This is a genomic window from Streptomyces sp. NPDC005820 (assembly GCF_040630255.1).
In the GTDB taxonomy this organism is placed as follows: Bacteria; Actinomycetota; Actinomycetes; order Streptomycetales; family Streptomycetaceae; genus Streptomyces.
In genome coordinates this window covers 305,561-350,160 of the sequence record NZ_JBEXXE010000004.1, presented here as the reverse complement: position 1 = coordinate 350,160, position 44,600 = coordinate 305,561, and the positions used below count along the sequence as shown (strand labels likewise).

46 protein-coding genes and 1 rRNA gene are annotated in these 44,600 nt (G+C 70.5%); 30 read left to right on the top strand and 17 right to left on the bottom strand.

From position 1 onward, the window contains the following. The 10 genes from rrf to ABZ464_RS07400 form a co-directional block, all read left to right on the top strand. Positions 1–95, top strand: a 5S ribosomal RNA gene (rrf, locus tag ABZ464_RS07445); the annotation flags it as partial. A gap of 63 nt (positions 96–158) precedes the next feature. After that, entirely contained in the window at positions 159–803 is a 645-nt protein-coding gene (locus ABZ464_RS07440) for an HAD family hydrolase (RefSeq protein WP_359272227.1), read from the top strand. 69 nt (positions 804–872) lie between these two features. After that, positions 873–1,595 carry a VC0807 family protein gene (locus ABZ464_RS07435; protein WP_359272224.1) on the top strand — a complete coding sequence of 241 codons (723 nt, stop codon included), beginning with the start codon at positions 873–875 and terminating at the stop codon, positions 1,593–1,595. Positions 1,596–1,661: 66 nt separating this feature from the next. Then, positions 1,662–2,906, top strand: coding sequence for an MFS transporter (locus tag ABZ464_RS07430; protein WP_359272221.1), 1,245 nt, complete (start codon positions 1,662–1,664; stop codon positions 2,904–2,906). After that, the gene (locus ABZ464_RS07425; protein ID WP_359272217.1) at positions 2,857–4,029 is read left to right on the top strand and encodes an acetoin utilization protein AcuC; all 1,173 of its coding nucleotides are present in this window, start codon (positions 2,857–2,859) and stop codon (positions 4,027–4,029) included. The genes ABZ464_RS07430 and ABZ464_RS07425 overlap by 50 nt, the downstream gene beginning before the upstream one ends. 393 nt (positions 4,030–4,422) lie before the next feature. Then, the gene (locus ABZ464_RS07420) at positions 4,423–5,238 is read left to right on the top strand and encodes a phosphatase (RefSeq protein WP_359272265.1); all 816 of its coding nucleotides are present in this window, start codon (positions 4,423–4,425) and stop codon (positions 5,236–5,238) included. A gap of 129 nt (positions 5,239–5,367) precedes the next feature. After that, the gene (locus ABZ464_RS07415; RefSeq protein ID WP_004984898.1) at positions 5,368–5,580 is read left to right on the top strand and encodes a helix-turn-helix domain-containing protein; all 213 of its coding nucleotides are present in this window, start codon (positions 5,368–5,370) and stop codon (positions 5,578–5,580) included. A 166-nt stretch (positions 5,581–5,746) separates the two neighbouring features. Continuing rightward, entirely contained in the window at positions 5,747–5,845 is a 99-nt protein-coding gene (locus tag ABZ464_RS07410; RefSeq protein WP_003948845.1) for an AURKAIP1/COX24 domain-containing protein, read from the top strand. Between the two features lie 270 nt (positions 5,846–6,115). Further along, positions 6,116–7,228: an NAD-dependent epimerase/dehydratase family protein gene (locus tag ABZ464_RS07405; RefSeq protein WP_359272214.1), complete on the top strand. Its 1,113-nt coding sequence runs from the start codon at positions 6,116–6,118 to the stop codon at positions 7,226–7,228. A gap of 14 nt (positions 7,229–7,242) precedes the next feature. After that, positions 7,243–8,304: a lysophospholipid acyltransferase family protein gene (locus ABZ464_RS07400; RefSeq protein ID WP_359272211.1), complete on the top strand. Its 1,062-nt coding sequence runs from the start codon at positions 7,243–7,245 to the stop codon at positions 8,302–8,304. A gap of 354 nt (positions 8,305–8,658) precedes the next feature. On the opposite strand, the gene ABZ464_RS07395 is transcribed toward ABZ464_RS07400, so the two are convergent. From ABZ464_RS07395 to ABZ464_RS07385, 3 genes are all read right to left on the bottom strand, one after another. Further along, on the bottom strand, positions 8,659–9,894 hold the full coding sequence (locus ABZ464_RS07395) for a DUF5667 domain-containing protein (RefSeq protein WP_359272208.1): 1,236 nt from the start codon (positions 9,892–9,894) through the stop codon (positions 8,659–8,661). 261 nt (positions 9,895–10,155) lie between these two features. After that, the gene (locus tag ABZ464_RS07390) at positions 10,156–10,944 is read right to left on the bottom strand and encodes an ECF subfamily RNA polymerase sigma factor, BldN family (protein ID WP_359272205.1); all 789 of its coding nucleotides are present in this window, start codon (positions 10,942–10,944) and stop codon (positions 10,156–10,158) included. A 318-nt stretch (positions 10,945–11,262) separates the two neighbouring features. Then, positions 11,263–12,195, bottom strand: coding sequence for an HAD-IB family hydrolase (locus ABZ464_RS07385; RefSeq protein WP_359272202.1), 933 nt, complete (start codon positions 12,193–12,195; stop codon positions 11,263–11,265). Between the two features lie 116 nt (positions 12,196–12,311). On the opposite strand from ABZ464_RS07385, the gene ABZ464_RS07380 reads away from it, so the two are divergent. The 7 genes from ABZ464_RS07380 to ABZ464_RS07350 all read left to right on the top strand — a co-directional run bounded on the left by ABZ464_RS07380 (position 12,312) and on the right by ABZ464_RS07350 (position 19,245). Beyond that, a complete protein-coding gene (locus ABZ464_RS07380) occupies positions 12,312–12,587 on the top strand; it encodes a glutaredoxin family protein (RefSeq protein ID WP_359272199.1) in 276 nt (91 codons plus the stop codon). A gap of 302 nt (positions 12,588–12,889) precedes the next feature. Next, the gene (locus tag ABZ464_RS07375) at positions 12,890–13,654 is read left to right on the top strand and encodes a redox-sensing transcriptional repressor Rex (RefSeq protein ID WP_359272196.1); all 765 of its coding nucleotides are present in this window, start codon (positions 12,890–12,892) and stop codon (positions 13,652–13,654) included. Then, on the top strand, positions 13,651–15,351 hold the full coding sequence (locus ABZ464_RS07370; protein ID WP_359272193.1) for a glutamyl-tRNA reductase: 1,701 nt from the start codon (positions 13,651–13,653) through the stop codon (positions 15,349–15,351). Before ABZ464_RS07375 ends, ABZ464_RS07370 begins: the two co-directional genes overlap by 4 nt. Positions 15,352–15,356: 5 nt before the next feature. Beyond that, complete coding sequence (gene hemC, locus ABZ464_RS07365) at positions 15,357–16,316, top strand: hydroxymethylbilane synthase (protein ID WP_359272190.1); 960 nt, start codon at positions 15,357–15,359, stop codon at positions 16,314–16,316. Next, positions 16,313–18,022: a bifunctional uroporphyrinogen-III C-methyltransferase/uroporphyrinogen-III synthase gene (locus ABZ464_RS07360; protein WP_359272188.1), complete on the top strand. Its 1,710-nt coding sequence runs from the start codon at positions 16,313–16,315 to the stop codon at positions 18,020–18,022. Before hemC ends, ABZ464_RS07360 begins: the two co-directional genes overlap by 4 nt. 269 nt (positions 18,023–18,291) lie before the next feature. Beyond that, complete coding sequence (locus ABZ464_RS07355; RefSeq protein WP_359272185.1) at positions 18,292–18,657, top strand: hypothetical protein; 366 nt, start codon at positions 18,292–18,294, stop codon at positions 18,655–18,657. A 360-nt stretch (positions 18,658–19,017) separates the two neighbouring features. Next, on the top strand, positions 19,018–19,245 hold the full coding sequence (locus tag ABZ464_RS07350) for a hypothetical protein (RefSeq protein ID WP_359272182.1): 228 nt from the start codon (positions 19,018–19,020) through the stop codon (positions 19,243–19,245). 66 nt (positions 19,246–19,311) lie between these two features. On the opposite strand, the gene ABZ464_RS07345 is transcribed toward ABZ464_RS07350, so the two are convergent. After that, positions 19,312–21,561 carry an N-acetylmuramoyl-L-alanine amidase gene (locus ABZ464_RS07345; RefSeq protein WP_359272179.1) on the bottom strand — a complete coding sequence of 750 codons (2,250 nt, stop codon included), beginning with the start codon at positions 21,559–21,561 and terminating at the stop codon, positions 19,312–19,314. A 218-nt stretch (positions 21,562–21,779) separates the two neighbouring features. On the opposite strand from ABZ464_RS07345, the gene hemB reads away from it, so the two are divergent. Both hemB and ABZ464_RS07335 read left to right on the top strand, forming a co-directional pair. Next, the gene (hemB, locus tag ABZ464_RS07340) at positions 21,780–22,772 is read left to right on the top strand and encodes a porphobilinogen synthase (protein WP_359272176.1); all 993 of its coding nucleotides are present in this window, start codon (positions 21,780–21,782) and stop codon (positions 22,770–22,772) included. A gap of 382 nt (positions 22,773–23,154) precedes the next feature. After that, positions 23,155–24,348, top strand: a complete 1,194-nt coding sequence (locus ABZ464_RS07335; protein WP_359272174.1) for a PLP-dependent aminotransferase family protein — start codon at positions 23,155–23,157, stop codon at positions 24,346–24,348. Positions 24,349–24,360: 12 nt separating this feature from the next. On the opposite strand, the gene ABZ464_RS07330 is transcribed toward ABZ464_RS07335, so the two are convergent. Genes ABZ464_RS07330 through ABZ464_RS07320 form a run of 3 tightly spaced genes read right to left on the bottom strand, consistent with a single transcriptional unit; the run spans position 24,361 to position 26,233 of the window. Then, positions 24,361–25,137 carry a DUF4253 domain-containing protein gene (locus ABZ464_RS07330; protein WP_359272171.1) on the bottom strand — a complete coding sequence of 259 codons (777 nt, stop codon included), beginning with the start codon at positions 25,135–25,137 and terminating at the stop codon, positions 24,361–24,363. 35 nt (positions 25,138–25,172) lie between these two features. Then, positions 25,173–25,418 carry a DUF397 domain-containing protein gene (locus tag ABZ464_RS07325; RefSeq protein WP_359272168.1) on the bottom strand — a complete coding sequence of 82 codons (246 nt, stop codon included), beginning with the start codon at positions 25,416–25,418 and terminating at the stop codon, positions 25,173–25,175. After that, positions 25,415–26,233 carry a helix-turn-helix transcriptional regulator gene (locus ABZ464_RS07320; RefSeq protein WP_359272165.1) on the bottom strand — a complete coding sequence of 273 codons (819 nt, stop codon included), beginning with the start codon at positions 26,231–26,233 and terminating at the stop codon, positions 25,415–25,417. Before ABZ464_RS07320 ends, ABZ464_RS07325 begins: the two co-directional genes overlap by 4 nt. A 101-nt stretch (positions 26,234–26,334) precedes the next feature. Between ABZ464_RS07320 and ABZ464_RS07315 the strand changes: the two genes are divergently transcribed. Beyond that, the gene (locus ABZ464_RS07315; protein WP_359272162.1) at positions 26,335–26,745 is read left to right on the top strand and encodes an ATP-binding protein; all 411 of its coding nucleotides are present in this window, start codon (positions 26,335–26,337) and stop codon (positions 26,743–26,745) included. A gap of 7 nt (positions 26,746–26,752) precedes the next feature. On the opposite strand, the gene argS is transcribed toward ABZ464_RS07315, so the two are convergent. Next, positions 26,753–28,513 (bottom strand): arginine--tRNA ligase, encoded by a 1,761-nt coding sequence (gene argS / locus ABZ464_RS07310; protein WP_359272159.1) that lies wholly within the window; start codon positions 28,511–28,513, stop codon positions 26,753–26,755. A gap of 126 nt (positions 28,514–28,639) precedes the next feature. Between argS and lysS the strand changes: the two genes are divergently transcribed. Continuing rightward, positions 28,640–30,385: a lysine--tRNA ligase gene (gene lysS, locus ABZ464_RS07305; RefSeq protein WP_359272156.1), complete on the top strand. Its 1,746-nt coding sequence runs from the start codon at positions 28,640–28,642 to the stop codon at positions 30,383–30,385. Between the two features lie 74 nt (positions 30,386–30,459). Here the strand turns inward: lysS and ABZ464_RS07300 are convergent, their stop codons facing one another. The 3 genes from ABZ464_RS07300 to ABZ464_RS07290 form a co-directional block, all read right to left on the bottom strand. Further along, positions 30,460–31,821, bottom strand: a complete 1,362-nt coding sequence (locus tag ABZ464_RS07300; protein WP_359272153.1) for a DUF2637 domain-containing protein — start codon at positions 31,819–31,821, stop codon at positions 30,460–30,462. An 85-nt stretch (positions 31,822–31,906) separates the two neighbouring features. Beyond that, positions 31,907–32,854: a DUF3558 domain-containing protein gene (locus tag ABZ464_RS07295; protein WP_359272151.1), complete on the bottom strand. Its 948-nt coding sequence runs from the start codon at positions 32,852–32,854 to the stop codon at positions 31,907–31,909. A gap of 118 nt (positions 32,855–32,972) precedes the next feature. Further along, positions 32,973–33,824 (bottom strand): DUF3558 domain-containing protein, encoded by an 852-nt coding sequence (locus ABZ464_RS07290; RefSeq protein ID WP_359272148.1) that lies wholly within the window; start codon positions 33,822–33,824, stop codon positions 32,973–32,975. Between the two features lie 219 nt (positions 33,825–34,043). Between ABZ464_RS07290 and ABZ464_RS07285 the strand changes: the two genes are divergently transcribed. Further along, positions 34,044–35,237 carry an RtcB family protein gene (locus ABZ464_RS07285; protein WP_359272145.1) on the top strand — a complete coding sequence of 398 codons (1,194 nt, stop codon included), beginning with the start codon at positions 34,044–34,046 and terminating at the stop codon, positions 35,235–35,237. 40 nt (positions 35,238–35,277) lie between these two features. Here ABZ464_RS07285 and ABZ464_RS07280 read toward each other — a convergent pair whose 3' ends face one another. Next, positions 35,278–36,108 carry an LAGLIDADG family homing endonuclease gene (locus ABZ464_RS07280; RefSeq protein WP_359272142.1) on the bottom strand — a complete coding sequence of 277 codons (831 nt, stop codon included), beginning with the start codon at positions 36,106–36,108 and terminating at the stop codon, positions 35,278–35,280. A 144-nt stretch (positions 36,109–36,252) separates the two neighbouring features. Continuing rightward, on the bottom strand, positions 36,253–37,509 hold the full coding sequence (locus tag ABZ464_RS07275) for a tyrosine-protein phosphatase (protein WP_359272139.1): 1,257 nt from the start codon (positions 37,507–37,509) through the stop codon (positions 36,253–36,255). Between the two features lie 91 nt (positions 37,510–37,600). On the opposite strand from ABZ464_RS07275, the gene ABZ464_RS07270 reads away from it, so the two are divergent. Continuing rightward, positions 37,601–37,885, top strand: coding sequence for a hypothetical protein (locus tag ABZ464_RS07270; RefSeq protein ID WP_359272136.1), 285 nt, complete (start codon positions 37,601–37,603; stop codon positions 37,883–37,885). Then, positions 37,873–38,181 carry a hypothetical protein gene (locus ABZ464_RS07265; protein ID WP_359272133.1) on the top strand — a complete coding sequence of 103 codons (309 nt, stop codon included), beginning with the start codon at positions 37,873–37,875 and terminating at the stop codon, positions 38,179–38,181. The genes ABZ464_RS07270 and ABZ464_RS07265 overlap by 13 nt, the downstream gene beginning before the upstream one ends. A 4-nt stretch (positions 38,182–38,185) precedes the next feature. On the opposite strand, the gene ABZ464_RS07260 is transcribed toward ABZ464_RS07265, so the two are convergent. Both ABZ464_RS07260 and ABZ464_RS07255 read right to left on the bottom strand, forming a co-directional pair. Beyond that, the gene (locus ABZ464_RS07260; RefSeq protein WP_359272130.1) at positions 38,186–38,311 is read right to left on the bottom strand and encodes a hypothetical protein; all 126 of its coding nucleotides are present in this window, start codon (positions 38,309–38,311) and stop codon (positions 38,186–38,188) included. Beyond that, positions 38,311–39,087: an SDR family NAD(P)-dependent oxidoreductase gene (locus ABZ464_RS07255; RefSeq protein WP_359272127.1), complete on the bottom strand. Its 777-nt coding sequence runs from the start codon at positions 39,085–39,087 to the stop codon at positions 38,311–38,313. Before ABZ464_RS07255 ends, ABZ464_RS07260 begins: the two co-directional genes overlap by 1 nt. Positions 39,088–39,176: 89 nt before the next feature. Between ABZ464_RS07255 and ABZ464_RS07250 the strand changes: the two genes are divergently transcribed. Next, on the top strand, positions 39,177–39,614 hold the full coding sequence (locus ABZ464_RS07250; protein ID WP_359272124.1) for a nuclear transport factor 2 family protein: 438 nt from the start codon (positions 39,177–39,179) through the stop codon (positions 39,612–39,614). A 9-nt stretch (positions 39,615–39,623) separates the two neighbouring features. Here the strand turns inward: ABZ464_RS07250 and ABZ464_RS07245 are convergent, their stop codons facing one another. Then, positions 39,624–39,959 (bottom strand): YnfA family protein, encoded by a 336-nt coding sequence (locus ABZ464_RS07245; RefSeq protein ID WP_359272121.1) that lies wholly within the window; start codon positions 39,957–39,959, stop codon positions 39,624–39,626. A gap of 124 nt (positions 39,960–40,083) precedes the next feature. Between ABZ464_RS07245 and ABZ464_RS07240 the strand changes: the two genes are divergently transcribed. The 4 genes from ABZ464_RS07240 to ABZ464_RS07225 are packed head-to-tail and all read left to right on the top strand — an operon-like array spanning position 40,084 to position 43,008. Next, positions 40,084–40,581, top strand: coding sequence for a hypothetical protein (locus tag ABZ464_RS07240; protein ID WP_359272118.1), 498 nt, complete (start codon positions 40,084–40,086; stop codon positions 40,579–40,581). A 58-nt stretch (positions 40,582–40,639) separates the two neighbouring features. After that, a complete protein-coding gene (locus ABZ464_RS07235) occupies positions 40,640–41,113 on the top strand; it encodes a MarR family winged helix-turn-helix transcriptional regulator (RefSeq protein WP_359272115.1) in 474 nt (157 codons plus the stop codon). A gap of 6 nt (positions 41,114–41,119) precedes the next feature. Beyond that, entirely contained in the window at positions 41,120–42,211 is a 1,092-nt protein-coding gene (locus tag ABZ464_RS07230; protein ID WP_359272112.1) for a permease, read from the top strand. Continuing rightward, entirely contained in the window at positions 42,208–43,008 is an 801-nt protein-coding gene (locus ABZ464_RS07225; protein WP_359272109.1) for a TIGR03943 family protein, read from the top strand. The genes ABZ464_RS07230 and ABZ464_RS07225 overlap by 4 nt, the downstream gene beginning before the upstream one ends. Here ABZ464_RS07225 and ABZ464_RS07220 read toward each other — a convergent pair. Next, entirely contained in the window at positions 42,994–43,827 is an 834-nt protein-coding gene (locus ABZ464_RS07220) for a helix-turn-helix domain-containing protein (protein WP_359272106.1), read from the bottom strand. The two genes, ABZ464_RS07225 and ABZ464_RS07220, sit on opposite strands and share 15 nt — an antisense overlap. Positions 43,828–43,889: 62 nt before the next feature. Between ABZ464_RS07220 and ABZ464_RS07215 the strand changes: the two genes are divergently transcribed. After that, entirely contained in the window at positions 43,890–44,501 is a 612-nt protein-coding gene (locus tag ABZ464_RS07215) for a TIGR03086 family metal-binding protein (protein WP_359272103.1), read from the top strand. The last annotated feature ends 99 nt before the right edge of the window (positions 44,502–44,600 follow it).

The following is a 44,600-nucleotide window of genomic DNA, read 5'->3' as shown; positions in this document are numbered from 1 at the left end:
AAACGCCCGGTTACATTCCGAACCCGGAAGCTAAGCCTTACAGCGCCGATGGTACTGCAGGGGGGACCCTGTGGGAGAGTAGGACACCGCCGAACAATCATTCCGGGAAACCCCCGCACCGTATGGTGCGGGGGTTTTCTGCGTTTAGGGTCTGTTGTATGCGCTACGACCTGGTGATCTTCGACAACGATGGGGTCCTGGTGGACAGTGAACCCATCTCCAACCGGCTGCTGGCCGCCTATCTCACCGAGCTCGGGTACCCCACCAGCTACGAGGACTCGATCCGGGACTACATGGGGTCGGCGATGCACCGGGTCCACGACCTGGTCGAGGCGCGGACGGGGGAGCGGCTGCCGGCCGAGTTCGACGACGTCTTCCACCGGAGGGTGTTCGCGACCTTCGAGCGGGAGTTGGAGGCCGTGGGCGGGGTCGTGGACGTACTGGAGAAGCTGGAGGCGGACGACGTGCCGTACTGCGTGGCGTCCTCCGGTAGTCATGAGCGGATTCGGGTGGGGCATCGGACGACGGGGCTGGACCGGTGGTTCGACGAGGGGCGGATCTTCAGCGCGCAGGACGTGGGGAAGGGGAAGCCGGCGCCTGATCTGTTCCTGTACGCCGCCGAGCGGATGGGGGTGGCCCCCGGGCGGTGTGTGGTCGTGGAGGACTCGCCGCTCGGGGTGCAGGCGGCGGTGGCGGCCGGGATGGACGTGCTCGGGTTCACCGCGATGACCCCGGCCGCGAAGCTCGGCGGCGCCACGCAACTCTTCTCCGGCATGGGCGAGTTGGCGGGGCTGCTGGCCTGACATTTGTCATGCCGAGTTGCTTACGATCGTTTCTACTGGCGGACCCCTCCCGGCGGCGAAGCTGAGGGCATGACGACGAACGCGGTCCCCCAGGGTCAGAAGAAGACGAACGCCTTCGCGCCGCTCCTCATGGACGTGGCGGTGCCGATCGGGTCGTACTACCTGTTCAGGAACGCGTTCGGGATGAGCACGTTCGCGGCGCTCGCCTGGAGCAGCGTCGGGCCGGCGGTCCGGACGGTGTGGAGCGTGGTCAAGGAGCGCAGGGCCAACGGGCTCGCCGGGCTGATCCTGGGGGTGAACGTCGTCGGGCTGCTGCTCAGCTTCGTCGCCGGTGACCCGCGGCTGATGCTCGCCAAGGACAGCGCGGTCAGCAGCACGGTCGGGATCGGGATCCTCGTCTCCGTGTGGCTGGGGAGGCCGATGATGACCGCCGGGCTCAAGCCGTTCCTGGTGAAGGGCAAAGCCGACCGGGAGGCCGCGTGGGAGCGGCTGCTGTCGGGCGGGTCGGCGCGCTCTGCGGCCTTCCTGCGGGCCGAGCGGGTCTACTCGGTGGTCTGGGGCGTCGTTCTGCTGGCGGAGTGCGTGGTGCGGGTCGTGGGGGCCTACACGGTGCCTGTGGACACGATGGTGTGGCTGGGGTCCGTGGTGATGGTCGTGGCGATCGGGACCGGGGTCGTGGTGAGCGGCGGGCTGGCGGCGGGGCCGATGGTGGGGATGATCGGTGCGGAGATCGCCGCCGGGACGGCCGAAGAGAGCGGGGTGGAGGTGCCGGTGCTCGTCGCCGCGCGGTAAAGCTGAGGGAAACTCATCTTTGGCTGGATCTACCCACGAGTACGCCGGGGCCCTACGCTCGCCGCCATGACAGAAGTGCTGCGGCGCGGTAGGGCCTCATTGGCGTTCAGTTTCTTTGCGCAGGGAGCCGCGTTCGCTCTGCTCGTGACCCGGATTCCGGCGATCCAGGACCGGTACGGCGTCTCGGACGGGCAGCTGCCGATCTTCCTCGCCGCCGTGCCCGTGCTGGCCGGGGTCGGGAGCGTGACGACCGAGCAGCTGGTGAAGCGGATACCCGCGAGCCGGCTGCTGCGCTGGTCCCAGCCGGTGGTGCTGCTGGCGCTGGTCGGGGTGGGGTCGGGCGACGCGATGGCCGCGCTGGCGCTCTCGCTGGCCGTCTTCGGGCTCGCCGTGGGGGCGCTCGACGCCTCGATGAACATGCTCGGGGTGAGCCTGCAGCGGACGTACGGGCGCAGCATCATGCTGAGCTTCCATGCGGCGTACAGCCTCGGTGGGATCGTGGGGGCCTCGCTGGCGTGGGTGGGGGCGCACTGGCATCTCGCGCTGTGGCTGTCGTATCTGCCGGTGGTGGCGGTGCTGCTGCCGGCGGCGCTCGTGGCGAGTCGGTGGTACGTGGACGGGGATGCCGGGGGAGCGGTGGCTGGGGCCGGGGCGGCCGGAGACGTGGAGGACGAGAAGTCCCGTGGCGGCTCGGGTGTGGTGTTCAAGCTGTTGCTGCCCCTGTGTCTGGTGATGTCCTTCGCCTACATCGGGGACTCGACCGTCTCCAACTGGAGCGCGAAGTATCTGACGGATGTGCTCGGGAGCAGTGAGCAGCTGGCGACCGTGCCGTACAACGTGTACATGGTGACCACGCTGGTCGGGCGGGCCATCGGGGACTTCGGGGTACGGCGGTTCGGGGCGGCGGCCGTGGTGCGGCTGGGGGCGCTGGTGGCGGCGGCCGGGTTCGCGGTGGTCGCCGTGGCGCCGGGGGCCTGGGTGGGGATGGGCGGGTTCACGCTGGTGGGGCTGGGGCTGTGTGTGCTGGTGCCGCAGACCTTCGCGGCGGCGGGGCGGTTGTTCCCGGGGGCGTCGGATGCGGCGATCGCGCGGCTCAACGTCTTCAACTACGTCGGGTTCCTGGTGGGGTCGCCGTTGGTGGGGGCGTTGGGGGACGCGTGGAGCTATCGGGGGGCGATGGTGGTGCCGATGGTGTTGGTGCTGGTGACGTTGGTGTACGCCAGGTCGTTCGTCGCTCAACCGGACCGATACGGTGGCGGGCATGAGCGGCCGCGCACAGCTGATGTGGGACGAGGCAGTAACGGGCTATGACTTCGGTCCGGACCATCCGATGGATCCGGTACGGCTGGAGCTGACCCGGTCGTTGGTGGGTGCCCTGGGGCTCGACCGGGAGGTGGAGGTCGTACGGGCCAAGCCGGCCGGTGAGTCCACCCTGCGGCTGGTGCACCGGGCGGACTACGTCGAGGCCGTGAAGGCGGCTTCGGCGGATCCCGCGGCGGCGGATCAGGGGTATGGGCTGGGGACGATGGACGATCCCGCGTTCGCCGGGATGCATGAGGTGTCGTCGGTCATCGCGGGGTTGTCGGTGGGGGCGGCGGAGGCGGTGTGGCGGGGGGACGCGCTGCACGCGGTGAACTTCGCGGGTGGGTTGCACCATGCGATGCCGGGGAGTGCGTCGGGGTTCTGTATTTACAACGACGCGTCATTGGCCATTGCTCGGTTGCTGGAGTTGGGGGCTGAGCGGGTCGCGTATGTGGATGTGGACGTGCATCACGGGGACGGGGTGCAGGCCGCGTTCTGGGAGGATCCGCGGGTGCTGACGATCTCGTTGCACGAGCATCCTCGTACGTTGTTTCCGCAGACCGGGTGGCCGGAGGAGACCGGGGTGGGGGCCGGGGAGGGGTCGGCGGTGAATGTGGCGTTGCCGGCGGGGACCGGGGATGCGGGGTGGTTGCGGGCGTTTCATGCGGTCGTGCCGGAGCTGATCGCTGATTTCCGGCCGGATGTGCTGGTGACTCAGCATGGGGCCGATACGCATTTCGAGGATCCGTTGGCGCATTTGGCGGTGTCGCTCGATGCGCAGCGGGCTGTGCAGGTGGCTTGTCATGAGTTGGCTCATGAGTACGCCGGGGGGAAGTGGGTCGCGTTGGGTGGGGGCGGGTACGCGGTGGTGGAGGTGGTGCCGCGGTCGTGGGCGCATCTGGTGGGGATCGTGGCGGGGCGGGAGGTGGCGCCGGAGACGGTGATTCCGGAGGGGTGGCGGGCGGAGGTGTTTGCTCGGACTCGGCAGTTGGCGCCGGTGCGGATGAGTGATGGGCGGTGGCCGGTGGAGTGGGGGGCGTGGGAGGCGGGGTACGACCCTGCGGATCGGTTGGATCAGGCGGTGTTGGCTGCGCGGCGGGCTGTTTTTCCGTTGCGGGGGTTGTTGGCGTAGGGGCCTTTGCCCACCCACCCACCCACCCGACTCGGTCGGGTGAGAGATCCCCGTTCTCCGGGGCTCCGCCCCGGGCCCCGGCGGGGGCTGCGTCCCCTGCGCCCCTCGTGGGGCTCAGGTTCCTCGCACTCCTCGTGGGGCGATTTGGGTTGGGTGAGCGGTGCCCAGGTTTCGGGGCTCTGCTCCGGGCCCGGGCGGGGACTGCGTCCCCTGTGCCCCTTGTGAGGCTCTGTCCCTGCATCCCTCGCGGGGCGATTGGGTTGGGTGAGCGGTGCCCATGGTTCGGGGCTCTGCCCCTGGGCCGTTCCCGGCCTCTCCTCCTTACGCCAACCGTGTCCCCTTACCGCCGTTTTGTGTGTTGAGGGGGGTTTGTGCGGGAGTATCGGGAGGGTGTTGAGGCATGTGGGTGGGATTCGGGGTTATCTGCTGGGGGTGGGGTTGGCGGGGGTGGTGGGGACCGGGCGGGACAAGAGTCTGCGGAGGTATCGGGGGTTTGCTGCTCGGGATCCTCGGGTCTTGATCGGGGTTGATCCCCAAGGGGATTGGGGGGTGGGGGAGTTGGTGGGGTTGATGGCCGAGAAGTGTGGGGTTTCGGACGATCCGTTGTGTGTTTCAGGGCAGGATGTGATTGATCCCGAGCGGACCGTTGCCGCGCTGGACGCCTTCGGGGAGCGGGTGGGGGCGGTTGCCCAGCGTGGTGGGCGCGTGTTGCTCGGGACCGGGCACCCGGACCGGCTGCTGGGCTTCTACGCCGGACTTGCGGACGCTTTGTCGACGGTGGGATGTACTGTCCTCACCCCAGCGCAGGGTCACTGTGTCGACATAACGACCCGGTTCGGTCTACGTACGTGCAATCTCGACTATGTCGGAGGGGTTGGGGTTGTGCGGGAGTGCGGTAGTGAACGCGCCGGTTGTGCGACCCCTGTGCACAGTCATTCCCCGCTGCCGGTTCGGGTGGCGCTCGGGGCGGCCGCCGAGGCCGGCGGGGGGCTGCCGGATCTTGTGATCGGGGATCATGGCTGGGTCTGCGGTGCAGGTCAGCTGGGGGTTGAGGCCATCGGGCTGGCCGATACGGACGACCCGGCTCCGTTCGTGGGGGAGGCGGAGGGGGTCGTATCCGTCGTCGTTCCACTTGATGACGGCGCGCGGTCCGATTACTACCTGCCGCTGACCCGCTACGTACTCAATCGAGCGTGTCTGTCACAGTAGGCCTGCGATGGGTGCACCTCTTCCCCACTCGCATCACACGCCCCTACATTGGGGAGTGAGCACGCAACGACGAAGAGTCACCGGAAGGGGAAGCCGGTGGCCGTCGAGTGCGGAAGGTTCAGGTGTGTCATGGCTGCAGCAGGCGAAAGGCCTCTGAACGAGGTTCAGTTCCTTACCGTGGCGGAAGTCGCCTCGGTGATGCGAGTGTCCAAGATGACCGTGTACCGGCTGGTGCACAGTGGTCATCTGCCCGCGATCCGGGTGGGGCGGTCCTTCCGCGTCCCCGAGCAAGCGGTCCACGAGTACCTCCGCGAGAGCTATGTGGGGGTGGAAACCGCCTGACGGACGGCGATCGTGGAGGGGGTCGGCACAGCGCACAGGGCACCTCGACCCCCTCCGGAGCCCTCGATTACGACCTCGGCGCTCGGGCGGGTAGGCTGGCCCCTCGTAGGTCGTATGGGCCCATGGCGCCCAAACACCGAGTGATGAGAAGTGAGCGAGGGTAGTCGTGGGCTCTGTTATCAAGAAGCGGCGCAAGCGGATGGCCAAGAAGAAGCACCGCAAGCTGCTCAAGCGCACGCGCGTTCAGCGTCGTAACAAGAAGTAAGGCTCTGCCTTAGTTCTTCGCGACGCGCGAGCCGCGGAAGCGTGGTGTGGCCCCCAGTCGGTTCTGCCGCCGGGGGCCACACGCATGTCCGGGTGGTGTGCGGTGGGCTGAATGCTGTGCGTATGGCTGGACGGGCGCCGATCCTCGCCGTCACTTCGTGCATCGGGCGGTCATCACAGCGCAACATCGACCCGATAGGTTGGTTTGCACACGGGGAACGCGGCAGGGTACGAGCAGTGCATCAGTGCGGACGAGAGGAAGGCGCTGGTCTTGGGGAAGGTCGTGCTCGTGACCGGAGTGGCCCGCCAGTTGGGGGGCCGGTTCGTCCGACGGATTCAGCGTGACCCCGACGTCGAGCGGGTCATCGGGGTGGACGCCGTGCGGCCCGAGCACCATCTGGGCGGTGCCGAGTTCGTCCAGGCCGACATCCGGCAGCCCACCATCGCCCGGGTGCTGGCCGAGACCGGCGCCGACACGGTCGTACACCTCGATGTGACGGCTACAGCGTTGGGCAGCGGCAGCCGGACCACGGTCAAGGAGACCAACGTCATCGGGACCATGCAGCTGCTCGGCGCCTGTCAGAAGTCGCCCAGTGTGAAGCGGCTGGTCGTGAAGAGCAGCACCAATGTGTACGGGTCCGCGCCTCGGGATCCCGCCGTGTTCACCGAGACCACCTCCGCCAAGTCACTGCCCAGCGGTGGGTTCGCCAAGGACACCGTGGAGGTGGAGGGGTATGTGCGCGGGTTCGCGCGGCGGCGGCCGGATGTGGCGGTGTGTGTGCTGCGGTTCGCGAACATTCTCGGGCCGACCGCCGAGACGCCGCTCGCCTCGTACTTCGCGCTGCCCGTGCTGCCGACCGTGTTCGGCTACGACCCGCGGTTGCAGTTCGTGCACGAGGACGATGTGATCGAGGTGCTGCGGATCGCCTCGCACGAGCCGGTGCGGGGCACGCTCAACAGCGGGACATTCAACATCGCCGGGGACGGGGTGCTGCTGCTGTCGCAGTGTTCGCGGCGGCTCGGGCGGCCCACGGTACCGTTGCTGCTGCCGGCCGTCACCTGGGCGGGGTCGCTGGTGCGGACGCTGGGGATGACGGACTTCTCGCCCGAGCAGATCCGGCTGCTGACCCATGGGCGGGTCGTGTCGACCACGCAGATGCGCGAGACGCTCGGGTTCGAACCGCGGTACACGACGGCGGAGACGTTCGCGGACTTCGCGCGCAGCCAGGGGCCCGGGCTGTTGCCGCCCGAGGCCGTCGCGCGGGCCGTCGAGCGGATCGGCGCGCTGCCGCTTGCCCGAAGCGGCCCCGGCGGCGGCTCCGGCGGCCCCGGCAGCGGCCCCGGCCCCTCCGTGGCCCACCCCCCGACGCCGAGCGCCAACTGAGGAGCGCATCAACGATGGCGGACGCCAAGGTCATTCCGTTCGACGACGACCGGACCCGCGGGGGCGCTTCGGCGCGGCCGCCGCGGCGCCGGAGCGCGGGGAGCCGACGCAAGAACGGCGAGCCCGTACCGGTCCGTGAGCTCGGTGAGGCCGGTGAGATCGGCGAGGTCCAGCCCCTGCCCACCAGGGCTGTTGGGCAGGATGATGTTCCTGTGACGACGGATGCGCGGGACGAGGGGGGCCTGGAGCGGCGTATCGCGGGCGGGCTGTCCTTCCTGCGGCGCCGGCTCACGGGTGACTACGAGGTCGACGACTTCGGCTACGACGAGGAGCTCACCGACCAGGTCCTGATGTCGCTGCTGCGGCCGGTGTACGAGAAGTACTTCCGGGTCGAGGTGAAGGGCATCGAGAACATCCCGGCGGAGGGTGGGGCGCTGATCGTCGCCAACCACTCCGGGACGGTGCCGCTGGACGGTCTGATGATGCAGGTCGCCGTCCACGACCGGCATCCGGCCGGGCGTCATCTGCGGCTGCTGGCCGCGGATCTGGTGTTCGTGCTGCCGGTCGTGAACGAGTTGGCGCGCAAGCTCGGGCACACCCTCGCCTGCTCGGAGGACGCCGAGCGGCTGCTCGGGGCGGGGGAGCTGGTCGGGGTGATGCCGGAGGGCTTCAAGGGCATCGGCAAGCCCTTCAGCGAGCGCTACAAGCTCCAGCGGTTCGGGCGGGGCGGTTTCGTCTCCACGGCGCTGCGGCAGGGGGCGCCGATCATCCCCTGCTCGATCGTGGGGGCGGAGGAGATCTACCCGATGATCGGCAACGCGAAGACGCTGGCGCGGGTGCTCGGATTCCCGTACTTCCCGCTGACGCCGACCTTCCCCTGGCTCGGCCCGCTGGGGGCGGTTCCGCTGCCGACCAAGTGGACGATCCAGTTCGGTGAGCCGATCCCGACGGACGGCTATCCGCCGGAGGCGGCGGAGGACCCGATGCTGATGTTCAACCTGACGGACCAGGTACGGGAGCAGATCCAGCACACGCTGTACAAGTTGCTTGTGCAGCGGCGGTCGGTGTTTTTCTGACGGGGGTGGGTCCGGGGGTGGGCCGGTGGCGGTGGTGGTGAGAGCCGGCGGACGGAGTCCGGCGCAGCTGTGCGAAGCCTGCGGAGCAGTGCGAGGGCAGCAGACAGGAGGGGCCAAGTTGCTTGTGCAGCGGCGGTCGGTGTTCTTCTGACGCGGGTGGGTCCGGGGGTGGGCCGGTGGCGGTGGTGGTGAGAGCCGGCGGACGGAGTCCGGCGCAGCTGTGCGAAGCCTGCGAAGCAGTGCGAGGGCAGCAGACAGGAGGGGCCAAGTTGCTCGTGCAGCGGCGGTCGGTGTTCTTCTGAGTTGTACGGCGATGGGGGCGCCCCTTCTTGAGGGGCGCCCCCATCGGTCTTGCTAGCTTGCGTCCTCGCTGTCGATGCCCAGGCCTGGGAGGAGGCCGGGGAGGAGGGGTGGGATGGTGACGTCGGGGGCTGTGGACGGGGTGCTTGTCGACGGGGAGGTCGAGGTGCTGCCCTCCGGCTGGTCCAGGAGGCCGCCCGTGCTGCCGCCCAGGAGGCCGTCGTCGGTCGTGCCGGAGCCGGCCGACTTGCTGGGGCTGCTGCCCGTGCCCGCGCCGCCGGTCTGGGAGGTGTCGCCGGTGCTGGGGCTCGTCGAGCGGCCGGTGCCGGGTGAGGTGCCGGTGGACGCGGAGCCCGAGCCCTGTCTGCCGGTGCCGCCCTGGGCGGGGGGACGGGGGAGCAGGGACTGCAGCGGGGCGACCTCTTCGTCTATGGCCTCGAAGACCGACGAGACCTGTTGACTCACATCGCCCAGCTGGACCGGGAGCTTCTCGCGCAGGCTGCCCCAGGCCTCACGGTGGGAGCGGGAGAAGGCTTCCAGGGCCTGGATGGGGCCCAGGGAGTCCGGGTCGCGCTCGTACGCCTCGTGGAGCAGGCGGTGGCCCTCGGAGGCGTCGTGCTGCATACCGCTGAGGGCGCGGCGGATCTCGCCGAGGGACTCGTGGTCGAGGTGGCCGCCGCGACCGCGCTCCATGAGGCGGCGGGCCTCGCTGAGCCGGGTGGAGGCCTGGTCGAGGTAGGTCCGGCCGCGCTCGTCGTCGCCGTCGGACAGATAGGTGAGTTTGAAGTCCTCGATGCCGCGTTTGAGGCCGTAGAGCCCGTCACCGGGGAGGGCGTCGGAACTCGCGGCCGCCACCCCGCCGAAGGCCCCCGCGGCCACGCTCACGCTCAGGCCGCCCGCGGTGAGGCCCTTGGCGATCCGGCTGCGCGGCCGGAGCTTTCCCAGGGGGCTCGCCCGGTGCGCGCCGCCCTTGGCACGGTGGGAGCGCTGTTCGGGTACCGGCCTGTCCGCCGCCTCGCCTCCCACGGTGCCCGCCTGCAGCATGGCCTCCATCGCGGCGACCAACTGCGCCCGCTGGACGACCTTGACCTCGGGGTCGAGCTCCGGTTTGGGCAGCTCGGCGAGACTCGTCGCGAGGGCCAGGAGGCGGCCCTGCTCGGTCTGGTCCGCAGCGGCCGGTGCCGGCGGCGATCCTTCGGTCTGCTCGGCCGCCGTGCCCTGGTCGGACTGCTCCTCCAGGGCCTGGGCGAAGGCGTTCGCCCGCCGGTGCGCCGATACGTTCGCGATCACTGGCGGCACCTCCTCTCGTCATGACGGTCGACTCCCTGGGAATCTCGGGGGTTGCACGGCCCGTTCTGCTTTCCCTCGATCGAGTGATCGGGGTCGGCCGGGACGTGACCACAGGGAGCCTGTATCCCGCACAACGACTGGCGCGGCACTTGGGTTACGGACGGCGGATGATCGGATCGGGAAGGCAACGGACTTTCACTGAGCGTGAGTTGGGGATTGCCGACGGTGGGTGCGCCGGCCCGGGCGGGACCGGCGCCGCTCTCAGCGGGCGTCGTCCGGCAGGAGGCGGGCGAGGGTGCGGACGGCGCGGTACTGGAGGGTCTTGATGGCGCCCTCGTTCTTGCCCATCACCCGCGCGGTCTCGGCGACGGACAGGCCCTGCAGGAAGCGGAGGGTGACGCATTCCTGCTGCTGGGGGTTGAGCCGGCGTACGGCGTCCAGCAGGGCGGCGTTGGAGAGGGACTCCAGGACGGAGTCCTCGGGTGAGCGCTCGACCTCGTTGGCGTCGAGCATCTCGCCGGTGGTGACCTCCAGCCGGAAGCGGCTGGACTTGAAGTGGTCGGCGACGAGGTTGCGGGCGATGGTGACGAGCCAGGCGCCGAAGTCGCGGCCCTGCCAGGTGAAGGTGCCGATGCGGCGCAGGGCGCGCAGGAACGTCTCACTGGTGAGGTCCTCGGCGGTCGCCTTGCCGCCGACGCGGTAGTAGATGTAGCGGTAGACGGTGTCGCTGTACTGGTCGTACAGGCGCCCGAACGCGTCCGCCTCGCCGGCCTGGGCGCGTTCGACGAGGTCCATCATCCGGGCGCTGTCGCTGTCGGCCGCGGGGCGGCGGGCCGAGGTGGCCGGGCCGTTGGCCGAGCGTCCTCTTCTGCCGACCGCGGCGCTGCTTTCCGCCAGCGCGTAGCACGGGCCCGCGGGTCCCGCCGGGACGGCGGTGGCGAGGGCGGGGACGCCGTACGCGGTGGGGACGCGCAGCGACTCTTTGATCGTGGCGACTGTTGCGCGCAGCGTAGCCAGGCCCGAGGCGTCAACCCCGACGTGTGGGTACACGGGACTCCCAGAGGCAGAGCTTCCATCACGTGCAGTGCGGGACCTTTCACCCGTCGTAGCGACAGGAGGGGTACCGGTTTGCGTCTGAGGAGAATAACGCTTCGTGCAGGCGCTGCTACACCGAGTTGCTCAAAACTTCGATTACGTCGCTTCTGTGCCCGATTGGTGTGCGGTCAAGTTGCGCAGGGTGAGCGGTTATTGATCGGAAAGGTTTGAGTTTTGGGTCGGTCCGGGGTGTGTTGTGGCTGTGCGCGGACAACGCGAATAGACGGCCGTAGTGGGGGGTACGACCGTCTTTTTGGTGCGAGGTGGGACCGGTTACCGGCGTCGCTTGTGCAGGGCGATCGCCGCTGCCGTGCCTCCGGCCACCGCTCCTACGCCCGCCGCCGCCGGAATGCCGACCTTCGCCGCCTTGCGGCCCGTGCGGTAGTCGCGGAGGCGCCAGTCGAGGCCCCGGGCGTGTTTGCGGAGTTTGGAGTCGGGGTTGATGGCGTAGGGGTGGCCGACGAGGGAGAGCATCGGGATGTCGTTGTGGGAGTCGCTGTAGGCGGCGCAGCGGGAGAGGTCGAGGCCCTCCGCCGCGGCCAGGGCGCGGACCGCCTCCGCCTTGGCGGGGCCGTGCAGCGGCTCGCCGACGAGCTTGCCCGTGTAGACGCCGTCGACCGACTCGGCGACCGTGCCGAGGGCGCCGGTGAGGCCGAGGCGGCGGGCGATCACCGTGGCGATCTCCACCGGGGCGGCTGTGACCAACCACACCTTCTGACCGGCGTCCAGATGGGCCTGGGCGAGGGCCCGGGTGCCCGGCCAGATGCGCTCGGCCATGTACTCGTCGTAGATCTCCTCGCCGATCGACATCAGCTCGGCGACGCGGTGGCCCTTGACGATGGACAGGGCCGAGTCGCGGGCGTCCTGCATGTGCTCGGGGTCCTCGAGGCCGGCCAGCCGGAACCAGGCCTGCTGCCAGGCGAACCGGGCCAGGTCGCGGGTCTCGAAGAACTTGCGTTTGTACAGGCCACGGCCGAAGTGGAACAGGGAGGCGCCCTGCATCACCGTGTTGTCCAGGTCGAAGAAGGCGGCGGCCAGCGCGTCGCCGGGGACCGGGAACTGCGGTTCGGCCCCTTCTTCTTCCGGTGCCTGGTGCTGTTCTTCCTGAGTGGACTTGCGGGCGGCCTCAGCCGAGGCCTCGCCAGCCAACACGCTCCGCGCCGTGGCGGAGCGCCTACGGGGGGTGAGCCATCCGAGAGCGGCCATGGCGTGAGCATAGCCAGTTTGTTCGGTGGTTCCGGAGCCACGAGGTTCGGAGGGTGTGAACTCTCCGCGACCGCACCGTTAAAGAGGTGGGAGGAACAGGCGGGAGAATGGGCCGTATGAGTCCCCTCTTTCGACGGAAGGGGCCGGCCCCGCAGGACCGGCTCGTCACGCTCATCGGGAAGCCCGACTGCCATCTGTGCGAGGACGCGCAGGCCGTGATCGAGAAGGTGTGCGGCGAGCTCGGCGTGTCCTGGGTGAAGAAGGACATCACCCAGGACAAGGCGTTGCACGACGCGTACTGGGAGCAGATCCCCGTCGTCCTCGTGGACGGGAGGCAGCACACCTTCTGGCGTGTCGACGAGACGCGCCTGCGCAAGGAACTGGCCGGCTAGGAGCGGCCGGCCAGGACTGGCCGACCGGGAACTGACCGACGAGTACAAGACTGGCCCGGGTGTCGCTTAGGATCGATGGCGCTTTGGTCTCGGGGGCGGGATTCACGAGGAGTGTGTCGGTTTTGCCCCCACGGATGCTCCCGGGGATGTCCCTGGGAACGACGCGCGTGACCCCGGTCACGTTGGCCGGGCAAAACGGACACCATCTTTGTGCACGCGTTCACAAAGACATAGCCTGCTGTCGACGGGGCGGTCTGGGTACGTGTGACCGCCCGCAGCCCCGCTCTACCCGCAGGAGCACCGTGGCAACTGGCCGAACTCACCGACCGGCGACCCGTAGCCGAGGGATTCCCGAGGCCACCGTCGCCAGGCTTCCGCTGTACCTCCGCGCGCTGACCGCACTGTCGGAGCGCTCGGTACCCACGGTCTCCTCCGAGGAACTGGCCGCGGCGGCGGGGGTCAACTCCGCCAAGCTGCGCAAGGACTTCTCCTACCTGGGTTCCTACGGAACGCGCGGTGTCGGCTACGACGTCGAGTATCTCGTCTACCAGATCTCCCGTGAGCTCGGGCTCACCCAGGACTGGCCGGTAGTGATCGTCGGCATCGGAAACCTGGGGGCCGCCCTCGCCAACTACGGCGGGTTCGCCTCCCGCGGCTTCCGGGTCGCCGCCCTCATCGACGCCGACCCGGCGATGGCCGGGAAGCCCGTCGCCGGCATCCCCGTCCAGCACACGGACGACCTGGAGAAGATCATCACGGACAACGGCGTGTCGATCGGTGTCATCGCCACGCCCGCCGGTGCCGCCCAGCAGGTCTGCGACCGGCTCGTGGCCGCCGGCGTCACCTCCATCCTGAACTTCGCGCCGACCGTCCTGTCCGTCCCGGACGGCGTCGACGTGCGCAAGGTCGACCTCTCCATCGAGCTGCAGATCCTCGCCTTCCACGAGCAGCGCAAGGCCGGCGAGGAGAGCGCCGCCCACGAGGGGGCCGCACCGCCGCCCGTGGCCCACGACGAGACCACCGACCAGGGGCCCGACGGGGACGTACCCGCCGTGATGCCGGCATGAGTCTCCTCGTCGTCGGGCTGAGCCACCGCAGCGCACCCGTCAGCGTCCTGGAGCGGGCCTCCCTCTCCCCGGACGCGCAGCTCAAGCTGCTCCAGGACACGGTCGCCGCCGAACCGGCCGCCGAGGCCGCCGTCCTCGCCACCTGCAACCGCATCGAGCTCTACGCCGACGTGGACAAGTTCCACGCCGGTGTCGCGGAGCTGTCCACGCTGCTCGCCCAGCACAGCGGGGTGGGTCTCGGGGAGCTGACCCCCTACCTCTACGTCCACTACGAGGACCGGGCCGTCCACCATCTGTTCTCGGTGGCCTGCGGGCTGGACTCCATGGTCGTCGGCGAGGGGCAGATCCTCGGGCAGCTCAAGGACTCCCTGGCCAGGGCGCAGGAGCTGCACACCGCCGGCCGGCTGATGAACGACCTGTTCCAGCAGGGCCTCAGAGTCGGCAAGCGCGCCCACTCCGAGACCGGCATCGACCGCGCCGGCCAGTCGCTGGTGACGTTCGGGCTGGAACAGCTCGCCGCCGGCGGAGACGTGCGGGACTGGGCGCGGGGCAAGCGGGCGCTGGTCATCGGAGCCGGCTCGATGTCGTCCCTCGCCGCCGCGACCCTGGCGCGCGCGGGCGTCGCCGAGGTCGTCGTCGCCAACCGCACCTTCGACCGCGCCGAACGCCTCGCCCGGATACTGAGCGAGGACGAGAACACGGACGTGGCGGCCCGCGCGGTCCCGATCGCATCGGTGCCGGCCGAGCTGACACGTGCCGACGTCGCCGTCTCCTGTACGGGCGCGACGGGACTCGTCCTCACGGCGGAGGCCATCGCGGCGGCCGTCGAGGGCCGCACCGGCGAGCCCGTCGTCTTCGACGAGGAGACCCCCTCGGCACGGCCCCTGCCGCCGACCTCGATCGGCACCGACGAGGGCTGCCCGCTGGACCTGTCCGCCGTGCAGCAGCAGCCCGGGTTCTCCGTGATGGGCGAGGCCGCCGTGGCCGGCATGGACGCGGCGACCCTGGAACAGCACGCGGCCTGGGTCGACAACGCGACCGTGGACCGCCGCACCGCCGGCCGCCGCGGCCCCGAGGCCGAAGCCGAACTGATCACCGCGCTCGCCGCCACCGCCGCCACCGTCGGCCGCATCCCCGAGCGCCGCAGACCCGAGCCGGTCGCCACCCCCGTACGCCCCGCACCGGTGCTGTCCCTGCTCGACCTCGCGATGCCGCGGGACGTCGACGCCGCCGCGCACCGGCTGGCCGGGGTGCGCCTCGTCGACATCGAGTCGCTCGCCGAGGCCTCCGCAGACGCTCCGATGGCCACCGACGTGGACCTCGTACGGCGGATCGTCGCCGACGAGGTCGCCGCGTTCGGCGCCGCCCAGCGCGCCGCGCACATCACGCCGACCGTGGTCGCGCTGCGTTCGATGGCCGCGGACGTCGTCGCGAACGAGATCGCCCGCCTCGAAGGGCGGCTGCCCGGCCTCGACGACAGGCACCGCGCCGAGATCACCCAGACCGTCAAGCGCGTCGTCGACAAGCTGCTGCACGCGCCGACCGTCAGGGTCAAGCAGCTCGCGGCCGAACCCGGCGGCGCCGGGTACGCGGATGCGCTGCGGACCCTGTTCGACCTCGACCAGGAGGCGGTGGCCGCCGTGTCCCGGGCCGAGGACAGCACCGAGAAGAACGCAGAGAACCGAGGGCCGGCATGAGCGGCATGAGTACGAGAGCACTGAGGCTCGGGACCAGGCGGAGCACACTCGCCATGGCCCAGTCCGGGCAGGTCGCGGACGCCGTGCGCCGGGTCACCGGCCGGCCGGTCGAGCTCGTCGAGATCACCACCTACGGCGATGTCTCCCGCGAGCACCTCGCGCAGATCGGCGGCACCGGTGTGTTCGTCACGGCCCTGCGCGACGCGCTGCTGCGGGGGGAGGTCGACTTCGCGGTTCACTCGCTGAAGGACCTGCCGACCACGCAGCCCGAGGACCTGGTCCTGGCCGCCGTACCGGTGCGCGAGGACCCCCGCGACGTGATCGTCGCCCGGGACGCGCTGAAGTTCACCGACCTGCCGCGCGGTTCGCGCATCGGCACCGGTTCGCCGCGCCGCATGGCGCAGCTGAACGCGTACGCCCGCGCCCACGGGCTGGACATCGAGACGGTCCCGATCCGTGGCAACGTCGACACGCGCATCGGATACGTCAAGGGCGGCGAGCTGGACGCGGTGGTGCTGGCCGCCGCGGGCCTGAGCCGCATGGGACGGATCGACGAGGTCACCGACTTCCTGTCGATAGACACCGTGCTGCCCGCCCCCGGCCAGGGAGCCCTGGCCATCGAATGTGCCGCGCACGACGCGGACCTGATCGCCGCGCTCGGCGCGCTCGACGACCCGTTCACCCGGGTCGCCGTGGCCGCCGAACGGTCACTGCTCGCCGCCCTGGAGGCCGGTTGCAGCGCCCCTGTGGGCGCGCTGGCCGACCTCCTGGCCGACGGGCAGATTGTCAAGGAAATGCGCCTGCGGGCCGTCGTCGGGACCACCGACGGCACCCGTACGGTGCAGCTGTCCACCACCGGTCCCGTGCCCGAGACGCACGACCGGGCAATGGCGCTCGGTCGCGAACTCGCCGCCGAGATGCTCGCCCAGGGCGCGGCCGGTCTGATGGGGGAGCGAGCACAGTGAGCCCCACCGCCCTTCCTGCCGCCGCCGTTCCTGAGCACGGGCACGTCACCTTCCTGGGTGCCGGACCCGGGGATCCGGGACTGCTGACTCTGCGCGCCGTGGAGGCGCTGGCGAACGCGGACGTCCTCGTCGCCGAGCACGAGGTGCTCGACGTCGTACGGACGCACGCGCGGCCCGGCGTGTCCGTCGTGAACGCGGAAACCGGTCCCTCTTCGGACCCGCTTCCGGGCACGGGCACGCCTGTCCCCAAGCTTGTTGACGGCACGTCAACGAGCGTCGAAGTACCCGCTGTGCGGGATGCCTCACATCTTGTCATGGAGGCCGCACGGGGCGGCAGGCGGGTCGTCCGTGCGGTGTCCGGGGACCCGGGACTGGATACGTACGCCGCGGAGGAAATGCTCGCCTGCGCCGCCGCCGGGGTGCCGTTCGAGGTGGTCCCGGGCGTGGCGGCGGCCGTCGGCGTGCCCGCGTACGCCGGTGTGCCGCTGCGGGACGCGCAGGGCGCCGACGTCCGGTTCGTGGACGCGCGCACCGCGTCCGACCGCTGCTGGACGGAGGTCGGCGCGTCCGACGGCACGGTGGTCGTCTCCACGACCCTCGACTCCGTCGCCGCCGCGGCGGGCGAGCTGGTGTCCGCGGGCCGCAAGCCCGACACCCCGATGACGGTCACGGTCGCCGGTACGACGACCCGTCAGCGCACCTGGTCGGCGACGCTCGGCACGATCGCGCAGACGCTGAAGCAGGCGAAGGTGCTGCCCTCGCCGGACGGCGGCCGCCCGGTGATAGCCGTGGTCGGCGAGCGTTCCGCCCCCGCCCAGCGCGCACAGCTGGCCTGGTTCGAGTCCAAGCCGCTGTTCGGCTGGAAGGTCCTCGTGCCGCGCACGAAGGAGCAGGCGGCGTCGCTCTCCGACCAGCTGCGGTCCTACGGCGCCGTGCCGCACGAGGTCCCGACGATCGCCGTCGAACCGCCGCGCACGCCCCAGCAGATGGAGCGGGCCGTGAAGGGCCTGGTGACGGGCCGCTACGAGTGGATCGCCTTCACCTCCGTCAACGCGGTCAAGGCCGTCCGGGAGAAGTTCGAGGAGTACGGCCTCGACGCCCGCGCCTTCGCGGGCATCAAGGTGGCCGCGGTCGGCGAGCAGACCGCCAAGGCGCTGATCGCCTTCGGCGTGAAGCCGGATCTGGTGCCGAGCGGTGAGCAGTCGGCGGCGGGCCTGCTGGAGGACTGGCCTCCCTACGATCCCGTCTTCGACCCGATCGACCGCGTCTTCCTGCCGCGCGCCGACATCGCCACGGAGACGCTGGTCGCCGGGCTGATCGAGCTGGGCTGGGAGGTCGACGACGTGACGGCCTACCGGACCGTGCGGGCCTCGCCGCCGCCGGCGGAGACCCGGGAGGCGATCAAGGGCGGCGGCTTCGACGCCGTGCTCTTCACCTCGTCCTCGACCGTACGGAACCTGGTGGGCATCGCCGGGAAGCCGCACAACGTGACGGTGATCGCCTGTATCGGCCCGGCGACGGCCAAGACGGCCGAGGAGCACGGGCTGCGGGTGGATGTGATGGCTCCCGAGCCGTCCGTGCACAAGCTGGCGGAGGCGCTGGCCGACTTCGGGCTGCGGCGGCGGGCTGCCGCGCTGGAGGCCGGGGACCCGGTGACGCGGCCGAGCGAGCGTCGGCCGGGGGCGCGCCGCAGGCGGGCTACGTAGCAGCCTGTTCGTGGTCCGCCCCGAGGGCTTTCGCCCCGGAGGCCCCTTGCGCGCCCCGCCGTCTCTGTCGGAGACGGCGGGGCGTTCTTCATGAGCAGGGGCCGCAAGCCGAACACCTCAGTCAGCAACTGTCGCTTCCAGGCCGGGAGTTGCACCGCTCACCGCACAGTTTTGACGTGGACGCGTACGCGAGGGGTGAACTAGTGTTCGTATCACTCCGGCATCACAAATACCAACAGTGGTGCGCCGCCTCATGGAGCAGGGGAATCGTGTTCAAGTCAAAGCTCGCTCGTGCAACGCTGGTCGTCAGTGCGTCCGCCACCCTGGTCGTGGGGATGTCTTCCTCGGCGCAGGCCATCACCAACGAGACCGTCTCCCTTCCGGATGGCCGTGGTTACATGCACTTCCACGACGACGGCGATGTGTTCTCGGTCTGTGACACCAGAGCCGATGGGCACGGAGTGACCGGCAATCTGATCAATGCCGACAACGCGGTCGTGTTCACCCTCAAGGACGATACCGACGACGGCTGCGGCAAGAAGGGATACAACGTCGGCATCCGCGCCGTCCGGATGGAGATCTGGTGGGATGGCGACTTCTCGAAGGTGTACTACTCCGACTGGTTCCGCGAGTAAACCGCGGGTGCGTTGGCTCTGGGGCTGCTCCGGTGTTGCGGGAGCAGCCCCCTTCGTTGTCTTTCCCGCTCGCCGGCCAGAACCCCGTCCCATTCGTCCTGCCCGTGGTGGTACGAGCATGGCTCCCGATCCGCATGCCCGCGCGGCGCTCAAGGCGTCCTCCCAGGCGGCGCGACCGGCCACGGACCGCGGCGGTGCTCGAGCGGGATCTGCCCGCCGACCGGATCGGGCTGCTGAACCTGGCCACGGGCGGTCAGAGGCGGACTTCGCCGAGCGGCCGGTCAAGAACAGCGGGCAGGCCCTCGCCGGCGGACGTCAGGGCTTCTCCCGGAGCCGGTCCTGTCCCCCGACGGGAACCTGGTGAACGGCGACTTCGTGGGGGACGCGAAGACGGGCAAGCGGGCCGCGGTGGTCCCCGGCCGGCAGCTGCTCGCATGGGCCGACAACAGCGACCTCATCGCCTGGCGGCGCGATCCCGAGCGCTGCAGCCCCGGAGGGGGTGAGTCCCGGAACCAACTGCTCCTGGTCGGCCTGGACGGCAAGACCACTCCTCAACGCGGCGGCGGCGGGCCACCTGAGCAGGCATGACGGTGGCGGCCTTCACGATCACTCCGGTCGTGAAGGCCGCCGCCGTTTCCGCCTCTGGAGGCCGTGCTACTTGATGTAGATCAGGCCGTCCGTGGTGACGGTCGGGCGGCCGCTGGTGCCCACGACCACGATCTTGATCGTGTGTTTGGCGCTGCTCGACCAGGTCTTGGTCCAGATGGCCTGGCGGTACAGGGTGGTGGAGGACTTCAGGTCGACCGTCGCGGTCTTCACACCGTCGACGTAGACGTACGCCTGCCCGGAGGTGGCCGCGCGGGAGACCACCCAGGCGGCGGAACGGCCGGTGAAGGTCCAGGTCAGGGACGCGCCCTTGGTGCCGCTGGAGTACGACTTGCCGCCGAGGTAGCTGGTCGACGAACGGCTGGTCCAGGTGCCGGACTTCGTCGCCGAGGTCTCCTGGAGGATCACCGGGGTCGAGGAGAGCGAGGCCGTGCGGTAGTTGCCGGCGTAGTCGTAGGCCCGCAGCGACCAGGTGGTCGCGGTGCCGGGCTTGGCCGTACGGCTGGAACCGGTGACGGTCGGGCCGAAGGTCGCGGTGGTGGGCGCGAGCAACTGCACCGAGCGCAGGGCCTTGTCGTCGGTGGCCTTCCAGCCCAGGGTGACCGGGACGGCGGTGGCGCTCGCGGTGCCGGTGCGCAGGGAGAGCTTCGGGGCGGTGGTGAAGGTCGGTGCCGTCGTTTCCGCCACGACGTTCAGTGCGGCGGTCGTCGTCACCTTGCCGGACTGGTGCACGGCGCGTACGGCGAGGGTGTGGCTGCCCGCCGGGAGGGTGGCGCTCGCGGACGTGGCCGTCCCGGCCGTGGTCGCGACCGCCTTGCCGTCGGCCAGCAGTTCGACCTTCGAGATCAGCGTGCCGGGCGTGGTCGTCGTCCACTTCACGGTGACGGCGCCCTTGGTGTAGTACGTCGAGCCCGACAGGGTCGCGCCGCCGGCCACCGAGGTGACCTTCAGGCCCTGCACCGGACCGGCGGCCCAGGCGCGGACGGTCGGCAGCTGGTCGTAGAGGAGACCGCCGGGGCACTGGGTGTTGTAGCCGTCACGGTGACCGGAGATCCGGTTGAAGGTGTACGGGCTGCCCGAGGTGAAGCTCTTGCCGAAGAAGTTCGTCTGGGTGGCGCCCGCCGTCAGCTGGACGGTCCCGGCCGGGTCGGCGCCGTACTGGCCGAGCTTCCAGGCCGCGAGGCGGGCGATGGAGGTCAGCGCGGCGTCGGTGGCCTTGGTCTGGGTGTAGTCGCCGATGACGGCGACGGCCGCGGACTGACGGTTCCAGCCGTAGGTGTGGGCGCCGAGCACCGGCAGGTCCACACCGCCCTTGCGGCCCTCGTACAGGGTGCCGCACTTGTCGACGAGGAAGTTGTAGCCGATGTCCTTCCAGCCGCTGACCTGCACGTGGTACGCGTAGATGCTGCGGATGATCGCCGGCGTCTGGTCGCAGGTGTAGTCGTTGGTGCCGTCCGTGTGGTGCACGAACATCACCCTGACGTCGTCGTTGTACTCCGGCGCGTCCGGGCTGATCGACTCGTCGGCGCCCCAGTCGGCGCGGGAGCGGATCGGCGGCTCGGGGACCGTGGACTTCGGGGCGGTGGGGGTCGTGGGGGTCGTGGCGGACGCGGAGGCGGTGGTGGACGGGCTCGTGCTCGGGGTGGCGGTTTCCGACGGGCTCGCGGACGTCGTGTCCGTCGGGGAGACGGAGGGAGAGGCCGTGTCGGTGGCCGTGGCGGACGGGTCGGCGGTGTCGGTGGCCGTCTCGGAGGCGGTGTCACCGGGGGTCGGGTCCAGGACGAACCCGGCGGGCTCGGTGCCGGTCCGCGTCTCGGCGTCGGTCGCGACTCCGGGGTCGACCAGGTCGACCCGCAGCCCCTTGGGCAGCGCGGCCGTGGTGGTGCCGTCCTTGCCGACGACCTGCACCTGGACGCCGTCGGACGGGCCGACCCAGACCGGCTCCGAGGCGCCGCGCACCTTCGGTCCCGGCCGGTCCAGCGGGTCGACGTCCAGCTCCAGGTCGTGCCAGGCGCTCCACTCGCCGGTCGCCACACTGCGGGTGCGCACCTGCGCGGTGCCGGTCAGCCGCTTGCTGCCGCCGGTCCAGGTGACGCCGAGCAGCGAGAACTCCTCGGTGTCCGTGCGCGGCAGCTCCCGGCGGTCGGCCGTGGCGCCCTTCAGGGCGAGGCCGTAGACCTTCACCGGCCGCTTGTGCCGGGCGCCCTGGTCGGCGGGCTGGCCGGCGACGGCGTACGTCACCACGCCCCCGCTGCCCAGCAGCACCGCGCCCAGCGTCAGCCAGGCTCTCCTGCGCATGCTCAGCGGCTTGTACGCGCGCGTCCCACCCCGGCGTCTACGTCGACTCACGACGAACCCCACCCCTATGTCATCAAAAAGTTCACTTGGGGCACAGCTGTCCAGCAGATGGCCCATACACAGAGCGGAGGGTGGCCGGAAAGTGTCACACCCGGGCGCGTACCGGGGCCGACTCGGCGTCGGCAAAGGCGGGGCCGGGACGGGCGTAGCGTGGACGCATGACGACGTACGGATCCTTCCCCGGTTCGCGGCCGCGGCGGCTGCGAACCACCCCCGTCATGCGGCGCATGGTCGCCGAGACCCGGCTGCACCCGGCCGACTTCATCCTTCCCGCGTTCGTGCGGGAGGGCGTGAGCGAGCCGGTGCCGATCCAGGCGATGCCCGGGGTCGTGCAGCACACCCGCGACAGCCTGAAGAAGGCCGCACTGGAGGCGGTGGAGGCCGGGGTCTCCGGGATCATGCTCTTCGGTGTGCCGGAGGAGTCCAAGAAGGACGCCCTGGGGACGCCGGGGACCGACCCGGACGGCATCCTCCAGGTCGCCCTGCGGGACGTGCGGGCCGAGGTCGGCGACGACCTGCTCGTGATGTCCGACCTGTGCCTGGACGAGACCACCGACCACGGGCACTGCGGGGTACTGGACGAGCAGGGGCGGGTCGACAACGACGCGACCCTGGAGCGGTACGCGGAGATGGCGCAGGTGCAGGCCGACGCCGGGGCCCATGTGGTGGGGCCCAGCGGGATGATGGACGGGCAGATCGGCGTCGTCCGCGACGCGCTCGACCAGATCGGGCGGGAGGACGTCGCGATCCTCGCCTACACCGCGAAGTATTCGTCGGCGTTCTACGGCCCCTTCCGGGAGGCCGTGGGGTCCTCGCTGAAGGGCGACCGCAAGACGTACCAGCAGGACCCCGCCAACGTCCGTGAGTCCCTGCGGGAGCTGGCGCTGGACCTGGAGGAGGGCGCCGACATGGTGATGGTCAAGCCGGCCGGTCCCTACCTCGACATCCTGGCCAGGGTCGCGGACGCGGTGGACGTGCCGGTGGCGGCCTATCAGATCTCCGGCGAGTACTCGATGGTCGAGGCCGCCGCGGAGAAGGGCTGGCTCGACCGCGACCGGGCGATCTTCGAGACGCTCACCGGGATCAAGCGGGCGGGGGCGCGGAACATCCTCACCTACTGGGCGACGGAAGCGGCACAGAAGCTGCGCTGAGGGCTGTGCCGTCGGGTCGGTGCGGCGCCGGCGTGGCTTGTCGCGCCCCGCGGCGGAGCCGCATATCGATAGAGTCCCGCGCCCCTGCGGTGCCGGACGGGCCCTCGTCTCGTAGGCCCTGGCCGTCGTTGCAGGCGGTGAGGGTCAGGGCGGCCGTCGCGGTGAGGACGGCGGCGAGGAGACGGATACGGAGTTCAGGCATGGGGCAAGCCTGAGTCGTAGCGCCCCCGACCTTCCACACCTGCCGGGCAACTCGGGACGCCGGTCCGGTCCCATAGTGGCTGACCTGCGGAAACGACGTCCCTTCGGGACGGGCTGTGGGACGCGGTCCGGATGCCGGAAAGCCGGGTGTAGGCGGCACGTATCTCTCTAGGGTGCGGTCATGACACTCGCACCCGTCTCACCGCCGGCCCTGGCCGCCCGAGCCCGGTCCACCGGGGGCTCTCCCGTCCGGGACATCCTCGCCGTCACCGCCCGCCCCGAGATGATCAACTTCGCGGGCGGGCTGCCCGCCCCGGAACTCTTCGACCGCGAGGGCGTGGCCGCGGCCTTCCGGCACGTCCTGGAAGAGACCCCGGCGCAGGCACTGCAGTACGCCACGACCGAGGGCGAGCCCGCGCTGCGCGAGGCGCTCGCGGCCCGCACCTCGGCACGGGGCCTCACCACCACCGCCGCCGACCTCCTCGTCACCACCGGCAGCCAGCAGGCCCTCTCCCTCCTCGCCACGGCCCTCCTCGACCCCGGCGACACCGTCCTCGTCGAGTCACCCTGCTACCTCGCCGCCCTCCAGGTCTTCGCCCTCGCGGGGGCCCGGATCGTCGCCGTGCCGGGAGACACGGACGGGCCCGACCCCGAGGCCCTCGCGGACCTCGTGGTGCGGGAGCGGCCCAAGCTGCTCTACACCGTCCCCACCTTCCAGAACCCCACCGGCCGCACCCTGCCCGCCGACCGCCGCGCCGCGCTCGCCTCCGTCGCCGCCCGCCACGGCCTGTGGATCGTCGAGGACGACCCCTACGGCGAACTCCGCTACGACGGTGAGCGCGTCCCCTGGATCGCCGCCCACCCCGACGCCCTCGACCGCACGGTGCTGCTCGGCTCCTTCTCCAAGGTCATGGCCCCCGGCCTGCGACTGGGCTGGCTGCGCGGGCCCGCCGAGCTGCGCCGCGCCTGTGTCGTCGCCAAACAGGCCGCCGACCTGCACACCCCGACCGTCAACCAGCTCGCGGCGGCCCGCTATCTGGCGGTCAGCGACCTCGACGCGCATGTGGCGAAGGTGGCCGCCGTCTACCGCGAGCGGCGGGACGCCATGCTGGCGGGGCTGGGAGAGGCGCTGCCGGAGGGATCGGTGTGGAACCGGCCCGACGGCGGCATGTTCCTCTGGGCCCGGCTGCCGGAGCCGTACGACACCGCCGCCCTGCTGCCGCAGGTGGTCCGCCAGGACGTGGCGTACGTCCCCGGCGCCCCCTTCTACGCGGGCGAACCCGACCGCGCCACCCTCCGGCTCTGCTTCGTGACCCAGACGCCGGAGGAGATCGCGGAGGGGCTGCGCAGGCTGGGGAAGGGGCTCAGGGGGTAGGGAGAGCGCTGCTCAGTCCCACCAGAAGTGCCAGGTGCGTTCACCGATGAGCTTTTCGGCGTACGACGACAACGTGTCGTCGTCGCCCGGCAGGACGGTGTAGGAGCAGAACGCGAAGTGTTCGGCGGCGATCGCCTCCGCCTCGGCGAGGCCGGTGGGCGGGGCCGCGACCGAGAGCGCGATGCGGTCGTAGCCGAGGGCGACGACGCGTATGCCGAAGCGGTCCTCCCAGGAGCGCAGGACAGCGCTGAACCGGGCCACGTCCTCGTCCTGGTTCGCCGGGCCCGACCAGCCGAGCGCCGTCGGGATGTCCGCGCTGCGGCGGGCGGCCACCAGGGCGAGGTGCGGCTCCTTGAAGTCGGGGACGCCTTCCGACAGCACGTCGGCGACCTCGGTGGCGCGGGTGTCGGGATCGGCGGCGAGAGTGAGGGGCGCGGCGAGGCCCGGCCACTCCCCGTCCTCCTCCGCCGCGACCTCGGCCCAGTACTCGGCGAGTACCTCATCGGCGTCGTGGTCCCCGGGGTACGACATCTCCTCGGGTGCCAACCCCCAGTCCTCCGGCCCGCCCTGACCGCTGCCCAGGTCCACGAGAACGGGCAGCAGCCCCGCCCGTCCGGCGGGCCGGCCCAGGGCCTTCCACGAACCGGACGCCGCCTGCTGCTCGGCGTGCCACAGCACGACCTCGCCCGTCGTCGCGTCGATCAGCCGCCCCGGCGGCAGTTGAAGCCCCAGCGAACGACCGCTCGGGTCGGAGGCCAGCTTGGGCAGCGGGTTGGGAAGAGTCGCCATGCCGGTGACTGTAGGGGCAGCCACTGACAACGGGGTTATGCGAGGGTGCTGGTGAAGGCCGCCCAGGCGGAGGGGGTGATGTGGAAGGTGGGGCCGCTGTCGGGGGTGTGCTTGGAGTCGCGGATGTGGATGGCGGTGGGGGAGACGGCGACTTCGAGGCATGCGCCGCCTTCACTGCCGCTGTAGCTCGACTTTCGCCAGTCGAAAGCGACCTCAAGGCATGCGCCGCCCTCGTCTCCGCTGTAGCTCGACTTGAACCACTTCAGTGCTTCGGCGCTCATCGCTCTCCTAGCAGGCGGTCTAGCAGACCCAGCGAGTCCTGAGTGGTCAGGGCCTGTGTCCGCAGCATCGCATATTTGCGCGCCAGGATTGACACCTCATCCGCGTCAGAAACCCACTGGCTGCCGCGCTGGCCTTCGGCGTAAGCAAGGTGCTGATGGTCGGGGGTCTCCACGAGGATGAACGGGCCGTCCAATCCCGCATTGCACGGGCTCCGCATCGGCAGGAACTGCAGCGACACGCACGGCAGTTCTGCCAATGCCCGCAGATGCCGAAGCTGCCCCGGCCGATCCCCGATCTCCAGGTACAGCACCGGCTCCCACACCACGAAGCTCAGCGTCGGCGGGCTCTTTCGGTGCAGGATCTCCTGGCGGTTCAACCGCAGGGCCGTGTACGTCTCGATCTCGTCCTCGTCGTACGCGGGGACCCTGTTGCGCAGTACGGCCCGGACGTACGGCTCGTTCTGGAGGAGGCCGGGCAGGACCGCGTTGTCGTACCAGGAGAGCGCGATCGCCTCCCGCTCGTGCTCCATGTACAGCTCGGCCCACATCGGGAACTGGTCGATCTCGGGGAGGTTGGCCACGCCCGCCGCCAACATGCCCTTGGTGTCGAGGATTTCGTCCAGCAGGGTCGCCAGGTCGGGCTTCAGCGCACGTCTGCCCTGCTCGATCGACGCGATGGTCTCCTCGTCGACCCTCACGAGTCCGGCGAGGCCGATCTGGGTGTGGCCCGCCTCGCGGCGGGCCGTGCCGAGCTGCTTGCCCAGCATCCTCATCGTCGAGTGGTTCTTCTTGCGCTGGCTCATGCTGCTGCCCATCCCCCGGCACGGTCGCCCTTGACCTGGTCGGAACCCGTACGGAAATTCCGTACGGGTTCACTCACTGATCAACGGTAGTCACGTTCCGTGACCCTTGTCCCGTGAACGAGACGATTCAACTCCCGCCCCTGTGCGAGAGGTTCTTCCGGCGTGAGCGGCGTTCCGTGCCGGCCGCGCGGCGGTTCGCGGCGCGGACGCTCGCCGGCTGGGGGCTCGACGGGACCGGGCGCGCCGACGACGTCCTGCTCTGTGTCAGCGAGCTGGTGACGAACGCGCTGCTGCACGGCGTACCGCCCGGCCGTCAGTTCCTGCTGTTCCTGCGGTACGACGGCCGGGTGCTGCGCCTCGAGGTGCACGACAGCGGGCCCGGTGTACCCCGCATCGCCGACGCGTGCGACGAGGGTGGGCGCGGGCTGCTGCTCGTCGCCGCGCTCAGCGACACGTGGGGCGTGCGCGAGCGGGCGCTCGGCAAGGCGGTGTGGTGCGAGTTCGCCGGACTCGGCACGCCCTAGGGGGCGGTCAGAGCTTCTCGGGTGTCCGGATGCCCAGCAGGGACATGCCCTGGTGGAGCGTGCGGGCCGTGACGTCGCACAGGAAGAGACGGTTGCCCACCTGCTCCGGCGTGTCGGCCTTCAGTACCGGGCACTTGTCGTAGAAGGCCGTGTAGAGCGACGCCAACTGGTACAGGTAAGCCGCCACCTTGTGCGGGGCGTACTCCGTCGCCGCCTCGAAGACCGTGTCGCCGAAGGCGTCCAGGTGCAGGCCCAGCGCGCGCTCCGCCGCGTGCAGTTCCAGCTCCGGGTGCGCGAGGGGCCGTACGTCTCCCGCCTTACGCAGGATCGACTGGATACGGGCGTACGCGTACTGGAGGTAGACGGAGGTGTCGCCGTTCAGCGAGACCATCTGGTCCAGGTCGAACTTGTAGTCGCGGTTGGCCGACGTCGACAGGTCCGCGTACTTCACGGCCCCGATGCCGACCTGGGCGGCCCGCTCCCGGATCTCGTCCTCGGTGAGGTCCTGCGCCTTCTCCCGGACGACCTCGGCGGCCCGCTGCACCGCCTCGTCCAGCAGGTCCTCCAGCCGTACCGTCTCGCCCTCACGCGTCTTGAACGGCTTGCCGTCCGCGCCCAGCACCGTGCCGTAGCCCATGTTGTGCGCGGTGACGTCGTCGGTGAGCCAGCCCGCCCGCCGGGCCGTCTCGAAGACCATCTTGAAGTGCAGCGACTGGCGTACGTCCACCACGTAGATCAGCGAGGTGGCCTGCAGGTCGGTGACCCGGTTGCGGATGGCGGTGAGGTCGGAGGCCGCGTAGCCGAAGCCGCCGTCGGCCTTCTGGACGATCAGCGGGACCGGCTGGTCGTCCTTGCCCCGGATGTCGTCGAAGAAGACCACGAGCGCGCCCTCGGAACGGACCGCGACGCCCATCTCCTCCAGCAGGCGGGCCGTCTCGGGCATGCCGTCGTTGTACGCCGACTCGCCGACGATCTCGTCGTCGCGGATCTCCATGTCCAGCTTCTCGAAGACCGAGGAGAAGTAGACCTTCGACTCGTCCACGAACCGCTGCCAGAAGTCGAGCGTCTCCTTGTCGCCGGACTGGAGGGCCACGACCCTCTTCCTCGCCCGCTCCTTGAAGTCCTCGTCCGCGTCGAAGACCGCCCGGGACGCCTTGTAGACCCGGTTCAGGTTCGACATGGCCTGCTCGCCGTCCGTGTCGGTCTCCGCGGACAGCGCGTCCGGGTGCTCGATCAGGTACTGGATGAGCATGCCGAACTGGGTGCCCCAGTCGCCGATGTGATGCCGGCCGATCGTCCGCTCGCCCGTGAAGTCGAGCATGCCGCGCAGGGCGTCGCCGATCACCGCCGAGCGCAGATGGCCGACGTGCATCTCCTTGGCCACGTTCGGCTGGGCGTAGTCGATGACCGTGATGCCCGGGTCCGCCTTGGCCGGGACGCCGAGCCGGTCGCCGTCCGCGTACCGCGCGGCCAGGTTCTGGGTGATCGCCCGGTCCGCGAGCGTGATGTTGAGGAAGCCGGGGCCGGAGACCTCGACGTCCTGGATCAGGTCCGCGCCGGTGGCGATCCCGGAGACGACCTGCGTGGCCAGCTCCCGCGGGTTCGCCTTCGCCTTCTTGGCGAGCGCCAGGATCCCGTTGGCCTGGAAGTCGGCCCGGTCGCTTCGTCGCAGCAGCGGGTCGACTCCGTCGGCTTCCGGGAGGGCGGATGCGAGGGCGTCGGCGAGGCGCTGGTTGACGAGATCCGTGAGCGACGTGACCGAGGTCATGGGGTGGGAGCCGTTCTCCTCGTGGGATTGATAGACGTGGCCAGTATCCCATGGGGGGTAAAGCCGTTTTCCTCGTCGGGAGGCGGTCTGTGACAATGGAGCGTCACCCGTTCAGTAAAGAAGGACGTGCCGATCGTGGCTCAGAGCACCGAGACCACCGACTGGGTCTCCCGTTTCGCGGACGAGGTCATCGAGGAGTCGGAGCGTCGGGCCCCCGGCAAACCTGTCGTCGTCGCGTCCGGTCTCTCCCCGTCGGGCCCCATCCACCTGGGCAACCTCCGCGAGGTCATGACCCCGCACCTCGTCGCCGACGAGGTCCGCCGCCGCGGCCACCAGGTGCGGCACCTGATCTCCTGGGACGACTACGACCGCTACCGCAAGGTGCCCGCCGGCATCGCCGGGGTCGACGACGGCTGGGCCGAGCACATCGGCAAGCCGCTGACCTCCGTCCCGGCCCCCGCCGGGTCGGAGTACCCGAACTGGGCCGAGCACTTCAAGGCCGCGATGACCGAGTCGCTGGCCGAGCTCGGCGTGGAGTTCGACGGCATCAGCCAGACCGAGCAGTACACCTCCGGCGTCTACCGCGACCAGGTCCTGCACGCCGTCGCGCACCGGGCCGACATCGACGCGATCCTCGACCAGTACCGGACCAAGAAGGCCCCGGCCAAGCAGTCGCAGAAGCCCGTCGACGAGGCCGAGCTGGAGGCCGCCGAGGGCTCCGGCGCGGCGAGCGAGGACGACGGCAGCTCCGGCGCCGGGTCCGTCGGGTACTTCCCGTACAAGCCGTACTGCGGCAACTGCGAGAAGGACCTGACGACCGTCACCGCGTACGACGACGACTCCACCGAGCTGACCTACTCCTGCACCGCCTGCGGCTTCTCCGAGACCGTCCGGCTGAACGAGTTCAACCGCGGCAAGCTGGTCTGGAAGGTCGACTGGCCGATGCGGTGGGCCTACGAGGGTGTCGTCTTCGAGCCGAGCGGCGTCGACCACTCGTCCCCGGGGTCCTCCTTCCAGGTCGGCGGCCAGATCGTCGGCATCTTCGGCGGCAAGCAGCCCATCGGGCCGATGTACGCCTTCGTCGGCATCACCGGCATGGCCAAGATGTCCTCCTCGCGGGGCGGCGTGCCCACCCCCGCCGACGCGCTGAAGATCATGGAGCCGCAGCTCCTGCGCTGGCTCTACGCCCGCCGCCGCCCCAACCAGTCCTTCAAGATCGCCTTCGACCAGGAGATCCAGCGGCTCTACGACGAGTGGGACAAGCTGGACGGGAAGGTGGCCGACGGATCGGCCCTTCCGGCGGACGTGGCCGCCCACTCCCGTGCGGTGCGGACCGCCGGCGGTGAGCTGCCGCGGACCTCGCGGGCGCTGCCGTACCGGACGCTCGCGTCGGTCGCGGACATCACCGCAGGGCACGAGGACCAGGCGCTGCGGATCCTGAGCGAACTCGACCCCTCCGACCCGCTCACCGCCCTCGACGAGGCCCGCCCGCGCTACGACAAGGCCGAGGCCTGGATCAACACGCACGTCCCCGCCGACCAGCGGACCATCGTGCGCGACCAGCCCGACGCCGAACTGCTGAAGTCCCTCGACGAGGCGTCCCAGCAGTCCCTGCGGCTGCTGCTCGACGGGCTCGCCGAGCACTGGTCGCTCGACGGACTGACCCACCTCGTCTACGGCGTCCCGAAGGTGCAGGCCGGCTTCCCGGCCGACGCCACGCCCAAGGAACTGCCGCCGGAGATCAAGACCGCCCAGCGGACGTTCTTCGCGCTGCTCTACCACCTGCTCGTCGGCCGCGACACCGGTCCGCGTCTGCCCACGCTGCTGCTCGCGGTGGGGCAGGAGCGGGTGCGGGGCCTGCTCGGCGAGTGACGCCGTGAGAAAGCGCCCGGTGCCTTGGGGCACCGGGCGCTTTCTCGTGTGCGCTCTACGCGATGTGCTCGTCCCTATGCGATGTGCTCTTCCGCCATTTCGGCGTTGAGACGGTTGGAGAAGCGGTTCACCATGCGCTTGGCCTCGGCCTCGGGGAGCGTGATGCCGTAGGTCGCCTCGACGTCGACGAGGAACCCCTTGGGGGTCGGCGCTCCGTTGCCACCCTTGATCGACTCACGGAAGACCTGGTAGTACGCGTCCTCGTCCGGCTCGTAGCCGCCGCCCTCTCCCAGCTCACGGGTGCGGCCGCCCGGGACCACCGGGATGGGGAACGTGCCGGTCTCCTCGGGGGCCGGTTCCTGGCCGGGGGCCGGGGGCTCCTCCTCGTACTGCTCGCGGTACTCGGTGGCCTGCTCCTCCTGCTCGTACCACTGGGCGTACTGCTCGGAGGGGTCGTAGTTGGGGTCGTAGCCGCCGTGGTACGCGACCTCTTGCGGGGGTGTCTGGAACCAGGGGCTCGGGTCGGGGGCCGGCTGGGCCTCCTGGAACGGTTGCCCGGGGTTCTGGGTGCCGCCGGGGTATCCGCGCTGCTCGCTGGGAGGTGCCTCCCCCAGTGCCTGAACGGCCTGGGAGGTGCCCCCAGCGCCCACCCGTGCCACCCCAGCGGCACGATTGCCCGCAGCTATCTCCGCCAGGTGTGCCGGCGGGAGCTCCTGGTGCTGGGGGGCCGGGGGGAGCACCGCCGGCTCTATGCCTGCCGCTGCCAGGCCCGCCGGGGCCGTTTCCGCGAGGGGGACTCCGTAGCGGGCCAGGCGGAGCGGCATCAGGGACTCCACCGGGGCCTTGCGGCGCCAGGCGCGGCCGAAGCGGGAGCGGAGGCGGGCCTGGTAGACGAGACGTTCCTGCTCCAGCTTGATCACCTGTTCGTAGGAGCGCAGCTCCCAGAGCTTCATCCGGCGCCAGAGGAGGAACGTGGGCACCGGCGAGAGCAGCCAGCGCGTGATGCGGACGCCCTCCATGTGCTTGTCCGCGGTGATGTCGGCGATCCGGCCGATCGCGTGCCGGGCGGCCTCGACCGAGACCACGAACAGGATCGGGATCACCGCGTGCATACCCGTGCCCAGCGGGTCCGGCCAGGCCGCCGCGCCGTTGAAGGCGATCGTGGCCGCCGTCAGCAGCCACGCCGTCTGCCGCAGCAGGGGGAAGGGGATCCGGATCCAGGTCAGCAGCAGATCCAGGGCGAGCAGGACGCAGATACCCGCGTCGATGCCGATCGGGAACACATACGAGAAGTTCCCGAATCCTTTTTGCAGGGCCAACTCGCGCACCGCCGCGTACGAGCCGGCGAAGCCGATGCCGGCGATGATCACGGCGCCGGTCACGACCACGCCTATGAGAACGCGGTGCATCCGAGTCAGCTGGATTGGCGCGGCCACCTACTCCCCTCCCCTTGCGTGTTGTTGCGCGCAACAGGGTGGCACATGTGTGCGGCGCACGGGTGTCCGGACCTTCAGCTCTTCATCAGCGCTTCGTGGCGGAAGCCTTGGCCGTCGTCTTCGAGACCGACTTCGTCGCCGTGCTCGACGGGGTCCCGGACGCCGTCGCCTTGGGGGTCGCCGAAGCCGACTTGGAGGGGGACGGGCTGGTCGTCGAGGTCGAACTGCCGCCGCTGCCCTCGCCGTTGGCGGACCTGACCGCCGCCACGACCTCCTGGGCGGCCTTCTTCGCGGACGCCGTCAGAGTGTCGGCGCCGGGCGTCTTCTCACCGGCCAGACCGGCGCCGTTGTAGTCGAGCGTGATGACCACGTTCTCGACCCGGGCCACGATCGTCTGCTGCTTGAAGGCGCCTTCCTTCTTCTTCAGGTCGTAACGCACCACCGTCGCCTGGTCGCCCGTGCCGGTGACGGTCTCCGTCTTGGCGTTCTTGGCGTCCGTCACCGTCTGGGCGGCTTTGACCTGCTTCGCGTAGTACGTCTGCGCCTGCGACTCGGCGTCGCCGGTCGCCGCGTCCGACTCGAAACGCAGCAGGGAGACATTGAGCCAGCGGAACTGCGAGCCCTTGACCCCGTTGTTGTCCAGGCTCGACCAGGAGCAGCTGGCGCGGGCGCCGGTGTCGGAGGAGTCGCCCTCCTTGCCGGACGACGTGCCCTTCGGCACCAGTTCCGTCAGCGTCTTCTTCGACAGCACCTTGCAGGCGCCCGGCAGCGTGGCGTACGCGGCCGCCTCGACCTTGGGAGCGGAGCTCGCGGCGGCGTCGCCGGAGCCGCCCGCGCCCTGCGCGCCGTCCGTCGCGGTGGTGGAGCCGTTCGCCGAGTCCGAGCCGGAGTCCGAGGAGCACGCCGCCGCGAACACCATCACCGGCACCGCGAGCGCGGCGGCCAGGACGCGGTTCAGGCCGCCCGTGCGGGTGGCGCGCTGGTCAAACTGGTCGTCTCGCTGGGCTCGTCGCTGCATGGTTCCTTCACTCATGACGCTCGTGGTTCCTGCGGTCGGATCGGGTCCGAGGGGCCACGGTACGCGGTGAGACAGCTGTGCGGTTCCGCTTCACCCCCTTTGCGGACCCGCCGGGGGTGGACGCCGAAGGCCGTTATCCGGCCAGGGAGTCGGCGAGCTGAGAAGCCAGTTTCCGGGCCTTGTCCTGCATTTCCTTGCTGTCCGGGACGGTTCCGACCGTCGCCGGCTGCTCCTCGTACTCGATGGTCACGATGACGTTGGACGTGCGGAACGCCACAGTCACCGTGCGCTGTTTGACCGTGGAACCGGAGTTGCTGAGCGCGTCGTCGACGAACGCCTCGTCACCGAGGTCGTCCAGCAGGCGGGGCTGGAGGTCGGTGGGGGTGGAGGAGGGGGAGGAGCCGGTGGAGCCGGAGGTGGAAGGGGACGCGGAGGAGGCGGCGGACGGGCTCGATGAAACCGGCGAACCAGATGAACTGGGTGAACCGGATGAACTGGACGAGGGGGTCCCCGTGCCGGAGTCGGAGGCCGTGGGCTCCGGGAGGTCGGCTGCGGTGACCTTCCGCGCGAACAGCTCCTCGGCCTCGTCGTCGTCGCTGACGGAGTTGTCGTAGGAGACGACGCGTTCGAGGTCGACGAAGAGGTGGTTCGTGGCGTCCGCCGACTGCACCTTCCAACGGCAGCCCACCTTGCGGTCCGTGTCGAACGTCGGCGTCGCCTCGCCCTCGTAGGCGGTCTCGCGCTGCTGCTCGTCGGTGAGTTCCTTGATGCCGGGCAGCAGGGAGTCGAGCGTGGAGCGGCCGACGGCGCTGCAGGCCTCGGGGAGGGTCGTGTACTTGCCGGGCTGCGCGGCGGCCGAGGCGGTGCCGGCCTCGCCGGGGTTGGAGTCGTCCGTGGAACCGCCGTTGTCCGAGCTGCCGGTGCAGCCGGCCAGCAGCGCCGCGAGGAGGGCGGCGATGCCGGGTACGTAGGCCTTCCGGTGCACGGTCGGCTCCTCTCGACGGTTCGCGTGGTGATCGCGGGATCGCGTGATCTTGGTCCAGTGTCCCCGCTGCTTAATCGCTTGCCGGACGGGGGCGGCCCCAGCAGACAATGTGTATCGCACGCAACACCGTGGACGCCGGTCCGATGTCCTATTCGTTGATCTTGGCGCCGGTTTTGCGACTTGAGACTTCTGTTGTTGATCCGGGGGATTGGGGCCGATATGTCATACGTGGAAATGCCGGGTGCGAAGGTACCGATCCGGATGTGGACCGACCCGGCGTCGGTGGAGGACGTGGCACTCCAGCAGCTGCGCAACGTCGCCACCCTGCCGTGGATCAAGGGCCTGGCCGTGATGCCGGACGTCCACTACGGGAAGGGGGCGACGGTCGGGTCGGTCATCGCGATGCGGGGTGCGGTGTGCCCGGCGGCGGTGGGCGTGGACATCGGCTGCGGGATGTCCGCGGTGAAGACGTCCCTGACGGCGAACGACCTGCCCGGTGACCTGTCCCGACTGCGCTCGAAGATCGAGCAGGCGATTCCGGTGGGGCGGGGGATGCATGACGATCCCGTCGACGCGGGGCAACTGCATGGTTTCGCGACCGCGGGGTGGGACGACTTCTGGGGGCGGTTCGACGGGGTGGCCGAGGCGGTCAAGTTCCGGCGGGAGCGGGCTTCGAAGCAGATGGGAACACTTGGCTCAGGCAACCACTTCTGTGAAGTATGCGTAGATACGTCCGGTTCTGTATGGCTCATGCTCCACTCCGGATCCCGGAACATCGGCAAGGAACTGGCCGAGCATCACATCGGGGTGGCGCAGAAGCTCCCGCACAACCAGGGGCTGATCGACCGCGATCTGGCGGTCTTCGTCGCCGACACCCCGCAGATGGCCGCTTACCAGAACGACCTCTACTGGGCTCAGGAGTACGCCAAGTTCAACCGGTCGATCATGATGGCCCTCTTCAAGGACGTCCTCCGCAAGGAGTTCAGGAAGGCCCGGGTCACCTTCGAGCCCGAGGTGAGCTGCCATCACAACTACGTGAGCCGTGAGCGCTACGAGGGGGTGGACATGCTCGTCACCCGTAAGGGAGCGATCAGTGCCCGGGCCGGCGAGTACGGAATCATCCCGGGCTCCATGGGCACCGGTTCCTACATCGTGAAGGGCCTCGGGAACGAGAAGTCCTTCAACTCGGCCTCGCACGGCGCGGGTCGGCGCATGAGCCGTAACGCGGCCAAGCGCCGCTTCTCGACGAAGGACCTGGAGGAGCAGACGCGGGGCGTGGAGTGCCGTAAGGACTCCGGCGTCGTGGACGAGATCCCGGGCGCCTACAAGCCGATCGACCAGGTCATCGATCAGCAGCGGGACCTGGTGGAGATCGTGGCGAAGCTCAAGCAGGTTGTTTGTGTGAAGGGCTGATGTGCGTGAGGCCCCCCGGACTCGGGGGGCCTCACGCACATCATTGGTCGCTCGGCGTCAGCATGCGGCTGTTGCGGAGACGCCATCGGCGCATGCGGCAACTTTGCTCGCTGCGTCCGAGTTTCTCGGCCACCGCCGGGATGTCGTCGGACTGGAGAAGCGCATTGTCTTCCGGGGCGGTCCAGCGCCTTGAGTGCACAATGCGCATGTCGTATGGGCGGGTCCATGAGCTGACTGCTTCTGCCTTTACCTGCTTGCGTCCCAGAGACAGGCACCGCGGGTAGTAGAGGTCAGTTGCCAGGAGCTGAGCGGCTTCCTTCTCGTAGGCGATGTTGTAGACCTCGTCGCGCGCGTTGCGATTCGCCGTGCGCTCCGCGCCGGTGAGTTCACGTGCGTAGGCGCTCAGGTACGCAGCGATGGCCGTGCTGGAGGTGGTCAGGCAAACGAAAGGGATTCCCTGGCCCGCGTAGCCGACGGAGCCGTCGGCATCGATGATGCCGCGCAAGTAGTCCCGGCGTGAGAACTCGACGCTTGGTGGGGCGATGGTCTGTGACTTGCGGCCGTACGGCATACCGAGTTCGTTGAGCTTCGTCCGAGCCTCCAGTGAACACAGGGTCCACGTCGCCGAGTGGTATTCCTCGACGAAGTTCGTGGATCGGGTGCGCTCGGCGACGCGGCTGTTGTACGGCGTCAAATGCTTGAACCGGTACAGCAGATCGATGTCCCTGATGTTGAGTTCCACGCTCAGACGGCCTTTCTGGCCGACGCCTTGGTGCAGGTGCCCGTCCGCCTGCAAGAACCCGAACATGTACGCGTACTCCGGGATCGTCAGGTCCATGAACCGGTGGGCGTTAGGCTCGCAGTCAGCCATGAGGAAGTTGTTCCTTCCTTGCTGGTCAGGTCCTCGGCCGGGATGCCGCCCAGCCGGGGGCCGTCATGTTTGACGTTCTACTGCGAGGCTAAGTCGCTGGTTCGGGCTTCGATCGGGTGATCGGTGATGTTCACCCGTACGGGTTCAGAAGAGCCGTTTCTCCAGGAGTGTCACCGCGTACGGGCTGCCCGATCCGGCGTTCTTTTCCCGTTGTTCGCCTACGACCGTGTAGCCCGCCGCCTCGTAGTACGTGCGCAGGCGGGGGTTGGAGGAGAGGCAGTCCAGGCGGGCGTAGGGGCGGCCCGCTGCGGTGATGCGGGATTCGGCGTGGGTGAGCAGGGCGCGGCCCGTTGCCGGGGGTGCCGTGTACGGGGTCGTCATCAGGCGGTGGATGTAGCCCGCGTCGGGTGGGCGGGGGCCCCAGGCGGACGGGTCGTCCCACCAGAGTTCGTACGCGCCGGTCGGAGAGGCGTCCGTGTGGGACAGCCAGATCTCGCCTGACTCCATGCGGTCGCGGAAGTGGGTCTCGTTCTTCTCGCCCGGCTTCCACTGGTCGATGCCGTGGGCGAGTTGCCAGAGGGCGGCCGTGTCGCGGAGGCGGACCAGGAGGGGGGCCTCGGCCGGGGTCGCCCTGCGGAAGGCCGGGGGTGGGCAGGCTGTGGGGACGGGTTCGAGGAGGCGGGTGCGGAGGGCGGCGGAGAGGGGCGTCGCGTTCAGGCCCAGGGCCTCCGTCACATACGACTCCACCGAGCCGTGGCGGTTCCGCAGGCCGGTGAGGAACAGGCGCATCGCCGAGGCGGGTGCGCGGCCGAAGGCCGGCCAGGCGGGGGAGCGGCCCTCGTTGCGCGCGCGCCAGTCGGACAGCAGGGCCTCGGTGGCCAGTTCGGTCAGGGTGAAGTCGAAGACGATCGTCTCGTCGGGGATGTTCAGGAGGGAGAGGACCAGGGCCGCGAGCTGGCCTGTGCGGTCCTTGCCCGAGGCGCAGTGGAAGGTGAGGGGGGCGTCCGCGCGGGCGATCAGTTCCAGTGCCGCCGCCAGTTCCTTCGTGCCGTCCTGCGCCACCTCCATGTAGCGCTCGGCGAGGTAGGGGCCCGGGTCCACGTCCGGGGTCTGTGCCGCCTGGTTGTAGGGACGGTGTTCGATGCTGAGGTTGTGGTACGCGAAGGAGGGGTCCGTCGGGACCCGGCCCCGGGCGTCGGCCTCCCAGGGGTGGCGGAGGTCGATCACCGTGCCCACGGAGAGGGACAGGAAGCGGTGCCAGTCGGGGGTGTCCCTCGTCAGCCTGCCCAGGGAGTCCGCGCGGTAGAGGCGGCCGGGGCGGATGCGGAGGCCGTCGGTGGTGCGGTAGCCGCCCAGGTCGCGGAAGTTGTGCAGCTTGTCGAACGCGAGGTGTCTGTCCACGGCGTGACCCTATGCGGAGGGTCCGGAACCGGGTGGGGGCGAACTGGTGTCTTAGGTTGGCCAGTTCGGGTCGTTGACACGGGGGTGTCGGATGAAGCGGATGCGTGGGCCGGTGACGGTGGCGGGGCTTGTGGTTGTTGTGGGGGCTCTGCTCGCCGGATGTTCGCAGGGGTACGAGGACGAGCGGGGGAAGGGGGACGCGCCGGTCGCCGGGAAGGCGGGGGACGACACTCCCGCCGAGGTGTTCAACATGCCGGACGGGTTCGGGAACCTCGCCACCAAGTGTGTGGGGCACGGGTTCCGGGCGTATGTGACGACCAACGCGACCGGGCCGTCCAATGTGCAGATCGTCGAGGACAAGACATGCGGGGGGTGACGGCGGCCGGGGTGGTGGCCGGGCTCGTTCTCGCGCTCGGCGGGTGTGCTTCGCAGCAGTACTACGAGGAGCGGGGGAAGGCCGACGCCCCGGTCGCGGGGAAGGCGGGGGAGGACTCCGCCGCCGAGGTCTACAACTTCCCCGACGGGTTCGGGAACCTCGCCACCAAGTGCGTGGGGAAGGGCAAGCGGGCGTACGCCACGACGAAATTCGTGCAGCAGCAGGACGAGGACGACGTGATCATCATTCCGGCCAATGCCGTGATCGTCGAAGATCCGGCGTGTCAGGCGCCCTGAGCTGTCACTTCGCGTGCCGTACCGCGTAGATCATGACGAACGCCACGATGTGGATGCCGAAGAGGAAGTAGCCGAGCCACCACCACATCTGGCGTTCGTCGTGCGGCCCCTGTGGGTCCTTGGACACCATCACAGCTCCCGGTGGACCTTGGTGTTCGACGCCTGGGCGCGGGGGCGCAGCACCAGGAGGTCGACGTTGACGTGGCTGGGGCGGGTCACCGTCCAGGCGATGGTGTCGGCGACGTCGTCGGCGGTGAGGGGGTCGGCGACGCCCTCGTAGACCTTGGCGGCCTTGTCCTCGTCGCCGCCGAAGCGGGTGAGGGCGAACTCGTCGGTCTTGACCATGCCGGGGGCGATCTCGATGACGCGGACCGGCCGGCCGACGATCTCCAGGCGGAGGGTCTCGGCGAGGACGTGGGCGCCGTGCTTGGCGGCGACATAGCCGGCGCCGCCCTCGTAGGTGCCGTGGCCGGCCGTGGAGGAGACGACGACGATCGTGCCGTCGCCGCTCGCGTCCAGCTTGGGCAGCAGGGCCTGGGTGAGGTTGAGGGTGCCGATGACGTTCGTCTCGTACATCGAGCGCCAGTCGGCGGGGTCGCCGGTGGCCACCGGGTCGGCGCCGAGCGCGCCGCCCGCGTTGTTGATCAGGACGCCGACGGTCGTGAAGGCGGTCGCGAACTCGTCGACGGCCGCGCGGTCCGTGACGTCCAGCTGGTAGGCGGCCGCCGAGCCGCCCGCCGCGACGATCTCCTCGGCCAGCGCCTCGATCCGGTCCTTGCGGCGGGCGGTGAGGACGACGCGGTAGCCGGCTGCGGCGAGCCGGCGGGCCGTGGCGGCGCCGATTCCGCTGCTCGCACCGGTGACGACGGCGATGCGGGAGGCGGCGGACGGTGCGGCGGTGGCCATGGGACTGCTCCTCGGACGTGGTCGGGTGCCTGCCCGCCAGGATAGGTGCGAAAATCGGGGTGGGTGATCCTCTGTCCGGGAGGTGGACCATGGGACAGGCGCGAGAGGTCATGGACCGGCTCACTGAGGCGCTGACCACGAAGACGGATCCGAAGGTCATCGGTGAGCTCTTCGCGGAGGACGCCGTCGCCGTCACACCCGACGGCGGGGAGCTGCGCGGCCGGGACAGCATCGTCGAGTACTGGCGTCAGATGACGGACATGGTGCCCGAGGCGCGCTACGAGCCGGTGCACGCGTACGAGGTCGGTGACACGGCCATCGACGAGGGGTTCTTCGCCGGTCGCAACACCGGGCCGATCCAGTTGCCGACCGGGGAGTCGCTGCCCGCGACGGACAAGGAGATCAGGATTCGCGGGGTGGACTTCGCGAAGGTCGACGCGCAGGGCCGGATCGTCGACTACCGGCTCTACTTCGACGAGATGGAGTTCCTGGGGCAGCTGGGGCTGCTGCCCGAGGACCTGCCGTAAGACGCCCGCTCACTCGCCGCGCGGGGCCCACATGATCACGGCCATGCCCGCGAGGCAGATCAGCGCGCCCGCGATGTCCCAGCGGTCGGGCCGGTAGCCGTCGGCGACCACGCCCCACAGGAGCGAACCGGCGACGAAGATCCCGCCGTACGCGGCGAGGACACGGCCGAAGTGGGCGTCGGGCTGGAAGGTGGCGACGAAGCCGTAGGCGCCGAGGGCGAGGACTCCGCCGGTGGCCCAGAGCCAGCCGCGGTGCTCGCGCACGCCCTGCCAGACCAGCCAGGCGCCGCCGATCTCGAGGACGGCGGCGAGGACGAAGAGGGCGGCGGAGCGCAGCACGAGCATGCCGCTCAGCCTGGCATGCCGGTGCGCGTCACCTGTTGGAGGGCGCCTCACCGCCCGCTCCCCGTGGGATACATCCCACCGGTGGGACCCACCGGTAGGACCCGGCCGACGGAGGAGTGGTGGTATGCGCAGGATGCGGGGGCTCGCCGTGTGGGGGGCCATGGGGGTGCTGGCGGTGGGCTCGCCCACGCCGGCGGCGGCCGAGGCGGGGGAGGCGAGGGAGGCGAGGGAGGCGGCCGAGGCGGATCTGTCGTATCACGGGTTCGCGGTCATGCACGGCGGGCGGGTCGACGTACGGCTCACTCCGCGCAACCACGGTCCGGCGGACGTGGCCGACGCGACCGTACGGCTGCGCTGGTCGGTGCCGCTGGCGGCGCGGGCCCAGCGGCTGCCGGACGGGTGTGCGCGGACCGGGGAGCGGTCGGTGGTGTGCCGTACGGGCGCGCTGGCGGCGGACACGCTGGGGGAGCGGATCGAGCTGGGGGTGTGGCTGCGGGGCCGGCCGGCGGAGGCGACGCTCGCGGTCGACACGGTGTGGGCGGGCGGGGCCGTGGACCGGAACCGGGCCAACGACCGGCAGCAGGTGCTGGTGCTGGACACCGGGGACGCCTACTACTTCTGAGGGCCGTGAGGTCCCTGAGTACGATCTCGGCAGGCGGCGCTGACGAAGGGGTTGGGCGATGTCCGGGAACGTGCGGTCGAGGCTGCTGGACGAGCTGTCCGTGGTCTCCCGCCGGTACGTGGCGTCGTACGCCCTGTTCAATCAGGCGCTGGCGGACCGGCTCGGGCTGCATCCGACCGATCTGCAGTGTCTGAACCTGCTGACGCTGGAGCCGGAACCGGTGACCGCGGGCCGGGTGGCCGAGCTGACGGGGCTGACCACGGGGTCGGCGACGCGGCTGGTGGACCGGCTGGAGCGGGCGGGGTACGTGGTCCGGGAACGGGACGCGGTCGACCGGCGGCGGGTGCTGGTGGCGCCGGTGCCGGAGCGGATCGCGGAGTTCGGGCGGATGTGGGAGCGGCTGGGCGGGGACCGTACGCCCCTGTTCGTGGATCTGGCGGACGCGGAACTGGCCGTGATCGTGCGGCACATGAGGCGGACGGTGGAGTTCCACGGGGAGCGGATCGCACGACTGCGGGAAGGCCGGGTGTAGGGGGACATGCGGGACACGGGCATACCGGACTTCCGGGACTCCGAGACGCTGGAGTTCGGTGTGGTGCAGGCCCGTCGGCAGGCCGAGGCGGTCGAGGCGGCTGAGGCGGTCGGGGCCGGGGCCGGGGCCGGGACCGTGCGGGGGCTGCCCCGGCACTGGCTTCTGGTGCTGCTCGGCGCGGCGGTGCTGCCGGGGGCGGTGCTGGTGGTCGTGGGGCGGGGGCTGGAGGAGCCCGCCGTGCAGGCGTGGCGGACGGTGTGTCTGGCGGTCACCGTGCAGGCGCTGCCGTTCCTGTTGCTGGGGACGGCGCTGTCGGGGGCGATCAACGCGTTCGTGCCGGCGAGTGTGTTCGGGCGACTGCTGCCGAAGCGGCCGGCGCTCGCGGTGCCGGTGGCGGGGATGGCGGGGGTGGTGCTGCCGGGGTGCGAGTGCGCGTCCGTGCCGGTGGCGAACAGTCTGATCGGGCGGGGGGTCACTCCGGCGGCGGCGTTCGCGTTCCTGCTGTCGGCGCCCGCGATCAATCCGGTGGTGCTGACGGCGACGGCGGTGGCGTTCCCGGGCAGCCCGGAGATGGTGCTGGCCCGGCTGCTGGCCTCGCTGGTGACGGCGGCCGTGATGGGCTGGCTGTGGCTCTGGCTGGGGCGCGAGGAGTGGCTGCGGCCTGCCGTACGGCACACCGGGCACCGGCCGGGGCACAGCCGCTGGGAGGAGTTCCGGCAGGGTTTCCAGCACGACTTCCTGCACGCGGGGGGTTTCCTGGTGGTCGGGGCGATGGCGGCGGCGACGTTCAATGTGGCGGTGCCGCGGTCGGTGCTGGAGGTGTTCTCCGGTTCGCCGTGGCTGTCGGTGCTGTTCCTGGCGGCGCTGGCGATCCTGCTGGCGGTGTGCAGCGAGGCGGACGCGTTCGTGGCGGCCTCGCTGAGCGGGTTCTCGCCGGTGGCGCGGCTGGCGTTCATGGTGGTGGGGCCGATGGTCGATCTGAAGCTGATCGCGTTGCAGGCGGGGACGTTCGGCCGGGCCTTCGCGGTCCGGTTCTCCTCGGCGACGGTCGTCGTCGCGGTGGTGTGCAGCGCGGTCGTGGGAGGGGTGCTGTTGTGAAGCGGTTCGTGCAGGTCGCGTTGCTGGTGCTGGGTGGGCTGGGGCTGTTGCAGACCTCGCTGTTCACGGACGAGTACCTGCGGTTCGTGAAGCCGGGGATGCGGTGGCTGCTGGTCGTGTCGGGGGTGGTGCTGGTGGGGCTGGGGGTGCTGGAGGCGCTGGCCGCGCGCGGACGGCGGGACCAGCACGAGGAGCAGGATCGGCATGGGGTGCATGGGGTGCATGGGGTGCATGGGGTGCCTGGGGGCCATGAGGGGCATGAGGGGCATGAGGGGCACGGCCATGACCACTCCCGGGTGCCGCGCGTCGCCTGGCTGCTGTTCCTGCCGGTACTGAGCCTGCTGTTCTACGCCCCGCCCGCGCTCGGCTCGTACACGGCCTCGCGGGAGCCGGCCAAGGTGGTCGCGGTGCAGGACGACGGGTTCGATCCGCTGCCGGCGACCTCGCCGCTGCCGGTCACGCTGACCGAGTTCACCCAGCGGGTGCAGCAGGACCGCAGCCGGGCGATCAAGGGGCGCGCGGTGCGGCTGACGGGGTTCGTCTCGCCGGCCGACGGGGGCGGCTGGTATCTGACGCGGATCCTCATCAGCTGCTGTGCGGCGGACGCGACCACGCTGAAGGTACGGGTGTACGGCGGCACCCCGCCGAAGGCGGACACCTGGGTGACGGTGACCGGGACCTGGCACCCGAGCGGGAAGCTGGGCACCTCGTCGGCGGCGGTGGCGTTGGACGCCCGCAGCCTGAAGAAGGTGCGCAAGCCGTCGAACGCGTACATGGACGCGCTACCCCTGGGCTGAGGCGGTGGCCGAGGCGAGCGCGTAGGCCGTGGGTGACACCCCCACCGTCGCCTTGAAGTCACGGGCCAGGTGGGCCTGGTCGGCGTAGCCCAGGTCCGCCGCCAGGGCCGCCCAGTCCAGCGCCTCCTGGGTGCCCGCCCGCTCCAGGGCCTCGTGGAGGCGGTAGCGGAGGATGGCCCACTTCGGGCTGACGCCGACGTACCCGGCGAACAGGCGCTGCAGGGATCGTACGGACACGCCCTCGGCGTGGGCGAGGTCGTCGACGCGGCGCAGGGTGAGGTCGGCGCGGGCCTGCTCCACGAGGGCCATGGCCCGGTCGGCCCGGGGGTCGGGCACGGGGTCGAGGGCGAGCAGGAAGGCGTCGAGGGCGGCCACCCGGGCGGTGTCGTCGGCGGGCGTGACGATCGCGCGGGCGGTGTCGGGGCGGGCGGACGGGAAGACGTCGTGGGCGGGCAGCGCGCGGCCCGTCCAGTGGGAGACGGGCGGGCCGGGGGCGTAGGGCCGGAAGCCGCCGGGGCGGAACTTCACCCCGCAGACCCGGCCGCGCCCGCTGAGCTTGCGGGTGTAGAGGCCGCGTACGACCCCGGTCAGTTCGGCGTAGGGCGGCCCTTCGTCCTCGTCCCACTGGAAGGTGAGGTTGACGGCGGGGTGCGGGACGATGTGGGAGGCGTACGGCTCGGGCAGGTCCCAGTCGATAAGCCAGTACGTCTCGACATGGCGGCGCAGCGGCTCGGCGGGCGGGTGGCGGCGGAACCGCACCCGGGTCAGCAGCCCGGCCGGGTCGACGATTCCCCGGGTGTCGCGGCGGGGTGCGGCCATGGTCGGATCGTATGTCGTGTTTCTTCAAGAAGGGTCGGTGCCGGTTTTCCTACGGTCGGGGCATGGACATTCAGACGGACACACAGATGGCGTACGGCATCGGTGAGCTGCTGGGCAGGGCGCGGGAGCGGGCCGTGCCGGTGGTGCGGGGGATCGGGGACGGGGCGCTGGGCGCTGCCACGCCCTGTGCGGAGTACGACGTGAAGGCCCTGGTCAACCATGTGTTCCAGGTGGTCGAGCAGTTCCAGCGGCTGGCGGCGAAGGAGGCGTCGGACTTCGGCGCGGCGACGCCCGACCGGGTGGGGGCGGGGCCGGACTGGCGGGAGGGGTTCGCGGTGGAGGCGGACCGGCTGGTGGCGGCCTGGTCGGCGCCGGGGGCGGAGGAGGGGACGACCGGGGCGATGGACATGCCGGCCCGGCTGGTGGGGGCGATGGCGCTGCTGGATCTGACCGTGCACGCGTGGGATCTGGCGCGGGCGACCGGGCAGGGGTACCCGGGGGCGGACGAGGTGGTGGTGGAGGTGCTGCTGGGCGTGGTGGCCGAGCTGGCGCCGACGGCCCGGCGGATGGGGGTGTTCGGGGAGCCGGTGGCGGCGCGGGAGGGGGCGCCGGCGTTCGAGCGGCTGCTGGCGGCGACGGGGCGGGATCCGTACGGGTGGAAGGGGAACGGGTGACGGGCCCTCCGGGGGAGAGGGGGAGGGGGGCGGGGGTTCGAGGGCGGGTGCGGGTCCGGTGGGGGCTGGTCGCGCAGTTCCCCGCGCCCCTAAAGGCGT

Coding starts and splice junctions, on each gene's coding strand:
- ABZ464_RS07440 (WP_359272227.1), top strand. CDS start 159: ATGCGCTACGACCTGGTGATCTTCGACAACGATGGGGTCCTGGTGGAC.
- ABZ464_RS07435 (WP_359272224.1), top strand. CDS start 873: ATGACGACGAACGCGGTCCCCCAGGGTCAGAAGAAGACGAACGCCTTC.
- ABZ464_RS07430 (WP_359272221.1), top strand. CDS start 1,662: ATGACAGAAGTGCTGCGGCGCGGTAGGGCCTCATTGGCGTTCAGTTTC.
- ABZ464_RS07425 (WP_359272217.1), top strand. CDS start 2,857: ATGAGCGGCCGCGCACAGCTGATGTGGGACGAGGCAGTAACGGGCTAT.
- ABZ464_RS07415 (WP_004984898.1), top strand. CDS start 5,368: ATGGCTGCAGCAGGCGAAAGGCCTCTGAACGAGGTTCAGTTCCTTACC.
- ABZ464_RS07400 (WP_359272211.1), top strand. CDS start 7,243: ATGGCGGACGCCAAGGTCATTCCGTTCGACGACGACCGGACCCGCGGG.
- ABZ464_RS07385 (WP_359272202.1), bottom strand. CDS start 12,195: ATGGCCGCTCTCGGATGGCTCACCCCCCGTAGGCGCTCCGCCACGGCG.
- ABZ464_RS07380 (WP_359272199.1), top strand. CDS start 12,312: ATGAGTCCCCTCTTTCGACGGAAGGGGCCGGCCCCGCAGGACCGGCTC.
- ABZ464_RS07370 (WP_359272193.1), top strand. CDS start 13,651: ATGAGTCTCCTCGTCGTCGGGCTGAGCCACCGCAGCGCACCCGTCAGC.
- hemC (WP_359272190.1), top strand. CDS start 15,357: ATGAGTACGAGAGCACTGAGGCTCGGGACCAGGCGGAGCACACTCGCC.
- ABZ464_RS07345 (WP_359272179.1), bottom strand. CDS start 21,561: ATGCGCAGGAGAGCCTGGCTGACGCTGGGCGCGGTGCTGCTGGGCAGC.
- hemB (WP_359272176.1), top strand. CDS start 21,780: ATGACGACGTACGGATCCTTCCCCGGTTCGCGGCCGCGGCGGCTGCGA.
- ABZ464_RS07335 (WP_359272174.1), top strand. CDS start 23,155: ATGACACTCGCACCCGTCTCACCGCCGGCCCTGGCCGCCCGAGCCCGG.
- ABZ464_RS07330 (WP_359272171.1), bottom strand. CDS start 25,137: ATGGCGACTCTTCCCAACCCGCTGCCCAAGCTGGCCTCCGACCCGAGC.
- ABZ464_RS07325 (WP_359272168.1), bottom strand. CDS start 25,418: ATGAGCGCCGAAGCACTGAAGTGGTTCAAGTCGAGCTACAGCGGAGAC.
- ABZ464_RS07320 (WP_359272165.1), bottom strand. CDS start 26,233: ATGGGCAGCAGCATGAGCCAGCGCAAGAAGAACCACTCGACGATGAGG.
- argS (WP_359272159.1), bottom strand. CDS start 28,513: ATGACCTCGGTCACGTCGCTCACGGATCTCGTCAACCAGCGCCTCGCC.
- ABZ464_RS07295 (WP_359272151.1), bottom strand. CDS start 32,854: ATGAGTGAAGGAACCATGCAGCGACGAGCCCAGCGAGACGACCAGTTT.
- ABZ464_RS07285 (WP_359272145.1), top strand. CDS start 34,044: ATGTCATACGTGGAAATGCCGGGTGCGAAGGTACCGATCCGGATGTGG.
- ABZ464_RS07280 (WP_359272142.1), bottom strand. CDS start 36,108: ATGGCTGACTGCGAGCCTAACGCCCACCGGTTCATGGACCTGACGATC.
- ABZ464_RS07270 (WP_359272136.1), top strand. CDS start 37,601: ATGAAGCGGATGCGTGGGCCGGTGACGGTGGCGGGGCTTGTGGTTGTT.
- ABZ464_RS07265 (WP_359272133.1), top strand. CDS start 37,873: ATGCGGGGGGTGACGGCGGCCGGGGTGGTGGCCGGGCTCGTTCTCGCG.
- ABZ464_RS07260 (WP_359272130.1), bottom strand. CDS start 38,311: ATGGTGTCCAAGGACCCACAGGGGCCGCACGACGAACGCCAGATGTGG.
- ABZ464_RS07255 (WP_359272127.1), bottom strand. CDS start 39,087: ATGGCCACCGCCGCACCGTCCGCCGCCTCCCGCATCGCCGTCGTCACC.
- ABZ464_RS07250 (WP_359272124.1), top strand. CDS start 39,177: ATGGGACAGGCGCGAGAGGTCATGGACCGGCTCACTGAGGCGCTGACC.
- ABZ464_RS07245 (WP_359272121.1), bottom strand. CDS start 39,959: ATGCTCGTGCTGCGCTCCGCCGCCCTCTTCGTCCTCGCCGCCGTCCTC.
- ABZ464_RS07240 (WP_359272118.1), top strand. CDS start 40,084: ATGCGCAGGATGCGGGGGCTCGCCGTGTGGGGGGCCATGGGGGTGCTG.
- ABZ464_RS07235 (WP_359272115.1), top strand. CDS start 40,640: ATGTCCGGGAACGTGCGGTCGAGGCTGCTGGACGAGCTGTCCGTGGTC.
- ABZ464_RS07230 (WP_359272112.1), top strand. CDS start 41,120: ATGCGGGACACGGGCATACCGGACTTCCGGGACTCCGAGACGCTGGAG.
- ABZ464_RS07220 (WP_359272106.1), bottom strand. CDS start 43,827: ATGGCCGCACCCCGCCGCGACACCCGGGGAATCGTCGACCCGGCCGGG.
- ABZ464_RS07215 (WP_359272103.1), top strand. CDS start 43,890: ATGGACATTCAGACGGACACACAGATGGCGTACGGCATCGGTGAGCTG.